This window comes from Cryobacterium sp. M23 (assembly GCF_002929655.1).
Taxonomy (GTDB): Bacteria; Actinomycetota; Actinomycetes; order Actinomycetales; family Microbacteriaceae; genus Cryobacterium; species Cryobacterium sandaracinum.
In genome coordinates, this window is the sequence record NZ_PJJV01000075.1 from 57,672 (window position 1) to 111,473 (window position 53,802).

The following is a 53,802-nucleotide window of genomic DNA, read 5'->3' on the forward strand; positions in this document are numbered from 1 at the left end:
TCGCCGCGGTGATGTCCCGGTCGGCCATCACCCCGGTGCCGAAGGTCTCCACGTAGAGCCCGACGGGCGAGGCCTTGCCGATGGCGTAGGCCACCTGAATCTCGAGACGGTCGGCCAGCCCGGCGGCCACGGCGTTCTTGGCCACCCAGCGCATCGCGTATGCTGCGGAGCGGTCGACCTTCGACGGGTCCTTGCCGCTGAACGCGCCCCCGCCGTGCCGGCTGGAACCGCCGTAGGTGTCGATGATGATCTTGCGCCCGGTGAGGCCGGCGTCGCCCTGAGGGCCGCCGATCTCGAACCGCCCGGTCGGGTTGATCAGCGTATTCAGTTCAGACGAGTCCAGTTCCACGCGGTCGAGCACCGGGCGGATGACGAGTTCCTCGACCTCCGCGCGCAGCTGCTCGTTGGACACCTTCGGCGAGTGCTGGGTCGACAGCACGACGGTCTCGACCGAGCGCGGCGTGATGCCGTCGTAGCCGATGGTGACCTGAGTCTTGCCGTCGGGCCGGAGGTAGTCGAGTTCGCCGGACTTGCGCACCTCGGCGAGGCGTTCGGCGAGGCGGTGTGCGATCCAGATCGGGATCGGCATCAGCTGAGGGGTCTCCCGGGTGGCGTATCCGAACATGATGCCCTGGTCGCCGGCGCCCTGGCGGTCGAAGTCCTCCACGCTGGACTCTTCCCGACGCTCGAAGGCGTTGTCCACGCCCTGCGCGATGTCGGGCGACTGGCCGCCGATGGAGATCTCCACGCCGCAGGAGCGGCCGTCGAACCAGACGTCCGAAGAGTCGTAGCCGATATCGGTGATGCACTTGCGCACGATTGAGGGGATCTCGACGTAGGCCTCGGTGGTGACCTCGCCGGCGACGTGTACGAGACCGGTGGTGACGAGGGTCTCGACGGCGACCCGGCTGTGCGGGTCTTCCGTCAGGAGCGCGTCCAGAATGCTGTCGGAGATCTGGTCGCAGATCTTGTCGGGGTGACCTTCGGTTACCGACTCCGAAGTGAAAAGGCGTAGATCGCGCATCTGGCCCGTCTCTGTTGCAGAACAACGTGTAGAAGAAATGAACGTGGAAAATTCCCCGCTGAGACCGGGCCGAGCCGACCGGGTACCCGGTCGTGCCGGTCGGGAAGCGGCGGAGACCCTGCCCTTGCCGGCGACGGCAACGGCAACCCAGGTGACCGGATGCCCGAGCGGTCTCAGCCGATCAGGTCAAGGATGCGCCCGGCCACCGACATTTTGGTTCCGGAGACCTCACACACTATATCTCCGTCGTGATCGAGCACCGTGATCGCGTTACGGTCCGAGGCGAAACCCTCCGCCCAGCCCACACGGTTGACCACCAGGAAGTCGCAGCCCTTGCGTGCCATTTTCTCGCGGCCGAGTACAAGCAGGCGAACCGGATCCGGCTCCGTCTCCGCGGCGAACCCGATCAGTACCTGGCCCGTCCGCTTCGTCCGGGCGAGCCCGGCGAGGATATCGGGGTTGCGGGTCAGTTCGAGCAGCAGGGTGTCGCCGGTCTCGTCTTTCTTGATCTTGCCGGCGCTCACCTGCACCGGCCGGTAGTCGGCGACCGCGGCCGCCATGATCACGGCGTCGGCCCCGGCGGCGGCATCCGTGACGGCCGCCTCGAGCTCGAGCGCGGTGCCCACGAGCCGCAGTTCCGCCGCTGTTGGTGCGGCAACCTCGAGGTTCGCGGCGATCAGGGTCACGGACGCACCCCGAGCCAGGGCGGCCTGCGCCAGGGCGACCCCCTGCTTGCCGCTGGAACGGTTGCCGAGGAAGCGCACGGGGTCGAGGGGCTCGCGAGTGCCGCCAGCGGTGATTACGACGTGCTTGCCGACCAGGTCGGCGCCTGGCCCATCGGTGCGGTCGGCCGAGGCAAGGGCGGCGAGGGCGGCGGCGACGATGGTGTCGGGCTCTTCCATCCGGCCGGCTCCGGTGTCGGCGCCGGTGAGCTGGCCGACCCCCGGCCCGACGACGATGACGCCGCGGGCGCGGAGGGTGGCCACATTGGCGACCGTGGCCGCGTTGTTCCACATCTCCGTGTGCATCGCCGGGGCGATCACGAGCGGGGCGGTGCTGGCCAGGATGGTGTTGCCGAGCAGGTCGTCGGCGAGGCCGGTGGCGAGCTTCGCGATGGTGTTCGCGGTGGCCGGGGCCACGACGATCAGGTCGGCGGATTGGCCGATGGCCACGTGCCGCACCTCGGCGACGCCCTCATAGAGATCCGTGTGCACGGGGTTGCGGGAGATGGCCTCCAGGGTGGGCTTGCCGACGAATCGCAGCGCCCCCGTTGTCGCCACGACGTGCACGCAGTCCCCCCGCAACACGAAAGCGCGCACGACGTTCACGGCCTTGTAGGCAGCAATGCCGCCGGTTATCCCGACGACGATCGTGCGACCTGACGACATCCTGCGCGCTTGTGGGTGCGTTACTCGGCGATGGGGCGGGAGGTGAGCTTGTCTTCGTTGATCTCGCGGAGGGCGACGGACAGCGGCTTGTCGTCGACGGTCGAGTCGACAAGCGGGCCGACATTGTCGAAGAGGCTGCCTTCGTGCAGGTCCGCATAGTAGTCGTTGATCTGACGCGCGCGCTTGGACGCGAAGACCACGAGGGCGTACTTGGAGTCGGCCTTGGTGAGCAGGTCGTCGATGGGCGGGTCAATGATGCCAGTGAGCTTGGTAGCCATTGGTGTCACTCCTTCAGAGCGGTTTGTGCTGCGGGACGCGCAGAATCACGGAAAACGGGCGCTACGGCAGCAACGGCGCCGTACGCAGATTCATCAAGTCTACGACCTCGCGCGCCGCTTCGCCCACGTCGTGGTTTACGACCCGATAATCGAACTCCCCCTGGGCGGCCAATTCGAGTTTGGCCGTCTCGAGCCGGCGGGCCTGTTCGGCGGGCGCCTCGGTGTCCCGGCCGATCAGCCGGCGCACCAGTTCGTCCCAGCTCGGCGGAAGCAGGAAGACCAGTCTGGCCTCCGGCATGGCCCGGCGAACGGCCCGGGCTCCTTGGATGTCGATCTCGAGGAGCACGCTGTGGCCCTCGTTCAAGGCCTCCGTGACCGGACCCCGCGGGGTGCCGTAGCGGTACGCGTTGTGCACGGTCGCCCACTCGAGCAGGTCGCCGGCCGCGACCATCCGGTCGAATTCGGCGTCGTCGACGAAGAAGTAGCTCACGCCCGCGGTCTCGCCTGGGCGAGGTGCCCGGGTCGTGGCCGACACCGACAGGTGCACGCCCGGGTGATGCTGACGGATGTGCGCCGCGACGGTTCCCTTGCCGACCGCGGTGGGACCGGCCAGCACGACAAGCTTCGCGGAGGAATCGCCGCGCCTCGCGGCGGTGCGCGTGGTGAGAAAATCTCGCAACCGATCGCGTTGGTGCTTGCCCAGCCCCCCCAATCGCTTCGACGGCGAGATCTCGAGCCTCTCCATGATGCGGTGCATCTTGGTGACGCCGATCGCCGGAATGCTGATCAGGAACTCGGTCACCCGCAGGCGCCCTTCGACGCCGTCCGGGCTCTCGGTCGCGGCGGACAACACGTCGAGCGCGCTACGTTTTCCCCGCGCAATCTGGTCTTTAACTTCGGCGCGCGCGCGGCGAGCCGCCACGGCGGCGCGCGAGGCGGCAACCCGATCGACGTCGGGTGGGGTGGGGCGATTCTCAGCCACGGGCAGCTCCTGCTTCAACTACTCGGCGCGCAATCGCTTGTTTGATTCGGTCGGGGCCGACCGCTAGAACGCTGCGCGATTCACTCACGATAACGCCTTCCGCGTACCCCCCGTACAAGTTCTTCAGATCGGCGACCTGCGCGCCCTGGTGGCCGAAGCCGGGAGCGAGGATGGGGGTGAGCCCCCGGGCGGGCGCCACGGAGAGGTCCAGTCCGAACGTGGCCAGGTCCAGTGTGGCGCCGAGCACCACCCCGACCGAGCCGAGCGAGGAAGCCCCGGACCGGGCATTCCGCTCGGTCACGGCGCCGAAGACGGATTGGGCGACGCTTTGGCCGGTCTGATTCCCCTCGGCGATCACGGCCCGCTGAAGCGCCGCCGCCTCGGGGTTCGAGGTGGCGGCCAGCACGAAGATCCCCTTGCCGGTCTGGGCTGCAAGGCTGAACACCGGTTCCAGCGACCCGACGCCCATATACGCGTTCACGGTGATGGCGTCGACCTCCAGGGGGGACTCCTCGCTCAGCCAGGCCTGGCCGTACGCCTCCACGCTGGTACCGAGGTCGCCGCGCTTGACGTCCGCGATCGTGAGCAGTCCGGCGGCGCGGGCATCCGCCAGCACCCGTTCCAAGGCGAGGTACCCGGCGGAGCCGAAACGCTCGTAGAAGGCCACCTGGGGCTTCACCAGGCCGACCTGGCCGGCAGCGGCGGCCACGACCTGGCGGCCGAAAGACTCCGCCCCGGCGGCCGTGTCCGGCAGACCCCAGTCGGTCAGGAGCCAGGCGTGCGGGTCGATGCCGACGCAGACTTGTCCCCGCACCGAGAAGACATCACCCAGCCGGTCGCCGAAGGCGGCCGGTGCGGCCGGGCCGACCGCTGCGGTCGACCCGTCCTGTTCGTGCGCGCGGCTCACAGGGCCGCCGTCCGGGTGAGGGCGTAGTCCTGCAGCGAGGTCACCTCGAAGCCGCCGCGAATCGCGTCGATCGAGGCCACTGCGGCGCTCAACTCGGCGATGGTGGTGAACAGCGGCAGGTCCGCGGCGACCGCGGCCGCGCGGATCTCGTAGCCGTCGGCTCGGGCGGTGCGACCGCCGGGGGTGTTGATGACGATCTGCACCTCTTCGCGGCGGATCAGTTCCACGATCGACACGTCCGCCTCGTCGGCCTTCTCACTGAACTTGGTGACGATGGCGGCGCGGATGCCGTTGCGTTGCAGAACTTCGGCGGTCCCCTCCGTGGCGGTGATCGAGTAGCCGAGCTGCTGGAGGCGCAGCATGGGCAGGATGATCGCGCGCTTGTCCCGGTCGGAGACCGACACGAACACGGTGCCGGTGAGCGGGATTCCGCCGTAGGCGGCGAGCTGGCTCTTGGCGAAGGCCCGCGGGAAGTCGCGGTCGATGCCCATGACCTCACCGGTCGAGCGCATCTCCGGGCCGAGCACGGAGTCCACGACGAGACCCTCGGGCGTGCGGAACCGGTTGAACGGCAGCACGGCTTCCTTCACGGCGACCGGAGCATCCATCGGCACCCGCGAGCCGTCGATCAGAGGTAGCTTGCCCTCGGCCTTGAGTTCGGCGATGGTCTTGCCGACCATGATCAGCGCGGCGGCCTTGGCCAAGGTGATGCCGAGGGCCTTGGCCACGAACGGCACCGTACGCGAGGCGCGCGGGTTCGCTTCGAGCACGTAGAGTACGCCGGCGCCGATCGCGAACTGCACGTTGAGCAGGCCGCGCACGCCGATGCCGCGGGCGATGCCCAGCGTCGCCTCGCGCACACGGTCGATCTCCGCACGGCCGAGGGTGACCGGCGGCAGGGTGCAGCTCGAGTCGCCGGAGTGGATCCCGGCCTCCTCGATATGCTCCATCACGCCGCCGATGTAGAGCTCGATGCCGTCGTAGATGGCGTCCACGTCGATCTCGATGGCGTCGTCGAGAAACCGGTCCACGAGCAGCGGATGCGACGGGCCGATGATGCCCTGTCCGGCCATCCGGTTGAAGTAGTCGGCCAACGCTGCGGAGTCGTAGACGATCTCCATGCCGCGGCCGCCGAGCACGTAGCTCGGGCGCACGAGCACGGGATAGCCGATCTCCTCGGCAACGACCACAGCGCCGGCGTAGTCGGTGGCGACGCCGTTGCGGGGGGCGAGGAGGCCGGCCTGGTCGAGGATGCCGGAGAAAAATCCGCGCTCCTCCGCCAGGTCGATGGCCTCCGGGGTGGTGCCGAGTATCGGGATGCCCTCGGCCTCGAGGCCCTTGGCGAGGCCGAGCGCGGTCTGGCCTCCCAGCTGCACGACCACGCCGACGAGCTCGCCGCTCTGGCTTTCTGCGTGAATGACCTCGAGCACGTCCTCGAGGGTGAGCGGCTCGAAGTAGAGCCGGTCGGAGGTGTCGTAGTCGGTCGAGACCGTCTCCGGGTTGCAGTTGATCATGATGGTCTCGTAGCCAGCCTCGGAGAGGGCAAACGAGGCGTGCACGCAGGAGTAGTCGAACTCGACGCCCTGGCCGATGCGGTTCGGGCCGGAGCCGATGATGACGACTTTCTTGCGGTCACTGGGCACGACCTCGGTCTCCTGGTCGTAGCTGGAGTAGTGGTACGGCGTGAGTGCGGGGAACTCCCCCGCACAGGTGTCGACGGTCTTGAAGACCGGGCGCACGCCGAGGATGTGGCGCACCGTGCGCACATCCGCTTCGCCGAAGCCGCGCAGCTCGCCGATCTGGGCGTCGGAGAAGCCGTGGTCTTTGGCGGTGCGGAGGATGTCCGTGTCGAGGCGCTCGGCGGCGGCGATCTCGTCCGCGATCTCGTTGATCAGCACGATCTGGTCGATGAACCACGGGTCGATCTTGGTGGCGTCGAAAACCTGCTCGGTGGTGGCGCCCTTGCGGAGCGCCTGCTGCACGGTGACGATCCGGCCGTCGGTGGGTACTTCGGCGACCGTGAGCAACTCGTCGACCGTGCGGGTCTCGGCTCCCCAGTGGAACGACGAACCGCGCTTCTCGAGCGAGCGGAGCGCCTTCTGCAGCGCGGAGGCGTAACTGCGGCCGATGGCCATCGCCTCGCCCACGGACTTCATGGTGGTGGTCAGGCGCTGGTCGGCGGCGGGAAACTTCTCGAACGCGAACCGGGGCACCTTGACCACGACGTAGTCGAGGGTGGGTTCGAAGCTGGCCGGGGTGACACCGGTGATGTCGTTCGGGATCTCGTCGAGCCGGTAGCCGAGCGCGAGCTTCGCGGCGATTTTGGCGATCGGGAAGCCCGTCGCCTTGCTCGCCAGGGCGGAGGAGCGGGACACGCGCGGGTTCATCTCGATCACGATGATGCGACCGTCGGCCGGGTTGATCGCGAACTGGATGTTGCAGCCGCCGGTGTCCACTCCCACGGCGCGGATGATGTCGATGCTGATGTCGCGCAGCTTCTGGTACTCGCGGTCGGTCAGGGTCAGCGCCGGGGCGACGGTGATCGAGTCGCCGGTGTGTACGCCGACCGGGTCGACGTTCTCGATCGAGCAGACGACGACCGTGTTGTCGGCCGTGTCGCGCATCATCTCGAGCTCGAATTCCTTCCAGCCGAGGATGGATTCCTCGAGCAGGACCTCGCTGGTGGGGCTCTGGTGCAGCCCGTCGCCGACGATGCGGCGCAGTTCCGGCTCGGTGTAGGCGAAGCCGGAGCCGAGGCCGCCCATGGTGAAGGAGGGACGCACGACGAGCGGGTAGCCGAGGTCCTCGGCGAAGCCGACGGCCTCCTCGACCGTGTGGGCGATGTAGGACCGGGCGACGCCGGCGCCCGCGTCCAGCACCAGTTGCTTGAAGATCTGGCGGTCCTCACCCTTCTGGATGGCGTCGAAGGAGGCACCGATGAGTTCGACGTCGTACCTGGCCAGAATGCCGCGCTCGTGAAGCTGGATGGCGGCGTTCAGCGCGGTCTGCCCGCCGAGGGTCGGCAGAATCGCGTCGGGGCGTTCCTTGGCGATGATCGTCTCGAGGATCTCCGGGGTGATCGGCTCGATGTAGGTGGCGTCGGCGAAGTCGGGGTCGGTCATGATCGTGGCCGGGTTGGAGTTGACCAGGATGACCCTGACCCCCTCGGCCCGCAGCACCCGGCAGGCCTGAGTTCCGGAATAGTCGAACTCGCAGGCCTGGCCGATCACGATCGGACCCGATCCGATGACGAGAACGCTGTTGATGTCGTCGCGCTTGGGCATTACTTGGCGTCTCCTGCTCCGGTGGCCGCACGATGCGCGACCACCACATCCCTGAACCGATCGAAAAGGTACTCGGCGTCGTGTGGGCCGGCCGCCGACTCCGGGTGGTACTGCACCGAGAAAGCGGGGATATCGAGGCAGCGGATGCCCTCGACCACCTGGTCGTTGAGGCTGTAGTGGCTCACCTCCACCCGGCCGAAGCCGGTGCGGGACTCATGCACTCCCTCGATGGGCATGTCCACGGCGAACCCGTGGTTCTGCGAGGTGATTTCCACCCGGCCGGTGGTCTTGTCGAGCACGGGCTGGTTGATTCCCCGGTGCCCGAAGGGCAGCTTGTAGGTGCGGAAGCCGAGGGCGCGGCCGAGCAGCTGGTTGCCGAAGCAGATCCCGAAGTAGGGCACACCGGCTCGCAGCACCTCCTGTAGGAGGTTCACGTGTAGGTCGGAGGCTGCCGGGTCGCCAGGGCCGTTGGAGAAGAACAGGGCCGACGGGGTGAGGGACAGCACGTGCTCGGCGGTGACCGACTGGGGCAGCACCAGCACCTCGAAGCCGCGCGCGGCGAGGTGGCCCAGGGTGGAGGTCTTGACCCCGAGGTCGAGCACGGCGACCGAGCCGATGCGCTCGCCCTGCGCGGGCACCGAGAACGGTTCGACCGTGGAGACCTCATCGGACAGGTTGCGGCCACGCATGCCGGCGCCGGCACGCACCAGCTCGAGCTGCTCGCCATCGGAGAGGCCGAAACGGTCGCCGGAGAAGATCCCGCTCTTCATGGCCCCGGACGAGCGGATGTGACGGGTGATCGCACGCGTGTCGACACCGCTGATCCCGACCACTCCCCCGCCCGTCAGGTCGTCATCGAGGCTGCGGGTGGACCGGAAGTTGGAGGCGATGCGGGCAGGCTCGCGCACGACGAAGCCGGAGACCCAGATGCGGCGGGATTCCATGTCCTCGTCGTTGGCACCCGTGTTGCCGATGTGCGGCGCCGTCATCAGCACGATCTGCCCGGCGTAGGACGGGTCGGTGAGGGTCTCCTGGTAGCCGGTCATGCCGGTGGCGAAGACGATCTCGCCGAGGGTCTGCCCCACGCTGCCGTAGGAACGGCCTTCGTAGCGGCGGCCGTCCTCGAGTACGAGCACGGCAGGAGTCGGTCGGTCGGGGGTCGTTGCGTTGCTCACGCTACGCCTCGCTTTCATCGCGCGCGGCCGGGCGCCGGGCGTCGGCCGCAATGGTTCGAATGGCTTCGTTCACGCTGACGCGGTCGGATGGGTCAAGGATTCGGAAATAGCTGTCGACGATCTGTCTGTCGGCGCCGGGCAGCCGCCAGCCGAGCAGCAGCAGGCCGTCGGTCTCGACGGCGCGGTCGATTGCCACGGTGGCGTCTTCCAGCACGGCGATGGCCGAGGCAGGGATGAACACCGCCTCCTCGCCGGCCAGGGCCAGGATCAGACCCGCGTCGGTCACGGTCAGGCGGGCCCGGGCCCGGAAACCCAGGCCAGGGATGTTCAGGCGTTCGAGCGGCTGGGCGCGGAGGGTCGTGGCGACGTAGAACACGGCGGCGGAGGCCAGCTCGAGTGCCGCGTCGACGGGCAGCGGGTAGCCGGCCGGCAGGGCGGCATCCCGGCGGCTGCGACCCCGCCAGCTGCGCAGCATGAGGCCGAGCAGGCCGAGCAGCACGGCGACGGTGATGACGGTGGCGATGGTCCTAGCCATGGGTTCGCTCCTCGAGTGCCGCGATCTCGTCGGCGGGCCGCAGCGCACCGTCCAGAACCGTGGCGTAGCCCCGGTGGAATGTGGCCAGCACCCGACCCGGCAGGGTCATCGCCAGGTAGGGCGAGTTGGCGCTCCTGCCGGCCAGGTTGCCGCGCTCGAAGACGCGGCTCGCGGCGGGATCGTAGAGGGTGAGCTCGGCGGGAGCCCCGACGAGCAGACCCTGGCCCTGGCCGGCGAGCCGGCCGATCCGGGCGGGGCTGCTGGAAAGCACGCGAGCGATGTCCGTCCAGTCGAGCAGCCCGGTGTTGACGACGGCCGCGTGCACCACGGAGAGGGCGGATTCGAGGCCGACCATGCCGTTCGCCGCGGCGTCCCACTCGCAGTCCTTCGCCTCGACCGGGTGCGGGGCGTGGTCGGTGGCGACGATGTCGATGGTGCCGTCGGCGAGGCCGGCGCGCAGGGCTTCGACGTCTTCGCGGCGGCGGAGCGGCGGGTTGACTTTGAACCGGGCGTCGTAGCCGACGACCAGGTCCTCGCTGAGCAGCAGGTGGTGCGGGGTGGCCTCGGCGGTCACCTGGATGCCGCGGGCCTTGGCCCAGCGGATGACGTCGACCGAGCCGGCCGTCGACACGTGGCACACGTGCAGACGCGACCCGACGTGTTCGGCGAGCAGCACATCGCGGGCGATGATCGACTCCTCGGCGACCGCGGGCCAGCCGACCATCCCGAGTTCGCTTGAGAGTGCCCCCTCGTTCATCTGCGCCTTCTCGGTCAGGCGCGGTTCCTGGGAGTGCTGGGCGATAACGCCGTCGAACGCCTTCACGTACTCGAGGGCCCGGCGCATCAACAGCGGGTCGGAGACGCAGAAGCCGTCGTCGGAGAAGACCCGAACCCGGGCACGACTGGTGGCCATGGCGCCCAGTTCGGCCAGGCGCTCCCCCGCAAGCCCGACGGTGACGGCGCCGATCGGCTGCACGGTGACATAGCCGGCGCGCTCACCGAGGGCGAGAACCTGGTCGACGACGCCGGCGGTGTCCTGCACGGGCGAGGTGTTGGCCATCGCAAACACGCTGGTGAAGCCGCCCACGGCCGCGGCCTGACTGCCGGTCAGGATGGTTTCACTCTGTTCGAAGCCCGGTTCGCGCAGGTGCGTGTGCAGGTCGACCAGGCCGGGCAGAGCGATCAGGCCGGCCGCGTCGACGACGGTTGCGCCGGCACCAGAAAGCCCGGAACCGATCTCCACAATCTTGCCGTCGGCGAGGATAAGGTCGATGCGGGTGCTGTCCGCGAGTGTCGCACCTCGAATCAGGTACGGCGTGCTGGCCGCGCTGTCGCTGGACATCTATGAATCCTCCCGATCGCCGGACAACAGCAGGTACAGTGCCGCCATCCGCACTGAAACCCCGTTTGCGACCTGTTCGCGCACGGTTGAGCCGGCCGAATCGGCCGCCGCTGAAGATATTTCCAAGCCGCGATTCATGGGGCCGGGGTGCATCACAATGGTAGTCGGGGCCAGACGGCCGAAGCGCTCATCGTCCAAGCCCCAGCGGCGCGAGTACTCGCGGCTGTTCGGGAAGAAAGCGGCGTCCATGCGTTCCTGCTGGATGCGCAGCATCATCACCACGTCGGGCCCGGCGTCGATGGCCGCGTCCAGGTCGAAGCCCGACTCGGCCGGCCAACCGCTCATGTCCATCGGCAGCAGGGTGGGCGGAGCGATCAGGCTCACGTGCGCGCCGAGCGTGGTGAGCAGCCAGAGGTTCGAGCGGGCCACCCGGGAGTGCAGGATGTCACCGACGATGGTGACCGTGACGCCGTCCAGGCCCCGACCGCGCGCGGCACCCTGGTGCAGCCGGCGACGGATGGTGAACGCGTCCAGCAGCGCCTGGGTCGGATGCTCATGGGTGCCGTCGCCCGCGTTGATGATGCCGGCGTCGATCCAGCCGCTTTCGGCCAGCACGTGGGGTGCCCCGGAGGCCGGGTGGCGGATGACGACCCCGTCGGCACCCATCGCGGCGAGGGTTTGGGCGGTGTCCTTGAGGCTTTCGCCCTTCGACACGCTCGAGCCCTTGGCGCTGAAGTTGATCACGTCCGCGCTCAGCCGTTTCGCGGCGGCCTCGAAGGAGATCCGGGTCCGCGTCGAATCCTCGAAGAACAGGTTGACCACGGTCTTGCCGCGCAGGGTGGGCAGCTTCTTCACCTCGCGGTTGGCGACATCAGCCATGTCCTCGGCGATGTCGAGCAGCAGGATCGCCTCGTCGCGGCTCATGCCCTTGGTCGAGAGGAGGTGCCTCATCACGCGACCCCCTCGTCAGCGCCTTCGAGGGGTCCGCCGTCGATGCTGACGAACTCGTCGCCGTCGACCTCGAGCAGGTGCAGGTTGATGCGTTCCGCGGTGGAGCTGGGCAGGTTCTTGCCCACGAAGTCGGCCCGGATCGGCAGTTCGCGGTGGCCGCGGTCCACGAGCACGGCCAGGCGCACGACGGTCGGCCGCCCGTGGTCGCCGAGTGCGTCGAGGGCGGCGCGGATGGTGCGGCCCGAGTAGAGCACGTCGTCGACGAGCACCACCGTGACGCCGTCGACGCTGCCGGGCACCAGGGTGCGGGACGGCGTGCGGGTGCGGGTGTGGCCGAGGTCATCGCGGTACATGGTGACGTCGAGGGAGCCGACCCGGACATCCGTCGCCGTGGGCTCGATGCGCGCGATGGTCTCGGCGATGCGCCGGGCCAGAACGACCCCGCGAGTGGGGATGCCGAGGATCACAAGGTTCTCGGCGCCTCGATTGGACTCCAGGATCTCGTGGGAGATCCGAGTCAACGCTCGAGCGATATCAGCCTGGTTCAACACGGTGCGTGCCATAAACCCGACCTCCTTCCCCGCCTCACCGGACGGCTGTTAAAGGATGTCATTTCCGGGGTTCACACTAGCACCCGACGCGGGCTCCCTCGTGCTGGGCCTAACCGCCCCCAGGGGCGCCGATGTGGCTGCCGACTTTGATTGGTTGCCGGCCCCAGGCGAGGGAGGACGACGCCATGTCGCCCCAGGGCAGCGAGAAGAACATCGAGAGGTCCCCGGGCCCATCCCCGTCCGCGTCCGAGGTGAGCGCCCTGGCCGTCAGCAGCCAGCGGTGGGCATTCACGGACCTCGACGTCACCCTGCAGCTGCAGGGCACCACCCCTATGCGCTCGGTCTGGCCATCCTTCATCGCCGGCACCGTTGCCGGCATCACGGTCTCCACCTGAGACCTTCGCGGCTGAGCTCAGCCGACCGAGTTGCTACTGAGGAAGTCCAGGAATTCCGCCGGGTCGGTCAGTCCGCCGTCGTAGACCCTGCCGTTGACGAGCACGGTCGGCGTGCCCCGGATCCGGGTGATCTCGGCATCCGCAATCACGCCGTTCAGGGCTTGCTCGGTGTTGGCCCGGGACCAGGCCTGGTACTCGCCGGCCGCGAGGCAGTCGTCGATGTCGACGGGGTTGTCGACGAGGGCCGCGAGCTCCGAGTCGCCGAGCCCCGCGGTGTTCTCGGCGGGCTGGTTCGCGAACAGGGCCGCCTGGTAGGCGAGCAGGTTCTCCGGGTTGAGGGTGGCCTGGCAGGTAAGCGCGGCGGATGCCCTGGTCGAGTAGGCCGTTCCCTGCGAGACCCGGTCGAGGAAAGTGAGCGAGTGCAGCCGCAGGGTGATGGTCCCGTCAGAGGCGAGGGCAGCCAGCTCGCCGCCGTTCGTCTCCTCGAACTGCCGGCAGTACGGGCACATCGGGTCGAAGTAGACGTCGACGAGCGCGGCGCCGGTGCCGACCGACAGGTAGCCGTCGTCGAAGTGGGCCGCGCCGACGGTGCCGGTGGGCAGGGCTTCCTGCGACGCATCCCCGTTCGCCTCATCCGCCTGCGGCTCGCTCGTGGACGAACTCCACGGCTGGTCGCCCACGGCTCCGTTCACGGCCGCCGCGATGAGCGGAATCACGGTCGCGGTGACGACGAGGGCGATCACGAGCGCCAGGGTTGTGGCGGCAATGCCCACGTAGCCGAGAACGAGCCCGGTGATCGCCAGACCCCGGCCGCCTTCATGGGTGCGCCTGATCTGCCCCAGGGCGAGGTGCCCGGTGATCACGGCCGCCAGGGACACGAAGAACGCCGACACCAGGGAGATGATCGCCAGTGTGTTCGTCTTCGGCGCAGCCGGGAAGGGCGACTGTCCGTAGGCCGGCGGATACGGCTCCGGGGCGCGGGGCGGTGCGGGCTCGGTGTTGGTCATGCGTTCCCCCCTGGCAGAACGGATTACGCGGATGGTGCGGTTTGGGCGATGCGCCCGAGGAGTCCGTTCACGAATCCGGCCGAGTCATCCGTCGACAGGATTTTGGCGGCCTCGACCGCCTCGTCGATGGCGACAGCGTGCGGGACGGCGTCGTTGAAGAGGATCTCCCAGATGCCGATGCGCAGGATGGCGCGGTCGAGGACGGGCATGCGAGCCAGCGTCCAGCCCTGCGAGTACGTCTCGATGAGTTCGTCGATCTCCTCGCGGTGATCCACGACGCCGTCGATGATGTCCCGGGCGTAGAGCCAGGAGGCCATCCGGGCCGGCTCGCTCGCGGCGCGCTGCGCCTCGAGGGCAAGCGACTCCGGGATGGTGCTCTGCCGCACGTCTGCGGCATACAGGATGTCGATCGCACGCTTGCGCGCCTTGGTCCGAGCGCTCACTAGTTGACGCGGCCCAGGTAGTCCCCGGTGCGGGTGTCGACCTTGACTCGGGTGCCCTGCTCGAGGAACAGGGGAACCTGGATCTGGAAGCCCGTTTCGACGGTGGCCGGCTTGGTGCCGCCGGTTGAGCGGTCGCCCTGAAGGCCCGGCTCAGTGTAGGTGATTTCGAGAACGACGGAGGCCGGCAGCTCGACGTAGAGGGGGTTGCCGTTGTGCAGGGCGATCGTCACGTTCTGGTTCTCGAGCATGAAGTTGACGGCGTCGCCCACAACGACGGCCGGCACGTGCAGCTGATCGAAATCGGACACGTCCATGAAGACGTAGGAGTCGCCGTCCGCGTACAGGTACTGGAAGTCCTGGCGGTCGACGTTCTCGGTCTCGATCTTCGCGCCGGCGTTGAAGGTGCGGTCGACGGTCTTGCCCGTCACGACGTTCTTCAGCTTGGTGCGGACGAAGGCGCCGCCCTTGCCCGGCTTGACGTGCTGGAAATCGGTGACTGCCCACAGCTGGCCATCGATGTTGAGCACGACGCCATTCCGGATATCGGCGGTTGATGCCATGAAAATGTGTTCCGTTCACTGGGTTCAATTAGAAAGGTGCGCGGCCGATTCGGCCATCATTGAGTGTAGTTGCCCGCAGCCCGCGCACCAAAGGCGCGAGACCCGGCCGGTCAGGCGGTCGCCGGCACCGACCTCGCGATGAAGTCCAGGGCCAGACGGTAGGAATCGAAGCCGAACCCGGCGATCACCCCGGTGGCCACGGCGCTGACGACGCTCGTGTGGCGGAACGTTTCCCGGGCGTGCGGGTTGGACAGGTGCACCTCGACCAGGGTGACGCCGGCCTTCGTCACGAGAGCGGCCGCATCCCGCAGCGCGTAGCTGTAGTGCGTGAACGCCGCCGGGTTCAGGATGACGGGGATGCGCTCGTCGACGGCCTCGTACAGCCAGTGGATGAGCTCGGCCTCGTCATCCGTCTGGCGCACGTCGACCGTCATCCCCGCCGGGGCGGCCCGCGTCAGCATCGCGCGCAGCTGATCGAGGTCGGCCGACCCGTAAACGTCGGGTTCGCGACTGCCGAGCCGCCCCAGGTTCGGGCCGTTCAGAACGAGAACTGTACTCATTCCCACAGCCTAAAGGAGTACGCGGGCGCCGAAGGCCAGGGCAGGATCAGGGCAGGATCGGCCCGACCGAGATCATCACGCAGTACACCAGGATCATCACCAGCGAGTAGCGGAACATGCGCCTGGCCCAGGCGGCGGGATCGGCGGCGCGCAGGCCGATGACACCCAGCCAGATCCAGTAAGCGCCGAGCACGCCCATGACCGCCGTATAGACGTAGCCCACGTAGCCGAATACCGACAAGAGGAGGGTGGAGACAACGAATCCGACCGTGTAGACGAGGATCTGAACTGTGGTCTTCGGGACGCCCCGCACCACGGAGATGACGGGCACGCCGGCGCGGGCATATTCGTCGTGGCGGTAGATGGCGATGGAATAGAACTCGGGCATCTGCCAGAGGAACACGGCCAGGAAGGCGAGCACGGCTGCGATGTCGATGGCGCCGGTGATGGCGACGTAGCCGGCCAGGATGGGCGCTGCGCCCGAGACGCTGCCGACCAGGGTGCCGTGGATCGACATGCGCTTGGACAGCATGCCGTAGAGCACGACATAGACGAGGAAGCCGCCCAGGCCGACGGCGACGACGAGCCAGTTCGTCCAGGCGATGAGCGTCGCCATGCCGAAAACGAACAGCAGGCTTGAGAAGGTGACCGCGTTGCGCACGCCGATGCGGCCGGTGACCGTGGCCCGCTTCTTCGTGCGTTCCATCACCGTGTCGATGTCGCGGTCGAGCACGTTGTTGAGCACGGTGGCCGAAGCAATCACGAGCGTGGTACCCAGGCAGAGAGCCGCGAACAGGAAAAGATCCACCTGGCCCCGGGCCGCGAGGAGAAAGCCCGCCGCGGCTGTCAACGCGTTGCCGTAGAGAACGCCGGGTTTGGTCAGGGAGTAGTACCGCGTGACCGTGTCACGGATGCCCGTGCCGTCGGCCCGGCCGGCGAGAGCCCCGTCGGTGCCGTCCACCCGATTGCGAACGAAGAATGGTACGCGCGCAGTCATGCGGAAAGGGTTCCCATCGGGTCGTCGGTCGTGATCAATCATATGCCGCCGAATCTGTGCACGACCCGTGCCGGCCGACATCACACTGGCGCGCGCCGCGGTGCCTCTATCCGGCGCTGATCCAGGGCGGTAGGGTGTCGAAGCCGGTCGTTTGGTCGGCGCCAGGCCAAGGACAATGGTGTGACATGGCCGGAAGATTCACCATCTATCGGGACCAGTCGGGCCGCTACCGATTCTGTTTCTCCGCGGACAACGGGCAGAGCATCCCGTCGCCGGAGACCTATTGCACGGAGGACGAGGCCCGGAAAAAAGTTGATTCTCTGCGCTCCAACGTCAGCCCACGCAGCCGCCGCACGCACTGAGGCCATCGCCTGTCTCCGCGCCGTCATCCCCGTGGCGACAGGGGTGCAACCGCGTTCTGCTCACCCTGGCCTTGCAGTCGCCCTGCATCGGTCGAATTGGCCCACCACGCGTCACGTCAGGGGAGAAATTGACAGACCACGAGAGCGCGGGTCGTCGGCCCCGCGCCGCCTGGCGCGGATCTGCGTCGGGTAGCGCCAACGCCCGCACACCACGGAGGCGTCGCGTCCTCCGAGACCTGCTCGTCATCCTGGCCAGCGCCCTGGTCGTCTCGTTTCTGACCGAAGCATTCCTGATCCGCACGTTCTACATCCCGACCGGATCGATGCAGGACACCCTGCAGATCGACGACCGCATCATCGTGAACGAGCTCGTCCCCGACGTCGTCGACATCGATCGCGGCGACATCGTCGTTTTCAGGGATCCCGGCGGATGGCTCGGTCCGGTCGAGCCAGCCCCGATCGAGGCAGGGAACACCGTTGTCGACGGCATCCAGTGGCTCGCCGCTGAGGCCGGCCTCCGGGTTCCGGATTCCGATGACCACCTCGTCAAACGCGTCATCGGCCTCCCCGGCGACGATGTGGCCTGTTGCGACGCGGTGGGCAGCACCACCGTCAACGGCGAGCCGATCACCGAGCCCTACCTCAAGCTGCCGCCCGGGGCCATCCGAACGTCGGAGTACGACTTTTCCGTGACCGTGCCAGCCGGCGGTCTCTGGGTCGAGGGCGACAACCGTTACAACTCGGCGGACAGCCGGCTGCACACAGACACACCCGGCAACGGATTCGTGCCCGTCTCCCATGTGGTCGGTCGGGCGTTCGTGATCAACTGGCCGCTCAGCCACTGGTCCTGGCTCGGCGGCTGACCCGCCGCCCCCGACACCGCCCCCGCCCCAAAACCAGTCCCCCAGTCTCGGACGAATTCTTCGGAGATTTTGGCCCCACGCGTCCCAAACCGGCCAAACCGTGCCAGATTGCGCAAAATCTCCGTCGAATTCGTTAGTTCCATGCGGTCGCGCTTCGTGGGACTACGTCGGCGAAAAAGCGCCGTCTGGCCAGCGTCGCACAAGCCGGATACGACGAGACGACGAGTCAGAAGCAGATGCCAGCGCTGGCACCCTCGAGTGCCTCCCGGCGCGAGAGCACCGGCATCCGTTGGCGCGCTTCCCGACGCTCCGCAACGCCCTGGAACGTCGTGGCGTGCCCCGCGGCCTGACCACGGGATCGGTTGCAGCCGCGGTCGTCCTCTTTCTCGGCGCGTTCAAGCAGCCCTGCGCCGCTAGCGAGGAGGCGCGTTCACCCTGGGCGGCCGGCCCTGGGCCAGGAGGGCCGCCGGGGACTCTCCGGCGGACGACCAGGGACCCTCCCAGCCGATCACGGCGAAAGCCGAGGTCGGCAGAGACACGGTCGTGCCGGCGAGAGCGGTGGCCAGATCCTCGAGGCCGGGATTGTGGCCCACCAGGACGACGGTGTGCGCGGTGCCCGGCAGCGCCCGAACAATGCTCTGCAGTTCGCCGGCCGAGGTTGCATGCACGGCATGGTCGACACGGATCGGCGGAGTGCTCTCGAACTCGGCCGCCACGAGGTCCCAGGTGGCCCGCGCGCGCTCCGCCGGTGACACGACCGCGAGATCGATGCGGTAGCCGCTGTGGGACAGCCACGCTCCGGTGAGCGGCGCCTGCCGCACCCCACGTTTTGCCAGCGGCCGGTCGACGTCGGCCTGGCCGCCCGCCCAGTCCGACTTGGCGTGCCGCAACAGGATCAGGGTGCGTTCAGGCATCGACCGGCCCCGCGCCCACCCGGCCGGCAACACAGGCGTTGACACTTTCGAATCGCTCACCGCTGATCATCATCCTGTCAGTCTGCCACTGCATCCACGACGGTGGCCGGGAGTTCGCAGACGCCCTCGTCGTGGGCGACGAACATGCCCGTGATGCGCACCACTTTGCCGAAGGATTCGGCGAGTTCCCGGGCCCAGGCCTGGCCGGGCGCGGTTAGCGCCGCGGTGCCCGGTCGCTCGAGGGTGAGGATGACGCTGCCGCACGGGCCGTGCTCGGACAGGAGCCGACCGACCGCACGAGGTCGGCCACCCGGTCTCGCGCCTGCTCGGTCGTGGTCACTGGGGCAGCGTCTTCGACGCGCAGAGGGGTTGTCATGCAACCCAGACTGGACGCGCGGACATCCGTCGCGGTCCCCGTCCACAAGGCCGGGCCCGGGAGGGAGCGGTGGAGGAGAGGACTCCGTGAGCACGGACTACTCGGACGAGTCCATCAGCCGGGAGCGCAGCAGGAACCGCACACCGCGCGGCGCTTCGACGGAGAATCCGCGGCCGGGAACGACGTCGACCGTGAGGAAGGTGTGGCTCCAGTAGTCGAACTGTTCGGCCGACATCCAGAAGTCGATCGGCTGCGCGGCCTCTCCCGATGGGGCGATGTCGAGTCGGCCGAGGAGTACGTCACGGTCCGAGGTGATGAATTCGCCGTCCGGATAGCACGTGGGTGAGGAGCCGTCGCAGCAGCCCCCGGACTGGTGGAACATCAGTGGACCGTGTTCGTCCCAGAGGCTGCGGAGCAGCTTGACCGCGACGGCGGTGAGCGCCACCCGCGGAATCGTCTCCCCCGGGATGGTGATCGATGCGGTGACGCCTGCCTCCGGCATGGCCGTTCACTTCTGGTTGCGGGCCGGGTCCGAAGGCCGCCGAGGACTCGTGTCTCGACGGTCCCCTGAGCCTCGACCCCGGTGAGGTGCTGCGTGTGGTCCGGCTTGTGCTCCAGCGCAAGCCGGACCGGCACCGCGGTTTAGAAGAAGCCCAGGGCGCTCTCGCTGTAGGACACGAGCAGGTTCTTCGTCTGCTGGTAGGCGCTCAGCGCGAGCCTGTTGTTCTCCCGGCCGATGCCCGAGCTCTTGTAGCCGCCGAACGACGCCCCCGCCGGGTAGGCGTGGTAGTTGTTCACCCAGACGCGGCCAGCCTGGATGTCCCGCCCCGCCCGGTAGGCGATGTTGCCGTTGCGGGACCAGACCCCGGCCCCGAGACCGTAGAGCGTGTCGTTGGCGATCGAGATGGCGTCGTCGTCGGTGAAGCTGGTGACCGCGAGCACCGGGCCGAAGATCTCCTCCTGGAACAGGCGCATCTTGTTGTGTCCCTCGAAGATGGTGGGCTGCACGTAGTAGCCTCCGCTCAGCTCACCGCCGAGGTCGACCCGCTCGCCGCCGATCGCCAGCTTCGCACCCTCCTGCTTGCCGATGTCGATGTAGGACAGGATCTTCTCAATCTGGTCGTTACTGGACTGCGCGCCGACCTGGGTCGCGGTGTCGAGTGGGTTGCCCTGGATGACCTCATGGGTGCGCTCGACGGCGTCGCTCAGCAAGTTATCGTAGATCGGCTTCTGCAGCAACGCCCGGCTGGGCGCGGTGCACACCTCGCCCTGGTTGAACGCGAAAAGCACGAACCCTTCCAGGGCCTTGTCGTAGAACGCATCCTTCTCCTGGGCGACATCGCCGAAGAAGATGTTGGGGCTCTTTCCGCCGAGCTCCGTGGTCGACGGGATGATGTTGGAGCTCGCGTACTGCATGATCCGACGCCCGGTCGAGGTCTCTCCCGTGAACGCGATCTCGCGGATACGATTGGACGACGCGAGCGGCTTGCCGGCCTCGATGCCGAAACCGTTGACGACGTTGAGCACTCCCGGCGGCAGCACGTCGCCGATCAGTTCGATCAGCACGAGGATCGACACCGGGGTCTGTTCGGCCGGCTTCAGCACGATCGCGTTGCCGGCGGCCAGGGCCGGGGCCAGCTTCCAGACGGCCATCAGGAGCGGGAAGTTCCTCGGGATGATCTGCCCGACAACGCCGAGCTCCTCGTGGAACTGGTAGGAGACCATGTCGCCGCCCAGCTCGGCGTGGTCGCCATCCTGGGCGCGGATGGCGGCAGCGAAATAGCGGAAGTGGTCGGAACAGAGCGGGATGTCCGCGTTCAACGTCTCGCGCACCGGCTTGCCGTTCTCCCAGGTCTCGGCGACCGAGAGCAGGTCGAGGTTCGCATCGATGATGTCGGCGATCTTGTTGAGCACGGCCGCGCGCTCGGTCGACGAGGTCTTGCCCCACGCCGGCGCTGCACTATGCGCGGCGTCCAGGGCCAGTTCGATATCTTCCGCAATGCCGCGGGCCACCTTGGCGAACGGCCTCCCGTTGACGGGCGAGATGTCTTCGGAGTACTGGCCCCTGACGGGCTTGACCCACTCGCCGCCGATCCAGTTCTCGTAGCGGGGCTTGAAGGTGACGAGGGCGCCCGGTGTTCCGGGGTTGGAATAGGCGGTCATGATGTCTCCTCGTCGACGACGTCGTCGGTGCGGAACCGCGGGACGCGGACCTGGACCATGATCCTAGGAAGGAGAACGTTGCTTCAGCGTTGCGGGATATTGCGGGCGGGGGCCGCGGAGCCGTCGGGGCGCAGCTCGTCCTCGACTCGGTTCAACCGGGCGACCACGGATGCCCGCTTCGGCGACCGCGCCGGCAGCAGTTCGAGGCACGCGCGCCAGACCTCAGCGTCGTAGGTGGCCTCGTCGGTGCGGGGCGTACTCCAGCAGGAGTTCGGCGGACGCGTCGCTGAGCATGGCCTGCCAGAGCCGCGCAGAGATCTCGGCGCGGATCTGGACGATTCCCGGCGCGGTCGAGCTCGGTAGCGCGGGCCCCCGGTAAGCCCCCAACGCCACCCGGTGCGCGCCGCGCTCCAGGGATGCCAGCACGCGCTGGGCGTCCAGTTCGACGGATGTCTCGAGCCGGTAGGGCCGGGAGGCGATGCCGATACGGGGGCTGGTCTGCTCGAGCACCCCGCGCAGCCGCACCATCTCGGCACGCAGGTTGTCGACCGCGTTGGTTTGGTCGGTGAGCAGCAGCGAGAGCCGGTCGGCGGAGAGCCCGTCCCGGTTCCACGCCAGCAGGGTGAGGATCTCGGCGTGCCGGGGGCTGATCTCCACCGGGCCGCCGGCGCTGTCGAGCCGGCCGTGGTCACGGCCGAGCACCGCCAACCGGACCGGGCACGGCCGCGCCGGAGCGGCCGGCGGCGCCGATCCGAAGAATCGGGCCACCGTGGGTGGGTCCGCGGCCACGCTCAGCCGTTGGATGCGCAGTTCCGCTTCCAGGGCCGCGACGGCCGCCTCCACGAGCGGAGAGTCTGCGGGGCTACCGCCTCGTCGCCGCCCGTGATATCGATGACGCCGAGGATGGAGCCGGAATGCGGGTCGTGGATGGGCACGGCCGTGCAACTCCACGGATGCGCCAACTGGTTGAAATGCTCGGCCCGCTGAATCTGGATTCCGTGATCGAGGGCCAGGGCCGTGCCCGGCGCGCTCGTGCCGACCCGGCGCTCGGACCAGTCCGACCCCCGGACGAACAGCATCCCCTCCGCCTTACTCCGCACGGTTCGGTCCCGGTCGATCCAGAGCAGGCGGCCGAACTCGTCACCGATGGCCACGATCAGGCCGGAGTGGAAGGCGTGCCGGATGAGCAGGTTGTGCACGACCGGGAGCACGGCGGCCAGCGGATGCCGGTCGCGCAGCTCGCGTCGCTCGTCGGAGCTGAGTTCGTGTTCGGGGACGAGCCTCAGCGGATCAAGGCTGAGGGCGAGCGACCGTTGCCAGGACTCCTGCACCAGCTTGCGCACGCCCGGACCGATGAACCGTTCCGTGACTGCCGCCTCATGGGCCGCCGCCAGGTTCGCGAAGTCTCCGCCTCCGCTCTCACCGGCCGCACGGACGATCCACGGACTCGTCCTGAAACCTCCGAAGGCTCCGGTCAGCGGCGACCGGCTGCGCCGGTCTGGGAATCAGTCTGGGCCCACCGATGCGGCGCGAATGGTTAGGAGCCGATCTCCTGGTAGGCGGCGAACAACAACGATGAGTCCGGTCCTTCGAGCACGGTCGGCTTCCCGATGTCGTCGAGCACGATGAATCGCAGCATGCCGCTGCGGGTCTTCTTGTCGCGCTGCATGGTGGCGAGCAGGGTGCTCCAGCGGCCGACCGGATAGGTGGTGGGCAGGGTGAGCGATTCGAGGATGCGACGGTGCCGGTCGACGGCCTCGTCCGAGAGCCGGCCGCTCAGCCGGGCGACCTCCGCCGCGAACATCATGCCGACGGCAACGGCCGCCCCGTGCCGCCAGCCGTAGCGTTCGGCGTGCTCGACGGCGTGGCCGAGGGTGTGCCCGTAGTTCAGAATCTCACGCAGGCCGGACTCCCTGAAGTCTTCCCCCACGACCCGGGCCTTCATCCCGATCGCGAGTTCGAGCACGCGCCGGAACTGCGGGGTGTGCGGGTCGGTGACGGCCGTGACATCCGCTTCGACGATGTCCAGGATCTCGGGCAGCTGGATGAACCCGGCCTTCACGATCTCGGCGAAGCCGGCCAGGATCTCGTTGCGCGGCAGGTCGTCGAGCACGTCCAGGTCGCAGATGACGGCGGCGGGCGCGTAGAAGGTGCCGACAAGGTTCTTGCCCTCGGCGGTGTTGATGCCGTTCTTGCCGCCGACGGCGGCGTCGACCATGCCGAGCACGCTGGTCGGGATCTGCACCAGGCGCACGCCACGGAGCCAGGTCGCGGCGACGAAGCCGGCCAGGTCGGTGACGGCGCCGCCGCCGAAGCCGATCACGGCATCCGTACGACTGAAGTCGGCCTGACCCATGACCTGCCAGCAGAACGCGGCCACCTCGACGCGCTTGGCAGCCTCTGCGTCGGGCACCTCGGCGATCAGCACCTCGAATCTGCCGAGCAGGCTCTCGCGCAGGGCGACGGCGCGGGCGCCCAGGTGTGAGGTGTGCACGATGAGCACCTTCGCCACCTTCGGGCCGAGCTGTTCGACGACGTCGTCGACGAGGCCGCGACCGATCAGAACGGCGTAGCTGTCGGCGCCGGTAACCGTGATGACGGTGGTGGCGGGCTCGGTGGAATCAGGCACAGGTGCTCCGGTCATGATCTTTTCTTGGTCCATTTCACGACGTCATCAGCGATGGCGCCCAGGGGACGGTGCGAGGTGTCGAAACGGATGCCGGCCAGCGCCTCATAGATCGGGCGCCGGAGGGCGTAGATGCGCTTCCAATCGGCGATTCCGCCCGTGAGCAGCGGCCGTTTCGCCCCGCCGATCCGGGCCCCGACGGCTCGAGCGGACACGCTCAGGTACACCACGGAGCACTCGGCAAGGTCGGCCTGGGTCTCCTCGTCGAGCACGGCTCCCCCGCCGAGCGAGACCACGGCCTGCTCGGTGAGGGCCTGCACCACGGCCTGGCGTTCGAGCACCCGGAAGTGCTCTTCACCGTGCTGCCCGAAGATGTCCGTGATCGGCCCGTGCAGGGCGACGATGCGGTGGTCGGTGTCGATGAACGGCACATCGAGGGACTTCGCCACTCTCCGGCCGATCTTGGTCTTGCCGGCGGCCATGGGACCGATGAAGACGAGGGGCAGGATCGGATGCGTCGGCGCGGCCATCGTGGTTCTCCGGCGCCTCTAAAGGGAAGCGTCGCTGGACGCGCCCGTCTGGAGATTCGCCGGCATGCCGGCCAGGTAGGAATCCAGGTTGCGGCGCGTCTCCACGATGGAGTCACCACCGAACTTCTCCAGGACCGAGTTGGCCAGCACCAGAGCGACCATGGCTTCCGCGACCACGCCGGCGGCCGGCACGGCACAGACATCCGACCGCTGGTGGTGCGCGGGGGCAGCCTCGCTCGTGGCCACGTCAACCGTGCGGAGGGCGCGCGGGATCGTGGAGATGGGCTTCATGCCGGCGCGCACGCGCAACACGGTTCCAGTGCTCATGCCGCCTTCGGTGCCGCCGGCCCGGTCGCTGACCCGCTGGATGCGACCGTCGGCCTGCACAAGCTCGTCGTGCGCCTCCGACCCGCGCCGGGTGGTGGTCAGGAAACCGTCCCCGACCTCGACCCCCTTGATGGCCTGGATGCCCATCAGCGCGGCCGCCAGCTGCGAATCGAGGCGGCGGTCCCAGTGCACGAACGAACCGAGTCCGGGAGGAAGGTTGTAGGCCAGCACCTCGACGACCCCGCCGAGGGTGTCGCCCTCCTTGTGGGCCAGGTCGACCTCGGCCACCATCCGGGCGGAGGTGACGGCGTCGAAGCAGCGCAGCGGGTCGGCGTCGAGGGCGTCGACGTCGCCGGGTAGCGGTAGCGGGGCGTCGACGGGCACGCGAACCGGCCCGATTGACAGGGTGTGGCTGACCAGGGTGATGCCAAGCTCGGCCAGGAACGACCGGGCGACGGCGCCCAGCGCGACGCGTGCCGCGGTCTCCCGGGCGCTGGCGCGCTCCAGTACCGGGCGGGCCTCGCCGAAACCGTACTTCTGCATGCCGACCAGATCGGCGTGGCCGGGCCGGGGACGGGTCAGGGGGGCGCCGCGGCCGCGCGCGGACGTGGTCTCCACCGGTGCGGGGCTCATCACCTCGGCCCACTTGGGCCATTCAGTGTTGCCGATCCGCAGGGCAACCGGTCCGCCCATGGTGAGGCCGTGGCGCACGCCGCCCGAGATGTTCAGTTCGTCCTGCTCGAACTTCTGGCGCGCGCCTCGGCCGTAGCCGAGTTTGCGGCGTGCCAGATCGAGGCGGATCGCATCTAGAGTAACCGGGATTCCAGCGGGCAAACCTTCGACAATGGCGATGAGTTCGGGGCCGTGGGACTCTCCGGCGGTGAGCCAACGAAGCATGACCACTATCCTGTCACAGCCTTCCCGGTCAGGGCGCCGCGCATGGCGTGCAGCACCACGTCCTCATTCGGCAGCGGCTCGAACGGGTCGCCGGAGACGAAGATGCGCACCTGGATCAGGGCCTGGTGCAGCAACATCCCCTCTCCGGACACCGCGGTGCCGCCCGCCGACGACCAGGACCGGGCGAGGGCGCTGGGCCAGGGGGAATAGCTGACGTCGAACAGGAGCGCCTGCCGGCGCAGCCCGGCGGGAAACTCGGCACCCGGGTCGCTGCCCCCGGGCAGGGTGCTGATCACCAGCTCGCTGACGCGGGCAGGGTCGGGCAGGTCGGTGAGCGGGTATACCCGTACCACGACCCCGAGGCTCTGCCCCAGTTCGACCAGATCGGCCGCCTTCGCCGGGGTGCGCACGAGTACGTCGACCAGCTCCGCGCCCAGCTCAGCCGCGGCGACCAGGGCGGATGCCGCGGTGGCGCCGGCGCCGAGCAGGCACACGTGCACCGCGCGGCGCACTCCGGCTTCGGCGAGGGCACGCACCAGGCCGGTGACGTCCGTGTTGAAACCCTGCAACGTGCGCCGGCCGTCGGCTTCACCGAACAGCACCGTGTTGACGGAGCCGGTCTGAGCGGCGACCCGGTCGATGCCGTCGAGCTGCGCCTGGACCTCGTGCTTGAGGGGCATCGTGAGGGAGAGGCCGCGCCAGTCTGCGCCCCGGGACGCGAGGAAGTCCGGCAGTCCGCCCGCCGGCACCCGCACGGCGTCGTAGCGCCAGTCCAGGCCGAGCGCCTGGTACGCGGCCCGGTGCAGTGCCGGGGAAAGGGAATGCTCGACGGGCGAGCCCAGCACCGCGAGACGACGAACGCGGGCAGGGTCACGGGCGGGGGCCGGCACGGATGCTTCGGGCTCAACCATATTCGGGGTGCTCATCCATCCAGGCCAGCCATTTGTCCACGGCGGCGTCGTGCTCCGCGATCGTGGTGGAGAAGATCGTCTCCCCCGTGTCGAGGTTCCAGGACACGAAGTACAGCCAGGTGCCGTCGGCGGGGTTCACGGCGGCGTCGATCGCGATGTCGCCGGGGTTCGAGATCGGCCCCACGGGAAGCCCGGGGTGCACATAGGTGTTGTAGGCGTTGGCAGCGTCGGCGCGTTCGGCATCCGTTGTCTTCACCCGGTCGGTCGCCCCGGTCCCGTAGGCCACGGTCGCGTCGGACTGCAGGAGCCCGCTCTGCCACTGGGCCGGGTCGAGCCGGTTCAGGAACACGCGCGAAACCTTGTAGAAATCCTCCGTGAGCCCCGCTTCGCGTTGGATCAGGGCCGCGATAACGATGGTCTTCCAGCGGTTCTCGGGCGCGACCCCGGCAGCGTCGAGAGCCTCGAACTGTCGGTCGACGAGCGTGCGGATGGCCTCGGGCGCCGTGGTCTCAGGGGGGAACGTGTAGGTGGCCGGGAACAGGAACCCCTCGAGGGTGGTTGCCTCGCCCGGCAGGCCGTAGGGCTCGACGTCGGCAGCCGCGGCCTCGAGATCGGCCAAGGGAATACTGGTGCCCTCGCTGATCAGCTGGAGCACCGAGGCGGTCGTGGTTCCCTCGGGTATCACCACGGTCTGTTCGAGCTTGTTGTCCGGGTCGAGCAGGGCGTCGAGGGCGGCGCGGCCGCTCATCTTGCCGGCCAAACGGTAGGCGCCGGGCTGGAAGACGGGTGCCGGGCTCTCCGCGCGGAGCACCTCGTAGAACGCGTCGTAGCTCTTCACCACGTCCTGGGCGACGAGGGAGTTCGCGACGTCCTGACCCGTTTCACCGTCGTGGATCATCACGATGACCTCGTCGCCTCCGGCGCCGTCGTAGTCCGCCGGGCCCTGCACCATGCCGATCACGGTACCGATCGGCTCCTGGAGCAGGAGGGCGGCGGCACCGGCGAGTCCGGCCAGGATCAGGAAGACGATCAGGCAGCCCCAGGCGCCCCGGCGGCCCCTCTTCTGCGGCACCGGAGCGGAGTCCAGCAGGGCGCGACGACTGGACCGGGTGCCTTCGTCCCGTGACTCACGGATGGCCCGACGCGAACTGAGAGGGTCCGCCGGGTCGATGGGGCTTGTCGGGTCGCCCGGCTCGGCCGGGGCTCCGGTGCTGTCGGCGGGAGGGGGTGTCATCGTTGAGGCTGCCCTTCATTCGGTGCGGCAGCTGGCGGGGGCCCGGCTGGAAGCTGGTCGCGCACGAGATCGACGGCCGTGCCGGCGGGTGTGCCGAGGGTGCGTTCGGTGTCGAGGGCGTGCTGGAGGATGATGACCGCGGCGACTTGGTCGATCACGGGTTTCTGGGTTTTGGCCTTCCGCCCCGCGGAGCGCAGGACCGACTGCGCCGCGACGGTGGACAGGCGCTCATCGACCAGGCGAACCGGAACGGTCAGGGACCGGGCCAGCAGCTCGGCGAACCCCACCGCATCGTTGGTCGACGCCGTGCGGTTGCCGGAGAGCGCGAGCGGCAGCCCGACCACCACCTCAACGGCGTCGAGCTCGGCCACCACGGCCACGATCCGGGCCACGTCCAGGCTGCCGGAGTGGTCGCGGCCCACGGTCTCGACCGGGGTCGCCAGCAGGCCGTGCGCGTCGCTGCGGGCCAGGCCGATCCGGGCTTTCCCGACGTCGACTCCCACCCGCACACCGTGACGCATGGTTCAGCCTGCTACGGCGGATCGAACGGCCGCGAGGGCGTTCGGGATGGCTGCTGCGTCGGTGCCGCCGCCCTGGGCGAGGTCATCCTTGCCGCCGCCGCCGCCGCCGAGGATGCCTGCGACCTGCTTCGCCAGGGCTCCCGCACGCTGGCCGGCCTCCCGGGCCGCGGGGTTGGTGGCCACGATGACGACGGGCTTGTCGGCGACCACGGCCGCGAGGGCCACGACCGCCGGCGTGCTGCCGAGCTGCGTGCGGGTGGCCGTGACCAGCATCCGCAGGTCGTCAGCGGAGCCCAGCGTGCCGACCTGCTCGGCCACGACATTGACGGAACCGGCCAGCTTTGCCGAGGCGACGAGGGCAGGCACCCTGTCGGAGAGGGCCCGCGCCTCGAACGCGGCGATCTTCTTCTCGGCGGTCTTGAGGCTCTGCACGAGCTCGTTGATGCGCTCTGGCAACTGCTCCCGCGGCGTCTTCAGGTGTGAGGTCAGCTGGGAGACGAGGGCGCGCTCGGCGGCCAGGTCGCGGAAGGCCTCGAGGCCGACCAACGACTCCACCCGGCGGTTCGTGGAACCGACAGAACCCTCGCTGACAAGGTTGATCATGCCGATCTCGGCGCTGGAGGCGACGTGGGTTCCCGCGCAGAGTTCGCGAGACCAGGGGCCGCCGATATCGACGACGCGCACTCGGTCGCCGTACTTCTCGCTGAACAGGGCCATCGCGCCGAGCGCCTTCGCCTCGGCCAGGGGCAGCTCCCGGGTGAGTACGGGCAGGTTGTCCCGGATGGCGTTGTTGGAGATCTCTTCGATCTCGCTTCGGGTTGCCGGGGACAGTGCCTGGTTCCAGGAGAAGTCGAGGCGGAAGAAGCCGGCCTTGTTGTACGAGCCGGACTGGTGGGCGTTCGGGCCGAGCACCTGGCGGAGGGCGGCATGCAGCACGTGCGTGCCGGAGTGCGCCTGCCGGGCACCGCGGCGCCAGTCGGGGTCGACGACGCTGGTGGCGGAGTCCCCGACGCCGACTTCGCCGGTCCGCACCTGCACCTTGTGACTGATCAGGCCCTTGACGGGCTTCTGCACGTCGAGCACCTCGAGCTCGTAGCCGGTGCCCACGATCAAACCGGCATCGGCCTCCTGGCCGCCGGACTCCGCGTACAGGGCCGTCTCGGCGAGGATCACCTCGGCGATGTCACCGGAGACGGCGCGGTCGACGGAGAGACCGTTGACGATGATCCCGAGCACGCTGGATTCGGTCTGCAGGGCGTCGTAGCCCGTGAAGACGGTCTCCCCCGCCGCGCGGAATGCGCTGTAGACCGACAGGTCGGCGAGGTGCGTCTTCTTGGCCTTGGCGTCGGCCTTGGCCATCGCGCGCTGCTTGGCCATCAGTGTGTCGAAGGCCTCGCGGTTGACGCTGAGCCCGGCCTCCTCGGCCATCTCGAGGGTGATCTCGATCGGGAAGCCGTAGGTGTCATGCAGGAGGAACGCGGTGTCGCCCGGCAGAACGACCTTATCGGCCTTTTTGGTCTTCGCGACGGCGAGGTCGAGCACGGCGCTGCCACTGGCGAGGGTGCGCAGGAAGGTCTCCTCTTCGGCATACGCAGCCTGGCTGATGCGGGCGTAGTCCGCCTTGATCTCGGGGTACGCGCCGGCCATGGCGTCGCGGGAGGCCGGAAACAATTCGGGAAAGGTCGCGGCGTCGACGCCGAGGAGGCGCATGGCGCGCACGCTGCGGCGCATCAGGCGGCGCAGGATGTACCCGCGGCCCTCGTTGGACGGCATCACTCCGTCGCTCATCAGCATCAGGGACGACCGCACATGGTCGGCGACGATGCGCATCCGCACGTCGTCGTCGTGAACGGCCCCGTAGCGGCGACCGGACAGTTCCGCGGCCCGGTCGAGGACCGGGCGCACCTGGTCGATCTCGTACATGTTCTGAACGCCCTGTTTGAGGAAGGCGACACGTTCGAGCCCCATGCCGGTGTCGATGTTCTTCTTCGGCAGGTCGCCGAGGATGACAAAGTCGTTCTTGCTGGTGCCCTCGCCGCGGAGGTACTGCATGAAGACGAGGTTCCAGATTTCGACGTAACGGTCGTCGTCGGTGGCCGGGCCGCCGTCGATGCCGTAGGCCGGGCCGCGGTCGAAGAAGATCTCGGAGCAGGGTCCGGCGGGCCCGGGCTGACCGGTCGACCAGTAGTTGGAGTCCATGCCGAGACGCTGGATGCGGTGCTCGGGCAGGCCGAGGGCGCGCCAGTACCGAAAGGCCTCATCGTCGTCCTCGTAGACGGTGACCCAGAGGTCCTTCTCGGCGAAGCCGTAGCCGCCGTCGGCATCCGAGCTGGTGAGCAGCTCCCAGGCGTAACCGATCGCCTCTTCCTTGAAGTAGTCGCCGAACGAGAAGTTGCCGTTCATCTGGAAGAAGGTGCCGTGACGCGGGGTCTTGCCGACCTCTTCGATGTCGTTGGTGCGGATGCATTTCTGAACACTCGTCGCTCGCGGGTAGGGGGGCGGCACGAGACCGGTCAAATACGGTACGAACGGGACCATCCCGGCCACCGTGAACAGGAGTGTGGGGTCGTCGCTGACAAGCGAAGCGGAGGGGACGACGGTGTGACCGCGATCGGCAAAGAAGTCGAGCCAGCGCCCGCGAATTTCAGCAGTCTGCATTAGTTCCGTAGTTCGTTGTAGTGAAAAAGATTTGGATGATACCTACCTGGCGAGCACGTACGTGGCGAGTACTTACTTGGCAAGTTTTTCGATCGTGATTTCGGTCTCCGACGCGATTTCGCCGATGGCGTCCCGCAGCTCGGCCTCACGCTTGCGGTAGCCGTCCGAGATGGCCTCACCGAATTCGCGCGCCTTGGTGTCCAGATCGGCGAAGAATTGCTTCCCCTGACGCGTCTTGCCGGCTTCGCGGGCGATGAGCAGCCCCGTGGTGACACCGACGACAAACCAGATGAAATTCTTCATAGCAATGCTCCCTGAATATGTGTGGAGACCCTGAAAAGTGGTGAAAAGGTCGGTTCACGGCGGTTGAACGTCTGGAACGACCGTCTGACCGGCGAATCCCAGACGGGCCGGCTCCGTTCCAGAGTACCCGACTACCTGTGGCGGCGGCGGCGGGTACCGCCCGGGCGGGCAGCCCCCAGGGCCGCGCGAACCCCCGCGGAGAAGCCGGCCACTTTGACCAGCGGGCCGCCGACGGTCGCCGCGACGAGGGCGACCAGAGCGGAGACGTTGCCCGTGACATCCGCCACGTTCGAGGTGATGGTGTCCACCCGGGCCAACTGCGCGTTGGTCTCCTGAATGGTCTTGGTGGATTCCTCAAGCAGTGGGGTGACGGTGTGGGTCAGGTCGCGGATGGCCACGGTCGTCTCGTCGAAGACGCGGCCGAGCTTGACCAGGGGCAGGGCCAGGAACCCGACCAGCATCAGGAAGGCAGCGGCGAACACGAGCCCGACAATATCTCCACCAGACATTGACCAACCATCCATTCCAGATTCAGCATTCACGAGCCAGGTGCGCGTACGCAAAGAGCGGACCACCCCAGGGTGATCCGCTCTCCAGCGTAATTCAGTTGCAGCGCCTGACGGCGGTGCGGGTGAAAAGGAGCCTAGCGGGCCGCGTAGTACTCGACGACGAGCTGGACTTCACAGGTCACGGGAATTTCGATGCGCTTCGGGCGGCGCACGAGGCGGGCCTGCAGCTTGTCGATCTCGACCTCGAGGTAGGCGGGGAGCTTGGGCAGAACGTCGACGTGACCGCCGGCGGCTGCGACCTGGAACGGCTCCATGGCCTCGCTCTTGGGCTTGACGTGGATGAGCTGTCCCGGCTTCACGCGGAAGGAGGGACGGTCGACCAGCTGGCCGTCGATCAGGATGTGACGGTGCACGATCATCTGACGGGCCTGGGCGGTGGTGCGGGCGATCGCGGAGCGAACGAGAAGAGCGTCGAGACGGGTCTCGAGGATCTCGACGAGGTTCTCACCGGTCAGTCCCTGGGCGCGGCGAGCTTCCTCGAACGCGATCTTGAGCTGGGCTTCGCGGATGCCGTACTGGGCGCGTAAGCGCTGCTTTTCGCGGAGGCGAACGGCGTAGTCGGAGTCGGTCTTGCGCTTGGTGCGACCGTGCTCGCCCGGGGCGTACGGACGCTTCTCCAGATAGCGCGCGGCCTTCGGGGTCAGGGCGATGCCCAGGGCCCGCGAGAGGCGGGTCTTACTGCGGGTACGTGACTTGGTAGACACGGTGTCCTTTCGATGGAACTGCAAACAAGGGAAACCAGGGCGGGGGCCGCGCAGTGAGACAGCACAGGCTCAACGTCATGGGAGTTCAGAGGGGTGGTGCCACGGGACGCCCGGCTAGAGGGCGAGACCATCCAATCCGGAATCGGACGCAGCCGCATGCCGATTCCATTTGTAGGCAACCTTTAGATTAGCACATCGGGTTGTTCGGCCGTTCCGTTCAGCGGGCACGGATGATCTTGCGCAACTTGGCGAGGCGGGCCGAGACCTCGCGCTCGTGGCCATGCTCGGTGGGCTCGTAATAGCGCACCTCGGCGAGCTCGTCCGGCGGGTACTGCTGGGCCAGCACGCCGAGGGCGTCGTCGTGGGGATACTTGTAGCCCTTGCCGTGGCCGAGGCGTTTGGCGCCTGGGTAGTGCGCATCCCGCAACGGTTTGGGCACCCGGCCGGTCTTGCCGTTCCGCACGTCGGCGATCGCCGCATCCAGGGCCATGTAGGCCGCGTTGGACTTGGGTGCGGTGGCCAGGTGCACGACGGCCTGGGCGAGCGGGATGCGGCCCTCGGGCATGCCGATGTACTGCACGGCGTCGGCGGCGGCGATGGCGATCACCAGCGCCTGCGGGTCGGCCATGCCGATGTCTTCGGAGGCCAGCACGATGATGCGGCGGCAGATGAACCGGGGATCTTCGCCGGCCTCGATCATGCGCGCGAGATAGTGGAGGGACGCGTCGACATCCGAGCCGCGTACCGATTTGATGAAGGCGCTGATGACGTCGTAGTGCTCGTCGCCGTTGCGATCGTAGCGCAGAAGCGCACGGTCGACAGCGAGGGCGACGACCTCGGTGGTGATGACCGGCTTCGCGTCGGACTCGGCGTCGACGGAGGACGCCGCCGCCACCGACCCGGCTTCCAGGGCGGTCAGCGCCCGTCGGGCGTCACCGGACGCGAGCCGGATGATCGCGGCCCTGGCTTCGGGGTCGAGCACGAACCGGTCGGCCAGGCCGCGCGGGTCGACCACGGCCCGGTCGACAACGACACCGAGATCGTCGTCGCTGAGCGTTTCGAGGGTGAGCAGTAGGGAGCGGGACAGCAGCGGCGAGATGACGGAGAAGGACGGGTTCTCGGTGGTGGCGGCCACGAGGATGATGACCCCGTTCTCCACCCCGGGCAGGAGAGCGTCCTGCTGCGCCTTGCTGAACCGGTGGATCTCGTCCAGGAAGAGCACGGTGGAGAGTCCGTAGAGGTCCCGGCTGGTGCGCGCCTCTTCCATTACCTGGCGCACGTCCCGCACTCCGGCCGACACGGCGGACAGCTCGACAAACCGGCGGCCCGAGCTGCGCGCGATGGCCTGGGCCAGGGTGGTCTTGCCGGTGCCGGGCGGGCCCCACAGGATGACAGAGACCGCGCCCTGCTCCCCTGTCTTGTCACTGGCCAGGCTGACCAGCGGGGAGCCCGGTGTGAGCAGATGCTTCTGACCGGCGACCTCCTCGAGGCTCGTCGGGCGCATCCGTACGGCGAGGGGTGTGGCCCCGCTGCGCAGTCCCGGTTGTGAATCCAACATGGGTCCAGCGTAGTTTGTGCCGGTGACCGGGCCGCTCCTGAACCGGTGCTGCCCGGAGCGGATGTTTGTCTGCCCTCTCCGGGTTGCGTAGAGTTCAACATGGTTCGGGCGCCAGACGCTGGAGCCGTCCCCGTTCGATCGGGCCTTCCGAAGGAGGCCGCCTGGAGGCTACGACGTGGTACCGAACAAGAAGCAAGAACGTGAAGCCCGCGAGGCGCGCGTGCGTGTACGCGCCTTTCGGGCCCGGCGTTCGGTGAATGCGCACCAGGTGAAGCGGCGCCGGCGGGACAACCTCATCGCCGGCGTCAGCGTGGCTGTGGTCGTGGCGCTGGCCGTCGGCGCCCAGGTGCTGTTCTTCACCGGAGGCCCCGGCAGCCCGGCACCCTCCGTGGCCGACACCGCTTCCCCCTCCGCGTCGGCCGCACCATCCGACAGCGCGAACAGCGGCGAGGTGCCGCCCAGCACCCTGGCGGAAGACCGCACCTGGACCGGCACGCTGGCCCTCAACGGCATTCCGCTCGAGATCGAGCTCGATGGAGCCCTCGCCCCTCAGGCGGTGTCCTCGACCATCAACCTGATCACCACCGGCTTCTATGAGGACGTGACCTGCCACCGGCTCACCGACGGCGGTTTCTTCGTGCTGCAGTGCGGGGACCCGGCCGGAACGGGATCGGGTGGCCCCGGCTACAGCTATGGACCGATTGAAAACGCCCCGGCCGACGATGTGTACCCGGCCGGCGCACTGGCCATGGCCCGCCAGGGCGGCAACGCCTACAGTATGGGCAGCCAGTTCTTCATCGTCTACGACGACACGACCATCCCCGCCGACGCGGTCGGCGGCTACACGGTGCTCGGCCGGGTGACCGATGGACTGGACGAAATCAAAGCGCAGATCACGGCTGCCGGCGTCGCCGACGGCTCTTCGGACGGCACCCCTCAGGTGCCGACCAGCATCACTCAGGTATCAGTTCAGTAGAACAGACGAACAGCGCGCGGGCTTGCAATAGGCTTGACCGGGTATTGGCTCACTTGTGAGCACACAACGACATCAATAAGGTGAGGCTCTTGACTACGACAGATCAGCAACCATGGGGTCGCGTAGACGAAACCGGCACGGTTTACGTGCGCGAAGCGACAGGCGAGCGCGCCGTGGGACAGTATCCCGACGCGACGCCGGAAGAGGCGCTTGCCTACTTCGAACGGAAATACGTTGAGCTCAACGGCCAGGTCACGCTTCTCGAACAGCGCGCCAAGGGTGGCGCACCTGCCGCAGATATCGCGAAGTCCGTCAAACATCTGACCGAGGCCGTGGCGAACGCCAACGCGGTCGGCAACCTGGCAGCCCTGGCCACCCGCCTGGGTGCCCTCGGCGGCGCGGTGACCGAGCTCACCGAGCAGCAGGGCGCCGAAGCGAAGGCCGCAGCGACCGCCGCCGTCGCCGAGCGTGCAGCGATCGTCGCCGAGGCCGAGGCTCTCGCCGCCGAAGACCCGGCTAAGACGCAGTGGAAGCAGACCAGCGCTGCTCTGGAAGCCCTGTTCGCGAAGTGGCAGGCCCACCAGCACGATGCTCCGCGCATTCCCAAGGGCGAGGCCAATGACCTCTGGAAGCGGTTCCGCGCGGCCCGCACCACGATCGAGCAGAACCGCAAGGCATTCTTCGCCGAGTTGGACAGCGCCCACAAGGACGTTCGCAACCGCAAGCAGCACCTGATCGAACAGGCCGAGGCCCTCGCCCCCAAGGGCGCCGATGGCATCCCGGGCTACCGCAATCTGCTCGACGAGTGGAAGCTCGCGGGTCGCAGCGGCAAGAAGCAGGACGACGCCATGTGGGCCAAGTTCAAGGCAGCCGGCGACGTGCTTTACTCGGTCAAGTCCGAAATCGACGCGCACGACGACGAGGAGTTCGCGGGAAACCTGACTCTCAAGGTCGAGCTGCTCACCGAAGCCGAACTTCTGCTGGCCGAGACGGACCGCGCCAAGGCGCGCAGCGCGCTGAGCTCCATCCAGCGCCGGTGGGACGCCATCGGCAAGGTTCCGCGCGACTCGGTCAAGTCCATCGAGGACCGCATGCGCAAGGTCGAGGCAGCCGTGCGCAAGCTCGACGACGACCACTGGAAGCGCAACAACCCGGAGACCAAGGCTCGCGCCGAGGGTCTGGCCGGCCAGCTGCACGATGCCATCGTCAAGCTCGAGGCCGAACTGGCCGCGGCGCAGGCCGGCGGGGATGCCGCGGCGATCACGGAAGCCACCGAGGCTCTCGAGACCCGCAAGGCGTGGCTGAAGGCCATCGGCCAGTAGCCCGGCCGTCCACAGCACGACGAGTGGGGATCTGTCCACAGATCCCCACTTTTTGTGGGCGGGAGAACACACCCGGCGCACGCTGAGTCGATGAACCCACAGTCGATGAACTCACGCCTTCCCGTGGTGCTCTCTGCCCACGACCTGCCGCTCGCGGAGCTGTGCGGCGCCCGTCTCGACGGGGAACTCTTCACCCTGGGCGACTTTTGGTGCCCGGTCGACGAGGTCGATGACCGGGTGCGACGCGCCCGAGCCGTCGGGTTGCTGCTTGCGTCCCCAAGGGCCATCGCCGAGCGGATGACCGCTGCCTGGATCTACGGTCTGGCGCCGGAACCTCGCCGCCACCACTTCTGCGTGCAGAGTTCCGCCCGAATGAAACTGGTCCCGTCGCCCCGAATGCAGATCCGCGAGGTCAGCTGCCCGTCCGACCAGCTTCAGGCGATCTCCGGCCTCCGGGTCACGCTGCCCCTGCGCACCGCCGTCGACCTCGTCCGCTGGCACGACGAGCCCACCGACGGTGACCGGGTTGCCCTGATCGCCGCCCTGCTGCGCCTGGCCGGCTGCACCAGCACCGACTCGGCCAGTCGCCTATGCGCGGCACCCAACCTGCCGTTCAAGGCTCCGGCCCTCACCCGACTGCGGGAGGTGCAACGGTACCTCGACGAGCATCCGCGCCCCACCTGATGTCAATACCGGGAGGCCAATGCGAGCTGAATGGCCGCTCAGCCCTCGTTGACGCGATAGACGTCATAAACGGCGTCGATACGGCGCACTGCATTGAGCACGCGATCGAGGTGCGTGGTGTCGCCCATCTCGAAGACGAACCGGCTGATCGCGAGTCGGTCGGAGGAGGTGTGCACCGTCGCCGACAGGATGTTGACGTGATGCTCCGACAGCACCCGGGTGACGTCGGAGAGCAACCCGGAGCGGTCGAGAGCCTCGATCTGGATCTGCACCAGGAACAGGCTCTTGGAAGTGGGCGCCCAATCGACGTCGATCATGCGCTCGGGTTCCTTGAGCAGGGACTGCACGTTGCGACAGGATGCCTGGTGCACCGATACCCCGGCGCCGCGCGTGATAAACCCCACGACTTTGTCGCCCGGCACGGGAGTGCAGCAGCGGGCAAGCTTCACCAGGATGTCGGGGGCGCCGCGCACGAGGATGCCCGAGTCGCTGTTGCGGAGCGTCTGGGTGCGGCCGTGGGGCGCGAACGGCAGGTCCGTGGCATCGCTCTCCTCGACGCTCTGCAGGGTGGCGACCACCTTCTCCAGCACCGACTGCGTCGACACATGCCCCTCGCCGACGGCGGCATACAGCGCAGAGACGTCTTCATACTTCATCACCGCGGCAACCTCCGCGAAGGAGTCCTGGTTCATCAGTTTCTGCAGCGGCAGGTTCTGCTTGCGCATAGCGCGCGCGATGGCGTCGCGGCCCTGCTCGATCGCCTCGTCGCGGCGCTCCTTGGTGAACCACTGGCGGATCTTGTTGCGAGCCCTGGGGCTCTTGACGAAGTTCAGCCAGTCCTTGCTCGGCCCGGAGTCGGGATTCTTCGACGTGAACACCTCGACGACGTCACCGGTGACGAGAGGGCTCTCCAGCGGGACGAGGCGCCCGTTGACCTTGGCGCCCATGGTGCGATGGCCGACCTCGGTGTGCACGGCGTAGGCGAAGTCGACCGGGGTAGCGTCGGCCGGCAGACCGATCACCCGGCCCTTGGGGGTGAAGACGTAGACCTCTTTGGCGCCGATCTCGTAGCGCAGCGAGTCGAGGAACTCCCCCGGGTCGGCCGTTTCGGCCTGCCAGTCGGAGATGTGGGCGAGCCAAGCCATGTCGGTGTCGCTCTGCGGGCCCGGACCGGAACTCTTGCCTGTGGTCTGCTCCTTGTACTTCCAGTGCGAGGCCACGCCGAATTCGGCGCGCTGGTGCATTTCCTGGGTGCGGATCTGGATCTCCACGGCGCGCCCGCTCGGGCCGAGAACCGTGGTGTGCAGCGACTGGTACAGGTTGAATTTGGGGGTGGCGATGTAGTCCTTGAACCGGCCGGGAAGCGGCGTCCACCGAGCGTGGATTGCGCCGAGAACCGCGTAGCAGTCCCGCACCGAGTTGACGAGAACTCGAATGCCGACCAGGTCGTAGATGTCGTCGAACTCGCGCCCGCGCACGACCATCTTCTGGTAGATCGAGTAGTACTGCTTGGGCCGGCCGGCGACCTTGCCCCGGATGCGGGCGGCCTTCAGGTCGTCGACGATCGAGTCGATGACGTGCTGCACGAACTCTTCGCGCTGCGGAGTGCGCTGCTTGACAAGACTGTCGATTTCGGCGTAGAGCTTGGGGTACAGCACCGCGAACGAGAGGTCTTCGAGCTCCCACTTGATAGCCTGGATGCCCAGGCGATGCGCGAGCGGCGCGTAAATCTCCAGCGTCTCGGTCGCCTTCCGAACCGCGGACTCGGCAGGCACGAATCCCCAGGTGCGCGCGTTGTGCAGCCGGTCGGCGAGCTTGATGATCAGCACACGGATGTCCTTGGACATCGCCACGATCATCTTGCGCACGGTCTCGGCCTGGGTGCTGTCGCCGTACTTGACCTTGTCCAGCTTGGTGACGCCGTCGACCAGCATGGTGATCTCGTCGCCGAAATCGTGCCTCAGCTGGTCGAGAGTGTACTCGGTGTCCTCCACGGTGTCGTGCAGCAGTGCCGCCGAGACGGTCTTAGGGCCGATGCCCAGATCCGCCAGGATCTGCGCGACCGCGACCGGATGTGTGACGTACGGCTCTCCGCTGCGGCGAAACTGGCCCTCATGCGCCTGCTCCGCGGTGACGTAGGCCCGCTCGATGATCGAGAGGTCCACCTTGGGATGGTGCATCCGCACGGTCTTCAGCAGCGTGTCGACCGCGCCGACCGGCTGGGCCCGGGAAAAGATCCGAGGCACGAGGCGCCGCAAGGATGCCGGCGGGAGCGGAGCCGGGTAGGCAGGAGGAGTCGTCAGTTCGGTCATCTGGCCACCTCCATCCACTTGATCAATTATCACTGCTCCCGAGCCGGATCGGGTACCACTTCCGGCTCGGGTGCGGGCCTCCTCCGGCGGTGATCAGGGCCGACTAGATGCTGACTTCGGCGGCCATCTTCAGCGCGGGGCCGGCCTTCGCCCGCTGGGCGAGAACCTTCTGGTCGGCGCGGCGCACGGTCGGCTCCGCGGAGCGGATTTGAGCGTACAGCGGCGACGCGATGAAGATCGTCGAGTAGGCGCCGGCGACGATGCCGATCAAGAGTGCCAGCGAGATGTCCCGAAGGGTTCCTGCCCCGAGCACGAGCGTTCCGATGAAGAGGATCGAGGCGACCGGCAGCACCGCGACGACGGAGGTGTTGATCGAGCGCACCAGGGTCTGGTTGACTGCCAGGTTTACAGATTCGGCCAACGTGCGCGTCTCGGCGCCCGCCTCCGAGGTGTTCTCGCGGATCTTGTCGAAGACCACGACCGTGTCGTAGAGCGAGTAGCCGAGGATCGTGAGAAATCCGATCACGGCGGCCGGGGTGATTTCGAAACCGGTGATGCCGTAGATCCCGGCGGTGATGACGAGGTCGTGCATCAGCGCGGTCATGGCCGCGACCGACATCTTCCAGGTGCGGAAGTACAGTGCCATGCCGATGGCGGCGAGCACGAGGAAGATGAGGAGTCCGCGCACGGCCTGGCCGGTGATGTCCTGGCCCCAGACCGGACCGATGAAGGACGCGGTGACCTGCTCGATCGGCACGGCGTAGGCATCCGCCAGCGCGGCGCGAATCTCCCGGGTCTCGTCGCTGGTGAGCTGGTCGGTCTGCACTCGGATGCCGGTGGTGCTGACGCTCGACACCCTGGGCGTCGCCAACGGGACGACCTCGGTCACGGCATCGGCGGCAGCTCCCTGGTCCTGGTCGGCGACCTGGGAGATCTTGAACTCGGAGCCTCCCGTGAACTCGATGCCGAAGACGAAGCCGCCACGCAGCTGGGGAACGACGATGGCCACGAAGAGTGACACGACCGCGACCAGGTACCAGGTCTTGCGCCGCCCGACGATGTCGAACGAGCGCTTGCCGGTGTGCAGGTCGTTGCCGAACTGGGAAAAGCTGGCCATTAGGAATCCTTCCCGTCGGTCGTTCGATCCGCACTGGAACCGACGAGTTCTGACGCCTTGCGCTCGGCGATGGTCTGGCGCTTGGCTGCCTCACGGCTGGCCGAGGACAGTTTGGCGGAAGGGAGGTCATCCGAGGGACGGAATTTCGCCCGCCCGCGGTAGGTCGCGCCCAGGGCCCGCGGGTCGAGGCCGCTGAACTTGTGTCCGTCGCTGAAGAACTTCGTGCGCGCCAGCAGCTGGAGCATCGGGTGGGTGAAGAGCATGACCACGAGCACGTCGACGAGGGTGGTCAGCCCCAGGGTGAGGGCGAAGCCCTTGACGTTGCCGACGGCGACGATGAACAGGACGCCGGCGGCCAAGATGTTGACCGCGTCGGAGGCGAGGATGGTGCGCAGGGCGCGCTTCCAGCCGGCCTCGACGGAGGATTCGAGCCCTCGTCCGTCCCGGAGCTCATCACGCACCCGCTCGAAGTAGACGATGAAGGAGTCGGCGGTGATGCCGATCGCGACGATCAGACCCGCGACGCCGGCCAACGACAGCCGGTAGCCCTCGCGCCAGGACAGGATCGTGATCAGCAGGTAGGTGATGATCGCGGCGACCGTGAGCGACGCCACTGTGACGAGGCCGAGCAGGCGGTACTGGATCAGCGAGTAGAGCACGACCAGTACGAGTCCGATCAGGCCTGCGATCAGGCCGCCGGTGAGCTGGCTGGAGCCCAGGGTCGCCGAGATGGTGTCCTGGCTCTGCACGGTGAAGCTGATCGGCAGGGCGCCGAACTTGAGCTGGTCGGCGAGGGCCTTCGACGAGTCCTGGTCGAAGTCACCGCTGATCTGGGCGTTGCCGTCGGTGATGGCCGCCAGGGTGCGCGGGGCCGAGATGACGTTGCCGTCGAGCACGATCGCGAACTGGTTCTGCGCTGCGGTGAGCGCGTTCAGCCGGGTGCTGACGTCGGCGAAGGCCTTGGTTCCGGTTCCGTCGAAGGTGATGTTGACGACCCATTCACCGGTCGTGGCGCCGCTCTGCGTGGTCTGCTGGCCGTTGGTCGCGTCGGAGACGTTCTCGCCGCTGACTTCGACCGGGCCGAGGATGTACTTGATGGAGCCGTCGGCCTCACAGGTGACAAGCGGCTCCGCCGCCGGTGCCACATTGGTGGTATCGATCTTGCTGCAATCGAAGGCCTCGTACCGGGCCTGGAGCGCGGGGGTGATCCAGTTCAGGTCGCTCCCGTCGGTGGGGACCGCGGTCGGGGTGCTTTCCAGACTCGGGTCGACCGTGGGGGTCGGTACCGGGGTCGCGACCCCGTCCTCTCCGACAACGTCTTCACCGACGCTGGCCGCGGACGGGGCACCGGCCACGAGCACCGGTCGGAACTCGAGCTTGGCTGAGGACTCGATTCGGTTGATCGTCGCGTCGTCCGGCACGCCGGGGATGGACACGACGATGTTCTGGCCACCCTGGGTGTTGATCTCCGCCTCGGAGACGCCTGCCGAGTCGATGCGCTGCCGAATGATCTTCACGGCCTCGTTGAGCTGCTCCGAGGAGACGGACTGCCCGGACTCGAGCTTCGGCGCGAGGATGATCTGCGTGCCGCCCTCGAGGTCCAGGGCCAGCTTGGGCGTCCAGGATCCGCCGCCGGTGAGCACGCCGGCCGTGTTGAGCGCAATCAGGCCGACGATGATCACACCCAGCCACGTGAGGGAACGCCAGGCCTTCTTGGCCGAAGACGACTTTGCCACCAGAGAACTCAGCTTTCTATGCTCATGCTCATGCCCGCGCCGAGGCGCGGGCATGGAGAGGGATTGGTTAGGCGTCGCCCTTTTTGGGCTCTTCGTCGGTGTCGGCGACGCGCTGACCGAAGTCAGGTTCGCCCATAACGGTGGTGCTGCCCTGGTTCAGCTCGGCGACGCCCTCATCTTCGGGCTCGGCCACGATCGGCTCCACCACGCGGGCGATGGTCTGACGGTGCAACTGCACGACGGTTCCGGGGGCGATCTCGAGGGCAACCTTATTCGCCTCCTCGTCAATCGCGAGGATGGTTCCGTACATGCCGAAGTTGGTCATGACCTCGGCGCCGACGACCATCTGGGCCTGCAGGGCAGCGAGGTCCTTCTGGCGTTTGCGGCTGTTGCGGAACATGAAGAACACGAGCGCCGCGAGAACGGCGAGCATGACGAGAGTTAACGGATCCATAAAACTGTGGGACCTTCCGGTTGCGGCGCGAGGGCCGAAGTCTGTGCGTCTGGCTCGGGGGAACCAGCACGAGTGGTTCGAGGCGAACCAACTCGAATTATAGGTCATCCAGCATAAGAGGGATTGGCGGCCCGCCCACCAGAGGCGCCGTCAGGCCGAAATGCCGCCACGCTTCCGCGGTCGCCACCCGGCCGCGCGGGGTGCGCATCAGGAAGCCGATCCGCACCAGGAACGGCTCCACGACGGCCTCGATGGTCTCGGACTCCTCCCCCACGGACACCGCGAGCGTGTTCAGACCCACCGGCCCTCCCCCAAAACGGGTCAGGATGATGCGCATCACCTCCCGGTCGAGCCGGTCGAGCCCGATGGCGTCGACGTCGTACAGCTCGAGAGCCGCGTGCACCGCGGCCACATCGGCGTCTCCACCGTGCACCAGCGCGTAGTCCCGCACCCGCCGGAGCAGGCGGTTGGCGATTCTGGGCGTGCCGCGGCACCGACCGGCGATCTCGGCGATGGCGGCCGTGTCGATCGCCAGGTCGAGCAGTTTGGCTGCCCGGCCGAGCACCTGCTCGAGTTCGTGGTCGGCGTAGAACTCGAGGTGGGCGGTGAAGCCGAACCGGTCGCGCAGTGGGTTGGGCAGCAGTCCGGACCGGGTCGTGGCGCCGACCAGGGTGAACGGTGCCAGGTCGAGGGGAACCGAGGTGGCACCGGCGCCCTTGCCGACCATGATGTCGATGCGGAAGTCCTCCATCGCCAGATAGAGCATCTCCTCGGCGGAGCGGGCCATGCGGTGGATCTCGTCGATGAACAGCACCTCGCCGGGCACCAGCGAGGAGAGTACCGCCGCCAGATCACCGGCGTGCTGGATGGCCGGGCCGCTGGACATCCGCAGCGGGCGGTTGCCCTCGTAGGCGATGATCATGGCCAAAGTGGTCTTGCCGAGTCCGGGCGGGCCGGCCAGAAGGATGTGGTCGGGGGTGCGGCTCTGCATGGTGGCGGCGGTCAAGAGGAGCTGCAGCTGCCCGCGAACCTTCTGCTGGCCGACGAACTCGCCGAGGCTGCGCGGACGGAGGGCACCCTCGAAGGCCAGTTCGGCGTCGCCCTCGAGTTCCGGCCTGGTGAGCTCCACGCCGGGGTCTCCGGCCAGACCCTGTGCGCCGGTCACGGGCGACGCTCCGATGCCTGCTGGGCCGGGCCGAGCCTGACGAGTACGAGGCGAAGGAGCGCTGCGACGCCGACCTGCCCGGGTTCGACGGTCTCCGCGAGGGTCTCGTCGACGGCCTCGGCGGCCACCTTCTCCGACCAGCCGAGCCCGATCAGGGCGGCCTGCACGTTCGCCGACGCGCTGGTGGGCTCCGGGCGGGCGGATGCCGCGGCCGTGACGGTCACGAACACCTTGCCTGCCAGGGAGAGCACGATCAGTTTGGCCGTTTTCGGGCCGATGCCGCTGACCTTGCGGAAAGCGCCGTCGTCTTCTGCCGAGACGGCCTGCGCGATTTGGACGGGGCTGAGCACCGCGAGTACGCCGAGGGCCGATTTCGGGCCGACCCCGGTGACGCCGACCAAAAGCTCGAAGACCTCGAGTTCGTCGGCGGACGGGAATCCGAAGAGGGTGAGCGAGTCCTCGCGCACGATAAGGGTGGTCGAAAGCCGGGCCTCCGTGCCGACGCGCAGGGAGAGCGCAGTGGCCGGGGTGACCTGTACGGCCAGACCGACTCCCCCGACCTCGATCACGGCCGTGGAACCCACGGCAGACAGGACAAGGCCACGAACGGAAGCAATCACCGCTTCAGACTACGGGGCACCGGCGACACTGCGCCGCGCTCGGCGGCGCGCCACGCCTTCTGGGCCGGGGTCAGGGTGCCGGGGACCACGTCGGCGCTGGTGGGCAGGGTGCCGCCGGCCGCCCCGGTGCGCCAGGCATGGCAGATCGCGATGGCCAGCGCGTCCGCGGCATCCGCGGGCTTGGGCACCTCGGCCAGGCCCAGCACCCGCGCCACCATGGCGCCGACCTGGGCTTTGTCGGCGGACCCGTAGCCGGTGATGGCTGCCTTGACCTCGCTCGGGGTGTGCAGGGTGACCGTCAGCCCACGCTGAGCGGCCAGGAGCAGCGCGACGCCGCTCAGCTGGGCGGTGCCCATCACGGTGCTGACATTGTCCTGAGCGAACACCCTCTCGATGGCGACGACCGCCGGCTTGTGCCGGTCGAGCAGGTCTTCCAGGCCCCGGCTGATCAGCAGGAGCCTCTGCTCGAGCGGCAAGTCCGGCGAGCTGCGCAGCACGGTCACGTCGACCAGGGACGCGGACCGGTTGGCGGCGACGTCTACGATTCCGACGCCGCAGCGGGTCAGCCCGGGATCGATGCCCAGAACCCGGACCGACACAGCGCGCTACTCGGCTTCGGCCTGAAGCTCCGCGATGACCTCGGGCGACACGTCGTAGTTACTGTAGATGTTCTGCACGTCGTCGAGTTCTTCGAGGGCGTCGATCAGCCGGAACACCTTGCGGGCGATCTCGGCGTCGACCTCGACCTTGAGCTGGGGCACGAACGCGATGTCGGCGGAGTCGTAGTCGATCCCGGCGGTCTGCAGGGCGGTCCGGGTCGCGACGAGATCGTGCGCTTCGCTGAAAACCTCGAACTTCTCACCGTCGTCGACGACCTCTTCGGCGCCCGCGTCGAGCACGGCGAGGAGCACGTCATCTTCGCTGAGGCCGTTGCTCTTCGGCACGACGACGATGCCCTTGCGGTGGAAGTTGTACGCGACGCTGCCGGGGTCGGCCATGTTGCCGCCGTTTCTGGACATGGTGGTGCGCACCTCGGCGGCCGCGCGGTTCTTGTTGTCGGTCAAACACTCGATCATGACGGCGACGCCGTGCGCGGCGTAGCCCTCATACATGATGGTGGTGTAGTCGACTACTTCGCCGGACAGGCCGGCGCCGCGCTTGACGGCACGGTCAATGTTGTCGTTGGGAACAGAGGTCTTCTTGGCCTTCTGGATCGCGTCGACCAGGGTCGGGTTGCCCGACAGGTCGGCGCCACCCATGCGGGCCGCGACTTCGATGTTCTTGATCAACTTGGCGAAGGCCTTGGCCCGACGCGAGTCGGTGACCGCCTTCTGGTGCTTTGTTGTCGCCCACTTGGAATGTCCGGACATGAGTCTCCCGTTGTCTTTGGCTGTAGTGACGTGGCTGTCGATTGGCGCGGGGGTGCCGCTGCCGTGCTGGTCGCTGCACTACTGGTGCCATTGGTCGCTGCACCGTGGGGTGCGCCCCATTCTAACCCGCGATGCCTGATGGGCCGGGCTTCACGCGCCCGGGGCCGCGGCGATCAGTTTGTTCAGGGTGCGGAGGTTGCGGGTGGTCGTGGTCGACCGGTACCGGGCCTTGCCGCTCAGCTCGCTGAACGGACTGTTGATGCCGATGCTTCGGCGCACCTGCCAGTAAAGCACGCCGGTTCCGGGCCGAACCTGCTCCGTTTCCGGGTCCGGTTCCCCAGCCGCCTCGAGCAGTTCGTCGAGCGCGGTCCGCGCCGATCCGAACACGACATACGGATGCCAACCGTCCCGCTCCGCATCGAATGGGAACGCCCGCGCCACCCTGTCGAGTGCGTCAACGCCGAGCAGCACGATCCACGCCTGATAACCGAAGTTGTCGGAGAGAGCGCGTTCGATTGTGGCCTTGAGGGCCGCGGCATCCGACCCGCCCGCCGTGAAGAGCACGTTGCCGCTGGCCAGAACCGTGCGGACATCCGTGTAGCCGAGCCCGCGGAACACGGCCCGCAGGTCCGTCATCGTGATCGTGATCCCGTTGACGTTGATTCCGCGCAGGAGCGCCACCCAGCCGGCCATGACCGGAGCCTAGTAGCGGAAGCCGGCGGCGGCCACCTTCTGCAGGAAATAGTCGTGGAACCGGTACTCCCCGGTGATCTCGGGGTGGAATGAGGTTCCGAGCAGGTTGTCCTGCTCGACCGCGACGCAGCGCCCGTCCGAGAGCGTGGCTATCGCGCGCGCCCGGGTCCCGACGGACTCCACCACGGGGGCGCGGATGAAAATGGCGTGCACCGGCGGCTCACCGAGCACCGGCACGTCGAGGTCGGTCTCGAAAGAGAGCGTCTGCGAACCGAAGGCGTTGCGACGCACGGCGATGTCGAAGCCGCCGATGCTCTGCTGCCCTTCGATCCCGTCGATGACGGTGTCGGCGAGCATGATCAGGCCCGCGCAGGTGCCGTAGACGGGCAGGCCGGCCCGCACGGCCTCGGCCAGCGGTTCCGCCACACCGAACGCGCGGGCCAGTTTGTCCATGACGCTGGATTCGCCGCCGGGGATCACGAGCCCGCTGATGCGGTCCAGTTCCTCCGGGCGGCGGATGAGTTCGACTTCGGCGCCGAGGGACCGCAGTACCTCGGCATGCTCACGAAAGTCACCCTGCAGGGCGAGAACTCCAACGCTCACGAACGGGTATCTACCAGCCGCGCTCGGAGAGGCGGTGCGGCGCAGCCAGATCGGACACGTTGATGCCGACCATGGCCTCGCCGAGTCCGCGCGAGACGGATGCGATGACGCTGGGGTCGTCGTAGAAGGTGACGGCCTTGACGATGGCGTTGGCGCGGGCCTGCGGGTTGCCCGACTTGAAAATGCCGGAGCCGACGAATACACCGTCCGCACCCATCTGCATCATCAGGGCCGCGTCGGCGGGGGTGGCCACGCCACCCGCGACGAAGAGCACGACGGGGAGCTTGCCGGTGGCGGCGATCTCGGCGACGAGTTCGTACGGCGCCTGCAGTTCCTTCGCGGCGACGTACAGTTCGTCCTTGGTCAGAGCCGACAGGCGGGCGACCTCACCCTTGATGGTGCGGATGTGCTTCATGGCCTCCGAGACGTCGCCGGTGCCGGCTTCGCCCTTGGACCTGATCATGGCCGCGCCCTCGTTGATGCGGCGAAGCGCCTCACCCAGGTTGGTCGCGCCACAGACGAATGGGACCGTGAAGTTCCACTTGTCGATGTGGTTGACGTAGTCGGCCGGGCTCAGCACCTCGGACTCGTCGATGTAATCGACGTTCAGGGCCTGAAGGATTTGAGCTTCGACGAAGTGGCCGATGCGCGCCTTGGCCATCACCGGGATGGATACCTCGGCGATGATGCTGTCGATCAGGTCGGGGTCGCTCATGCGGGCAACGCCACCCTGGGAACGGATGTCGGCGGGAACCCGCTCAAGGGCCATGACGGCGACAGCACCGGCGTCCTCGGCGATGCGAGCCTGCTCGGCGTTGACGACGTCCATGATGACGCCGCCCTTCATCATGTCGGCGAGACCACGCTTGACGCGGCTCGAACCAAAGGCGGAAGTGGTTTCAGTCATAGCTTTGATTCTATTCCTTGGGTGGTGTCGATTCCGCCCGGCGGGTGCCGGTGGAGGGGTATATACGGCTAGTTGCCATCCTGGGGCCAGCCCTCGGCGACTTCGCGCCGCACATCGCCCAGAAGACGGGGAATCGCCTTCGTTCCGGCGATGATCGGGAAGAAGTTCGAGTCGAGCGCCCAGCGGGGAACGATGTGCTGGTGTAGGTGCTCGGCAATGCCCGCGCCGGCAATACGGCCTTGGTTCATGCCGATGTTGAAGCCGTCGCAGTGCGACACCGCCTTGAGCACACGCATGGCCACCTGGGTGAGACTGCCGATCTCGGCGACCTCCTCCGGACTGGCCTCGTCGTAAGTCGCGACGTGCCGGTACGGACAGACCAGCAGATGCCCGCTGTTATACGGGAACAGGTTCAGCAACACGTAGGCGTGCGTGCCGCGGGCCACAATCAGGGCCTTCTCGTCGGTCATGCTCGGGGCCAGGCAGAAGGGGCAGTCATCCGGGTGCGGCTGCTGGCCGTCCTGGATGTAGACCAGGCGGTGCGGGGTCCATAGCCGTTGGAAGGCATCCGGAACCGCGGCGAACTCGGACGACTGCTCGAGCCCCTCGAACTCGTCGCTGTGCGTGTCCATCTCAGACCTGGCCCTGGGTCGTGACCTGCGCGCGCATATGGATCGCGGCGATGATGCGACGGATGGCTTCGTCGGCCGGCACGCCGTTCTCCTGGGTGCCGTCGCGGAACCGGAAGCTCACCGAGCGATTGGAGCGGTCATCCTCGCCGACGATCAGCTGGAAGGGCACCTTCGCCTTGGTGTGGTTGCGGATCTTCTTCTGCATGCGGTCGTCGGAGTGGTCGACCTGGGCGCGCACGCCTGCCGTCTCGAGCCGGCCGATGATTTCGTCGAGGTATGGACCGTACTGCTCGGACACGGGGATGCCGACGACCTGCACCGGGGACAGCCACACCGGGAACGCCCCGGCGTAGTGCTCGGTGAGCACGGCGAAGAAGCGCTCGATCGAACCGAATAGGGCCCGGTGGATCATCACCGGGCGCTGGCGGGAGCCGTCGGGGGCGGTGTACTCGAGGTCGAACCGTTCCGGCAGATTGAAGTCCAGCTGGATGGTGGACATCTGCCAGGTGCGGCCGATCGCGTCGCGGGCCTGCACGGAGATCTTCGGGCCGTAGAAGGCGGCGCCGCCCGGGTCGGCCACGAGTTCGAGACCGGATGCTTCGGCGACTTCGCGCAGGGTGTCGGTCGCTTCCGCCCAGGCCTCGTCGGTGCCGACGAACTTCTTCGGGTCCTTCGTGGAGAGCTCGAGGTAGTAGTCCTCGAGGCCGTAGTCGGCGAGCAGCTTGAGCACGAAGCTGAGGGTGCTGGTGAGCTCCTCTTTCATGCCTTCGCGGGTCGTGTAGATGTGCGCGTCGTCTTGGGTCATCCCGCGCACGCGGGTGAGGCCGTGCACGACGCCGGACTTCTCGTAGCGGTAGACCGAGCCGAATTCGAACAGGCGCATGGGCAGGTCGCGGTAGCTGCGGCCGCTGGAGCGGAAGATCAGGTTGTGGAACGGGCAGTTCATCGGCTTGAGGTAGTAGTCGACGCCCTGACGGGTCATGTGGCCGTCGGCGTCGTACTCCGCGTCAAGTTTCATCGGCGGGAACATGCCATCGGCGTACCAGTCGAGGTGACCGGACGTCTCGAACAGGTTCGACTTGGTGATGTGCGGCGTGTAGACGAAGTCGTAGCCGGCCTCGGTGTGGCGCTTGCGGGAGTAGTTCTCCATCTCCTGACGGATGATGCCGCCCCTGGGGTGGAAGACGGGCAGGCCGGAGCCGATCTCCTCGGGGAAGCTGAAGAGGTCGAGTTCGGCGCCGAGCTTGCGATGGTCGCGCTTGGCGGCCTCCTCCTGGCGGGCTTGGTAGGCCCGCAGTTCGTCCTTGGTGGGCCAGGCGGTGCCGTAGATGCGCTGCAGCTGCGGGTTCTTCTCGGACCCGCGCCAGTAGGCGGCGGCCAGACGGGTCAGGGAGTAGCCGTTGCCGATCATGCGCGTGTTCGGCAGGTGGGGACCGCGGCAGAGGTCTTTCCAGAGCGTCTCCCCCGTCTTCGGGTCCACGTTGTCGTAAATGGTGAGTTCGGCGCCGCCGACCTCGACCGACTCGTTGTCGACGGTCTCGGCGGCCCCGCCCTTAAGCCCGATCAGTTCGAGCTTGTACGGCTCGGCGGCGAGTTCATCCCGGGCCTGGTCGTCGGTGACGACGCGGCGCACGAACCGCTGGCCCTGGCGGATGATGCGGTCCATGGCCTTCTCGAGCGACTTGATGTCCTCGGGGGCGAATGCCTCTTCAACGTCGAAGTCGTAGTAGAAACCGTCGGTGACGGGCGGGCCAATGCCCAGGCGCGCCGCCGGGTTCACGGTTTGCACGGCCTGTGCGAGCACGTGCGCGGCCGAGTGGCGCAGGATGCTGAGGCCGTCGGGCGAGCCGATGGTCACCGGTTCGACGACATCCGTCGGAATCACCGTCGTGGCGAGATCCTTGAGCTCGCCGTTGACGCGCATTGCGACAACGGACCGGTCGGTGAATAGCTCAAAGCCGTCAGCCACGTGTATTACTCCTCAATATTGTTCGAACCCCAATAACTTTAGCGGCGCGCCTCGACCACGACGGGCACGGCCATTTTGGGCAAAGAAAAACCCCCGAGTTACCGGGGGTTTGCCTGTGGGCGATACTGGGATCGAACCAGTGACCTCTTCCGTGTCAGGGAAGCGCGCTACCGCTGCGCCAATCGCCCATTCTCTGAAAAGACTTTCCAGAAGTGGAGGTGGATACGGGATTCGAACCCGTGTAGACGGCTTTGCAGGCCGCTGCCTCGCCTCTCGGCCAACCCACCACATAAGATTCGTACCAAAAAGAACCGGCCTCACGGCCGATTCCATTCGAGCGGATGACGAGATTCGAACTCGCGACCCTCACCTTGGCAAGGTGATGCGCTACCACTGCGCCACATCCGCACTTGTCAACGTTTCCGCTGACTTGAAAGACTCTAGCCGATTCCGGCCGAACCCGCCGCACCCTCCCCGGCGATTCATCGCGGCGAGCCCGAGGAAGGCCCGACTCCACCTGGATTTCCGGCGCTGTGCGGGCAAAAAAACCCCCACTTTACCGGGGGCTTATCTGTTTCCCAACTCTGTGGGCGATACTGGGATCGAACCAGTGACCTCTTCCGTGTCAGGGAAGCGCGCTACCGCTGCGCCAATCGCCCATTTCCTGAAAGTCATTCCTGCATTTTGACTTCCGGGATTGGAGGTGGATACGGGATTCGAACCCGTGTACACGGCTTTGCAGGCCGTTGCCTCGCCTCTCGGCCAACCCACCACTTGGGATTCATACCGAAAGGAACCGGCGTTTCGGCCGATTCCATTCGAGCGGATGACGAGATTCGAACTCGCGACCCTCACCTTGGCAAGGTGATGCGCTACCACTGCGCCACATCCGCAACTGCCCGCATTTCTGCGCGCTTGGAAGACTCTAGCCGATAGTCCTGTTCATATTCAAACCGAGTCGTTCCGGCGTGTTGAGGCCGCCACGATGTGCGCCTTCCACCCGGTCTGGGTTAGTATCGAGACTCGTGGTTGCAGTACGAGGCCACAGGGGCGATTGGCGCAGTTGGTAGCGCGCTTCCTTCACACGGAAGAGGTCATCGGTTCGAGTCCGGTATCGCCCACAGCCAAGAAAAAGCCCCGGAGATCCGGGGTTTTTTCCTTTTCTCGGTACGGGTCGGAGACTACCTGCGCGGCGCGGTCAGGCCCGCTTCCCGGAGATCACCCGGGCAAGCCAGACGATCAGCGCGATCACGGCGAGCACGATGCCAACCCAGATGAGGAAGTTGAGCGACTCGACGAACCCTCCGGTGAACAGAAGCGCGATGGCGATGATGGCAACGATGACGAGGAGTACGTTCATCCTGCTCGCCGTCCTTTCTTTTGATTGACGTGCACTGATGGTGTGGAGATGTGGATTCGACTCAATCCGTGACGGCGTCCTTGACGTTCTCTCCGGCCTGCTTGAGGTTTGCCCTGGCCTGTTCAGCCTTGCCCTCGGCTTCCAGCCGCTCGTTGTCGGTCAATTTGCCGGCGGCCTCCTTTGCCTTGCCCACGGCTTCCTCGGCCGTGTTCTTCATCTTGTCCGAAGCACTCATGGGGACCGTCCTTTCACTCGTATCCAGCTTTTGCGGTCAGTATAAAGCTCCCGCCCAAGGTAATCTAGGCTGAAATCCATGGACGGGCTTGTCGATCTCTGGGGGCAACTCTCCGCCCGAAACGAGCCTCTGCCCGCGGTCACGGCCTGGCTGACCATCGCGGCCGCTGCCGTGCTCGTGCTGGTTCCGGCCGCGTGGCGGGTCACCCGCCACGTCATCACGATCGCGCACGAGGGCGGCCATGCGGTGGTCGCGACGGTGAGCGGTCGCCGGCTCGGCGGTATCCGTCTGCATTCCGACATCTCGGGGTTGACCGTCAGCAGCGGACGCCCGCGCGGACCCGGCATGGTGCTGACCCTGCTGGCCGGCTATACCGCCCCTGCCCTGCTGGGGCTCGGCGCCGCACGGATGCTCAGCCTCGGCTACGACATCGGCCTGTTGTGGCTGTCGCTGGCGGCCCTGGCACTGCTGCTCGTGCAGATCCGCAACTGGTTCGGACTGTGGTCCGTCCTCGTTACCGCTGGTCTGGTCTTCGGCATCACCTGGTTCGGCACTCCTCCGGTGCAGAGCGTCTTCGCCCTGCTGATCACGGCGTTTCTGCTGCTCGGGGCTGTGCGTACCGTGGTCGAGCTCCAGCGGTCCCGGTCGCGGAGCCGCGGTACCGCCTCCGACGCCGACCAGCTGGCCCGTCTGACCCACATCCCGGGCGTGGTCTGGGTGGCCGTGTTCTTCACCGCGACGATCGCGTGCGCGGGGTCCGCCGGACGGCTCCTCGGCCTGCTTGCCTGATCCTGCCCCGCGGGGGTGCTGCCGTCAGGAGACCGTCGGCACGGCGTGTTTGAAGCCCACGTGGGACGCGGTGAAGCCCAGCCGTTCATAGAACCGGTGCGCGTCGACGCGCGCTGCGTCCGACGTGAGCTGGACGAGTTGAGCCCCGAAGGCCGGGGCATTCTGCACGGCCCACCGAATCATGGCTCCGCCGAGCCCGCGGCTCCTCTGATCCGAGCGAACCCGGACGGCCTCGATCTGCAACCGGGTGGACCCGACCCGGGCGAGCCCAGGGATGACGGTGAGCTGCATGGTGGCCAGCACCTCGCCCAGGAGCGACGTCGCGACCAGCAACTGTTGGGCCGGATCTGCGTCGATTGCGGCGAATGCCCGTTCGTAGGCGACGCGATCTTCCGGCCGGTCGGCGTCGCCTCGGGAAGCGCTGATGGAGTCGTCGGCGAGAAGCCCCACGATTGCAGACAGATCCTGGGACAGGGCGCGCCGAAGGAGCACAGCGCCGGCGGGAAGGGTGAGGGTGACGTCGACCATTCTCCGAGTATCCCAAATGCCGCCTTCGCGTCTGTGCTCAGGTGAGCTGGGCCCGGGTCTGGGCCCGAGCCCCAGCCCGAGTTCCAGCCCCAGCCCGAGTTCCAGCCCCAGCCTCAACCTCAACCTCAACCTCAACCTCAACCTCAACCTCAGCCTCAACCTCAACCTCAACCTCAGCCTCAGCCTCAGCCTCAGCCTCAGCCTCAGCCTCAGCCTCAGCCTCAGCCTCAGCCTCAGCCTCAGCCTCAGCCCGTGATTGTGCCACTGGGGTCTCGCTGGGTGAGCAGCCGGAACCAATTCGACGGAGATTCTCCGGAAAAACGGGATTTCCAAACGATTTAGGGCCGATTTTGACAAAATCTCGGCTCTCCTGTCGTAACCGTGGGTTAATCCCGGCCGGGGAGTGCGGGTTTGTGGCCGCCGAGGCTGAGCATG

The 53,802-nt window shown here is 67.5% G+C and carries 57 protein-coding genes and 7 tRNA genes (1 of these 64 cut by a window edge); 9 read left to right on the plus strand and 55 right to left on the minus strand.

Translation table 11 applies throughout. The features are described from left to right. From metK to pyrR, 11 genes are all read right to left on the minus strand, one after another. Positions 1–1,024, minus strand: partial view of a methionine adenosyltransferase gene (gene metK, locus CXY82_RS11220; RefSeq protein ID WP_104171008.1) — the 5' portion only. 170 nt of this gene lie to the left of the window's left edge; the window shows 1,024 of its 1,194 coding nt (coding positions 1–1,024); it begins with the start codon at positions 1,022–1,024; its stop codon lies beyond the left edge, outside the window. 173 nt (positions 1,025–1,197) lie between these two features. After that, positions 1,198–2,412 (minus strand): bifunctional phosphopantothenoylcysteine decarboxylase/phosphopantothenate--cysteine ligase CoaBC, encoded by a 1,215-nt coding sequence (coaBC, locus tag CXY82_RS11225; RefSeq protein WP_104171009.1) that lies wholly within the window; start codon positions 2,410–2,412, stop codon positions 1,198–1,200. Between the two features lie 20 nt (positions 2,413–2,432). Then, on the minus strand, positions 2,433–2,690 hold the full coding sequence (gene rpoZ, locus CXY82_RS11230) for a DNA-directed RNA polymerase subunit omega (protein ID WP_104100518.1): 258 nt from the start codon (positions 2,688–2,690) through the stop codon (positions 2,433–2,435). Positions 2,691–2,751: 61 nt separating this feature from the next. Further along, positions 2,752–3,672 carry a guanylate kinase gene (gene gmk / locus CXY82_RS11235; RefSeq protein WP_104171049.1) on the minus strand — a complete coding sequence of 307 codons (921 nt, stop codon included), beginning with the start codon at positions 3,670–3,672 and terminating at the stop codon, positions 2,752–2,754. Continuing rightward, complete coding sequence (gene pyrF / locus CXY82_RS11240; RefSeq protein WP_199180938.1) at positions 3,665–4,579, minus strand: orotidine-5'-phosphate decarboxylase; 915 nt, start codon at positions 4,577–4,579, stop codon at positions 3,665–3,667. The genes gmk and pyrF overlap by 8 nt, the downstream gene beginning before the upstream one ends. Beyond that, a complete protein-coding gene (gene carB / locus CXY82_RS11245) occupies positions 4,576–7,863 on the minus strand; it encodes a carbamoyl-phosphate synthase large subunit (protein WP_104171010.1) in 3,288 nt (1,095 codons plus the stop codon). Before carB ends, pyrF begins: the two co-directional genes overlap by 4 nt. Further along, the gene (carA, locus tag CXY82_RS11250) at positions 7,863–9,056 is read right to left on the minus strand and encodes a glutamine-hydrolyzing carbamoyl-phosphate synthase small subunit (RefSeq protein WP_199180939.1); all 1,194 of its coding nucleotides are present in this window, start codon (positions 9,054–9,056) and stop codon (positions 7,863–7,865) included. Before carA ends, carB begins: the two co-directional genes overlap by 1 nt. Next, positions 9,040–9,573 (minus strand): hypothetical protein, encoded by a 534-nt coding sequence (locus CXY82_RS11255; protein WP_104171011.1) that lies wholly within the window; start codon positions 9,571–9,573, stop codon positions 9,040–9,042. Before CXY82_RS11255 ends, carA begins: the two co-directional genes overlap by 17 nt. After that, complete coding sequence (locus CXY82_RS11260) at positions 9,566–10,915, minus strand: dihydroorotase (protein WP_104171012.1); 1,350 nt, start codon at positions 10,913–10,915, stop codon at positions 9,566–9,568. The genes CXY82_RS11255 and CXY82_RS11260 overlap by 8 nt, the downstream gene beginning before the upstream one ends. After that, on the minus strand, positions 10,916–11,866 hold the full coding sequence (locus CXY82_RS11265; RefSeq protein WP_104171013.1) for an aspartate carbamoyltransferase catalytic subunit: 951 nt from the start codon (positions 11,864–11,866) through the stop codon (positions 10,916–10,918). Beyond that, positions 11,866–12,429 carry a bifunctional pyr operon transcriptional regulator/uracil phosphoribosyltransferase PyrR gene (gene pyrR, locus CXY82_RS11270; protein WP_104171014.1) on the minus strand — a complete coding sequence of 188 codons (564 nt, stop codon included), beginning with the start codon at positions 12,427–12,429 and terminating at the stop codon, positions 11,866–11,868. Before pyrR ends, CXY82_RS11265 begins: the two co-directional genes overlap by 1 nt. A gap of 173 nt (positions 12,430–12,602) precedes the next feature. On the opposite strand from pyrR, the gene CXY82_RS11275 reads away from it, so the two are divergent. Then, positions 12,603–12,812, plus strand: a complete 210-nt coding sequence (locus tag CXY82_RS11275) for a hypothetical protein (protein ID WP_104171015.1) — start codon at positions 12,603–12,605, stop codon at positions 12,810–12,812. A 17-nt stretch (positions 12,813–12,829) separates the two neighbouring features. On the opposite strand, the gene CXY82_RS11280 is transcribed toward CXY82_RS11275, so the two are convergent. From CXY82_RS11280 to cyoE, 5 genes are all read right to left on the minus strand, one after another. Next, a complete protein-coding gene (locus CXY82_RS11280; protein ID WP_104171016.1) occupies positions 12,830–13,819 on the minus strand; it encodes a DUF4190 domain-containing protein in 990 nt (329 codons plus the stop codon). Between the two features lie 23 nt (positions 13,820–13,842). Then, positions 13,843–14,262: a transcription antitermination factor NusB gene (gene nusB / locus CXY82_RS11285; RefSeq protein ID WP_104100510.1), complete on the minus strand. Its 420-nt coding sequence runs from the start codon at positions 14,260–14,262 to the stop codon at positions 13,843–13,845. After that, positions 14,262–14,822, minus strand: a complete 561-nt coding sequence (gene efp / locus CXY82_RS11290) for an elongation factor P (RefSeq protein WP_104100509.1) — start codon at positions 14,820–14,822, stop codon at positions 14,262–14,264. The genes nusB and efp overlap by 1 nt, the downstream gene beginning before the upstream one ends. A 110-nt stretch (positions 14,823–14,932) precedes the next feature. Beyond that, entirely contained in the window at positions 14,933–15,382 is a 450-nt protein-coding gene (locus CXY82_RS11295) for a type II 3-dehydroquinate dehydratase (RefSeq protein ID WP_104171017.1), read from the minus strand. A gap of 46 nt (positions 15,383–15,428) precedes the next feature. After that, complete coding sequence (gene cyoE / locus CXY82_RS11300) at positions 15,429–16,379, minus strand: heme o synthase (RefSeq protein WP_158252050.1); 951 nt, start codon at positions 16,377–16,379, stop codon at positions 15,429–15,431. Positions 16,380–16,564: 185 nt separating this feature from the next. Between cyoE and CXY82_RS18605 the strand changes: the two genes are divergently transcribed. Beyond that, positions 16,565–16,741 carry a DUF1508 domain-containing protein gene (locus CXY82_RS18605; protein ID WP_158252179.1) on the plus strand — a complete coding sequence of 59 codons (177 nt, stop codon included), beginning with the start codon at positions 16,565–16,567 and terminating at the stop codon, positions 16,739–16,741. A 128-nt stretch (positions 16,742–16,869) separates the two neighbouring features. Then, positions 16,870–17,604 (plus strand): signal peptidase I, encoded by a 735-nt coding sequence (lepB, locus tag CXY82_RS11305; RefSeq protein ID WP_104171019.1) that lies wholly within the window; start codon positions 16,870–16,872, stop codon positions 17,602–17,604. A gap of 413 nt (positions 17,605–18,017) precedes the next feature. Here the strand turns inward: lepB and CXY82_RS11310 are convergent, their stop codons facing one another. The 17 genes from CXY82_RS11310 to CXY82_RS11385 all read right to left on the minus strand — a co-directional run bounded on the left by CXY82_RS11310 (position 18,018) and on the right by CXY82_RS11385 (position 33,895). After that, a complete protein-coding gene (locus CXY82_RS11310) occupies positions 18,018–18,518 on the minus strand; it encodes a histidine phosphatase family protein (protein WP_146069113.1) in 501 nt (166 codons plus the stop codon). Positions 18,519–18,595: 77 nt separating this feature from the next. After that, positions 18,596–18,898, minus strand: a complete 303-nt coding sequence (locus CXY82_RS17065) for a hypothetical protein (RefSeq protein WP_146069114.1) — start codon at positions 18,896–18,898, stop codon at positions 18,596–18,598. Between the two features lie 93 nt (positions 18,899–18,991). Next, on the minus strand, positions 18,992–19,396 hold the full coding sequence (locus CXY82_RS11315; protein WP_104171021.1) for a DUF779 domain-containing protein: 405 nt from the start codon (positions 19,394–19,396) through the stop codon (positions 18,992–18,994). 140 nt (positions 19,397–19,536) lie between these two features. Further along, on the minus strand, positions 19,537–21,057 hold the full coding sequence (locus CXY82_RS11320; protein ID WP_104171022.1) for an aldehyde dehydrogenase family protein: 1,521 nt from the start codon (positions 21,055–21,057) through the stop codon (positions 19,537–19,539). A 222-nt stretch (positions 21,058–21,279) separates the two neighbouring features. Next, positions 21,280–21,900 carry a hypothetical protein gene (locus tag CXY82_RS11325; RefSeq protein WP_104171023.1) on the minus strand — a complete coding sequence of 207 codons (621 nt, stop codon included), beginning with the start codon at positions 21,898–21,900 and terminating at the stop codon, positions 21,280–21,282. Beyond that, a complete protein-coding gene (locus tag CXY82_RS11330) occupies positions 21,849–22,400 on the minus strand; it encodes a GAF domain-containing protein (RefSeq protein WP_104171024.1) in 552 nt (183 codons plus the stop codon). Before CXY82_RS11330 ends, CXY82_RS11325 begins: the two co-directional genes overlap by 52 nt. 194 nt (positions 22,401–22,594) lie before the next feature. After that, positions 22,595–23,701 (minus strand): 3-dehydroquinate synthase, encoded by a 1,107-nt coding sequence (gene aroB, locus CXY82_RS11335; protein WP_104171025.1) that lies wholly within the window; start codon positions 23,699–23,701, stop codon positions 22,595–22,597. Beyond that, the gene (locus CXY82_RS11340) at positions 23,698–24,213 is read right to left on the minus strand and encodes a shikimate kinase (RefSeq protein WP_199180940.1); all 516 of its coding nucleotides are present in this window, start codon (positions 24,211–24,213) and stop codon (positions 23,698–23,700) included. The genes aroB and CXY82_RS11340 overlap by 4 nt, the downstream gene beginning before the upstream one ends. Positions 24,214–24,231: 18 nt before the next feature. Then, entirely contained in the window at positions 24,232–25,437 is a 1,206-nt protein-coding gene (aroC, locus tag CXY82_RS11345; RefSeq protein WP_104171053.1) for a chorismate synthase, read from the minus strand. A 5-nt stretch (positions 25,438–25,442) separates the two neighbouring features. Then, positions 25,443–26,363: a shikimate dehydrogenase gene (locus CXY82_RS11350; protein ID WP_233199306.1), complete on the minus strand. Its 921-nt coding sequence runs from the start codon at positions 26,361–26,363 to the stop codon at positions 25,443–25,445. Continuing rightward, a complete protein-coding gene (mltG, locus tag CXY82_RS11355) occupies positions 26,341–27,582 on the minus strand; it encodes an endolytic transglycosylase MltG (RefSeq protein WP_104171027.1) in 1,242 nt (413 codons plus the stop codon). The genes CXY82_RS11350 and mltG overlap by 23 nt, the downstream gene beginning before the upstream one ends. Next, positions 27,579–28,103, minus strand: coding sequence for a Holliday junction resolvase RuvX (gene ruvX / locus CXY82_RS11360; protein ID WP_174843632.1), 525 nt, complete (start codon positions 28,101–28,103; stop codon positions 27,579–27,581). The genes mltG and ruvX overlap by 4 nt, the downstream gene beginning before the upstream one ends. 3 nt (positions 28,104–28,106) lie before the next feature. Then, complete coding sequence (gene alaS / locus CXY82_RS11365) at positions 28,107–30,761, minus strand: alanine--tRNA ligase (RefSeq protein WP_104171028.1); 2,655 nt, start codon at positions 30,759–30,761, stop codon at positions 28,107–28,109. Between the two features lie 72 nt (positions 30,762–30,833). After that, positions 30,834–31,064 (minus strand): hypothetical protein, encoded by a 231-nt coding sequence (locus tag CXY82_RS11370; protein WP_104171029.1) that lies wholly within the window; start codon positions 31,062–31,064, stop codon positions 30,834–30,836. Between the two features lie 131 nt (positions 31,065–31,195). Continuing rightward, positions 31,196–31,573 carry a DUF948 domain-containing protein gene (locus CXY82_RS11375; RefSeq protein ID WP_104171030.1) on the minus strand — a complete coding sequence of 126 codons (378 nt, stop codon included), beginning with the start codon at positions 31,571–31,573 and terminating at the stop codon, positions 31,196–31,198. 134 nt (positions 31,574–31,707) lie between these two features. Then, the gene (gene rpsD, locus CXY82_RS11380; protein ID WP_104100497.1) at positions 31,708–32,337 is read right to left on the minus strand and encodes a 30S ribosomal protein S4; all 630 of its coding nucleotides are present in this window, start codon (positions 32,335–32,337) and stop codon (positions 31,708–31,710) included. A 217-nt stretch (positions 32,338–32,554) separates the two neighbouring features. Beyond that, positions 32,555–33,895, minus strand: coding sequence for a replication-associated recombination protein A (locus CXY82_RS11385; RefSeq protein ID WP_104171031.1), 1,341 nt, complete (start codon positions 33,893–33,895; stop codon positions 32,555–32,557). 175 nt (positions 33,896–34,070) lie between these two features. Here CXY82_RS11385 and CXY82_RS11390 point away from each other — a divergent pair, with 175 nt between their 5' ends. From CXY82_RS11390 to CXY82_RS11400, 3 genes are all read left to right on the plus strand, one after another. After that, positions 34,071–34,871, plus strand: coding sequence for a peptidylprolyl isomerase (locus CXY82_RS11390; protein ID WP_104171032.1), 801 nt, complete (start codon positions 34,071–34,073; stop codon positions 34,869–34,871). Between the two features lie 89 nt (positions 34,872–34,960). After that, complete coding sequence (locus CXY82_RS11395; protein WP_104171033.1) at positions 34,961–36,193, plus strand: DUF349 domain-containing protein; 1,233 nt, start codon at positions 34,961–34,963, stop codon at positions 36,191–36,193. A gap of 105 nt (positions 36,194–36,298) precedes the next feature. Further along, the gene (locus CXY82_RS11400) at positions 36,299–36,877 is read left to right on the plus strand and encodes a hypothetical protein (protein WP_104171034.1); all 579 of its coding nucleotides are present in this window, start codon (positions 36,299–36,301) and stop codon (positions 36,875–36,877) included. 38 nt (positions 36,878–36,915) lie between these two features. Here CXY82_RS11400 and CXY82_RS11405 read toward each other — a convergent pair whose 3' ends face one another. From CXY82_RS11405 to CXY82_RS11495, 19 genes are all read right to left on the minus strand, one after another. Continuing rightward, on the minus strand, positions 36,916–39,189 hold the full coding sequence (locus CXY82_RS11405) for a bifunctional (p)ppGpp synthetase/guanosine-3',5'-bis(diphosphate) 3'-pyrophosphohydrolase (protein WP_104100492.1): 2,274 nt from the start codon (positions 39,187–39,189) through the stop codon (positions 36,916–36,918). 103 nt (positions 39,190–39,292) lie between these two features. Further along, positions 39,293–40,306 carry a protein translocase subunit SecF gene (gene secF, locus CXY82_RS11410; protein ID WP_104171035.1) on the minus strand — a complete coding sequence of 338 codons (1,014 nt, stop codon included), beginning with the start codon at positions 40,304–40,306 and terminating at the stop codon, positions 39,293–39,295. Further along, positions 40,306–42,042, minus strand: coding sequence for a protein translocase subunit SecD (gene secD, locus CXY82_RS11415; protein WP_104171036.1), 1,737 nt, complete (start codon positions 42,040–42,042; stop codon positions 40,306–40,308). The genes secF and secD overlap by 1 nt, the downstream gene beginning before the upstream one ends. A gap of 67 nt (positions 42,043–42,109) precedes the next feature. After that, on the minus strand, positions 42,110–42,496 hold the full coding sequence (gene yajC / locus CXY82_RS11420; RefSeq protein WP_104171037.1) for a preprotein translocase subunit YajC: 387 nt from the start codon (positions 42,494–42,496) through the stop codon (positions 42,110–42,112). Between the two features lie 97 nt (positions 42,497–42,593). Next, positions 42,594–43,643: a Holliday junction branch migration DNA helicase RuvB gene (gene ruvB / locus CXY82_RS11425; RefSeq protein WP_370443700.1), complete on the minus strand. Its 1,050-nt coding sequence runs from the start codon at positions 43,641–43,643 to the stop codon at positions 42,594–42,596. Positions 43,644–43,657: 14 nt separating this feature from the next. Continuing rightward, a complete protein-coding gene (gene ruvA / locus CXY82_RS11430) occupies positions 43,658–44,281 on the minus strand; it encodes a Holliday junction branch migration protein RuvA (protein ID WP_104100488.1) in 624 nt (207 codons plus the stop codon). Beyond that, on the minus strand, positions 44,278–44,880 hold the full coding sequence (ruvC, locus tag CXY82_RS11435; RefSeq protein ID WP_104171038.1) for a crossover junction endodeoxyribonuclease RuvC: 603 nt from the start codon (positions 44,878–44,880) through the stop codon (positions 44,278–44,280). The genes ruvA and ruvC overlap by 4 nt, the downstream gene beginning before the upstream one ends. Before the next feature lie 6 nt (positions 44,881–44,886). Beyond that, positions 44,887–45,651, minus strand: coding sequence for a YebC/PmpR family DNA-binding transcriptional regulator (locus CXY82_RS11440; protein ID WP_104171039.1), 765 nt, complete (start codon positions 45,649–45,651; stop codon positions 44,887–44,889). Between the two features lie 150 nt (positions 45,652–45,801). Continuing rightward, a complete protein-coding gene (locus tag CXY82_RS11445) occupies positions 45,802–46,344 on the minus strand; it encodes a DUF1697 domain-containing protein (RefSeq protein ID WP_104171040.1) in 543 nt (180 codons plus the stop codon). Positions 46,345–46,353: 9 nt separating this feature from the next. Next, complete coding sequence (pdxT, locus tag CXY82_RS11450) at positions 46,354–46,947, minus strand: pyridoxal 5'-phosphate synthase glutaminase subunit PdxT (RefSeq protein ID WP_104171041.1); 594 nt, start codon at positions 46,945–46,947, stop codon at positions 46,354–46,356. Between the two features lie 10 nt (positions 46,948–46,957). Continuing rightward, positions 46,958–47,854, minus strand: coding sequence for a pyridoxal 5'-phosphate synthase lyase subunit PdxS (gene pdxS / locus CXY82_RS11455; protein ID WP_104100483.1), 897 nt, complete (start codon positions 47,852–47,854; stop codon positions 46,958–46,960). A 68-nt stretch (positions 47,855–47,922) separates the two neighbouring features. Then, a complete protein-coding gene (locus CXY82_RS11460; RefSeq protein ID WP_104100482.1) occupies positions 47,923–48,486 on the minus strand; it encodes an HIT domain-containing protein in 564 nt (187 codons plus the stop codon). A 1-nt stretch (position 48,487) separates the two neighbouring features. Next, on the minus strand, positions 48,488–50,410 hold the full coding sequence (gene thrS / locus CXY82_RS11465) for a threonine--tRNA ligase (protein ID WP_233199307.1): 1,923 nt from the start codon (positions 50,408–50,410) through the stop codon (positions 48,488–48,490). 161 nt (positions 50,411–50,571) lie between these two features. Then, positions 50,572–50,643, minus strand: a tRNA-Val gene (locus CXY82_RS11470). A gap of 25 nt (positions 50,644–50,668) precedes the next feature. Then, positions 50,669–50,742: transfer RNA gene (locus CXY82_RS11475), tRNA-Cys, on the minus strand. A gap of 49 nt (positions 50,743–50,791) precedes the next feature. Continuing rightward, positions 50,792–50,863: transfer RNA gene (locus tag CXY82_RS11480), tRNA-Gly, on the minus strand. Positions 50,864–51,042: 179 nt separating this feature from the next. Continuing rightward, positions 51,043–51,114: transfer RNA gene (locus CXY82_RS11485), tRNA-Val, on the minus strand. A gap of 39 nt (positions 51,115–51,153) precedes the next feature. Continuing rightward, positions 51,154–51,227 (minus strand) — tRNA-Cys (locus CXY82_RS11490). A gap of 49 nt (positions 51,228–51,276) precedes the next feature. Beyond that, positions 51,277–51,348 (minus strand) — tRNA-Gly (locus CXY82_RS11495). 155 nt (positions 51,349–51,503) lie between these two features. Between CXY82_RS11495 and CXY82_RS11500 the strand changes: the two genes are divergently transcribed. After that, positions 51,504–51,576, plus strand: a tRNA-Val gene (locus tag CXY82_RS11500). A 77-nt stretch (positions 51,577–51,653) separates the two neighbouring features. On the opposite strand, the gene CXY82_RS17615 is transcribed toward CXY82_RS11500, so the two are convergent. Together CXY82_RS17615 and CXY82_RS11505 are read right to left on the minus strand one after the other, a co-directional pair. Further along, positions 51,654–51,815: a hypothetical protein gene (locus CXY82_RS17615; RefSeq protein ID WP_166786551.1), complete on the minus strand. Its 162-nt coding sequence runs from the start codon at positions 51,813–51,815 to the stop codon at positions 51,654–51,656. A gap of 61 nt (positions 51,816–51,876) precedes the next feature. After that, on the minus strand, positions 51,877–52,050 hold the full coding sequence (locus CXY82_RS11505) for a CsbD family protein (RefSeq protein ID WP_104171043.1): 174 nt from the start codon (positions 52,048–52,050) through the stop codon (positions 51,877–51,879). A 78-nt stretch (positions 52,051–52,128) separates the two neighbouring features. Between CXY82_RS11505 and CXY82_RS11510 the strand changes: the two genes are divergently transcribed. After that, positions 52,129–52,839 carry a M50 family metallopeptidase gene (locus CXY82_RS11510; RefSeq protein WP_104171044.1) on the plus strand — a complete coding sequence of 237 codons (711 nt, stop codon included), beginning with the start codon at positions 52,129–52,131 and terminating at the stop codon, positions 52,837–52,839. 24 nt (positions 52,840–52,863) lie between these two features. Here CXY82_RS11510 and CXY82_RS11515 read toward each other — a convergent pair whose 3' ends face one another. Next, on the minus strand, positions 52,864–53,367 hold the full coding sequence (locus CXY82_RS11515; RefSeq protein WP_104171045.1) for a GNAT family N-acetyltransferase: 504 nt from the start codon (positions 53,365–53,367) through the stop codon (positions 52,864–52,866). A gap of 16 nt (positions 53,368–53,383) precedes the next feature. Between CXY82_RS11515 and CXY82_RS11520 the strand changes: the two genes are divergently transcribed. Further along, positions 53,384–53,623: a hypothetical protein gene (locus tag CXY82_RS11520; RefSeq protein ID WP_104171046.1), complete on the plus strand. Its 240-nt coding sequence runs from the start codon at positions 53,384–53,386 to the stop codon at positions 53,621–53,623. Positions 53,624–53,802 lie beyond the last annotated feature (179 nt).

What these genes read in the sequence shown, in the direction of transcription:
- CXY82_RS11400 (WP_104171034.1), top strand. Translation starts at nt 36,299, where the DNA reads ATGAACTCACGCCTTCCCGTGGTGCTCTCTGCCCACGACCTGCCGCTC.
- CXY82_RS11310 (WP_146069113.1), bottom strand. Translation starts at nt 18,518, where the DNA reads ATGCCTGAACGCACCCTGATCCTGTTGCGGCACGCCAAGTCGGACTGG.
- carB (WP_104171010.1), bottom strand. Translation starts at nt 7,863, where the DNA reads ATGCCCAAGCGCGACGACATCAACAGCGTTCTCGTCATCGGATCGGGT.
- CXY82_RS11340 (WP_199180940.1), bottom strand. Translation starts at nt 24,213, where the DNA reads ATGGCCGCGCCGACGCATCCGATCCTGCCCCTCGTCTTCATCGGTCCC.
- alaS (WP_104171028.1), bottom strand. Translation starts at nt 30,761, where the DNA reads ATGCAGACTGCTGAAATTCGCGGGCGCTGGCTCGACTTCTTTGCCGAT.
- secF (WP_104171035.1), bottom strand. Translation starts at nt 40,306, where the DNA reads ATGGCCAGCTTTTCCCAGTTCGGCAACGACCTGCACACCGGCAAGCGC.
- CXY82_RS11295 (WP_104171017.1), bottom strand. Translation starts at nt 15,382, where the DNA reads ATGAGTACAGTTCTCGTTCTGAACGGCCCGAACCTGGGGCGGCTCGGC.
- pyrR (WP_104171014.1), bottom strand. Translation starts at nt 12,429, where the DNA reads ATGGCACGCACCGTGTTGAACCAGGCTGATATCGCTCGAGCGTTGACT.
- carA (WP_199180939.1), bottom strand. Translation starts at nt 9,056, where the DNA reads ATGAAAGCGAGGCGTAGCGTGAGCAACGCAACGACCCCCGACCGACCG.
- thrS (WP_233199307.1), bottom strand. Translation starts at nt 50,410, where the DNA reads ATGCGCGTCAACGGCGAGCTCAAGGATCTCGCCACGACGGTGATTCCG.
- rpoZ (WP_104100518.1), bottom strand. Translation starts at nt 2,690, where the DNA reads ATGGCTACCAAGCTCACTGGCATCATTGACCCGCCCATCGACGACCTG.
- CXY82_RS11440 (WP_104171039.1), bottom strand. Translation starts at nt 45,651, where the DNA reads ATGTCCGGACATTCCAAGTGGGCGACAACAAAGCACCAGAAGGCGGTC.
- mltG (WP_104171027.1), bottom strand. Translation starts at nt 27,582, where the DNA reads ATGACACCCCCTCCCGCCGACAGCACCGGAGCCCCGGCCGAGCCGGGC.
- CXY82_RS11320 (WP_104171022.1), bottom strand. Translation starts at nt 21,057, where the DNA reads ATGACCGCCTATTCCAACCCCGGAACACCGGGCGCCCTCGTCACCTTC.
- CXY82_RS11315 (WP_104171021.1), bottom strand. Translation starts at nt 19,396, where the DNA reads ATGCCGGAGGCAGGCGTCACCGCATCGATCACCATCCCGGGGGAGACG.
- CXY82_RS11260 (WP_104171012.1), bottom strand. Translation starts at nt 10,915, where the DNA reads ATGTCCAGCGACAGCGCGGCCAGCACGCCGTACCTGATTCGAGGTGCG.
- CXY82_RS11255 (WP_104171011.1), bottom strand. Translation starts at nt 9,573, where the DNA reads ATGGCTAGGACCATCGCCACCGTCATCACCGTCGCCGTGCTGCTCGGC.
- aroC (WP_104171053.1), bottom strand. Translation starts at nt 25,437, where the DNA reads ATGCTTCGTTGGCTCACCGCCGGAGAGTCCCACGGCCCCGAACTCATC.
- coaBC (WP_104171009.1), bottom strand. Translation starts at nt 2,412, where the DNA reads ATGTCGTCAGGTCGCACGATCGTCGTCGGGATAACCGGCGGCATTGCT.
- efp (WP_104100509.1), bottom strand. Translation starts at nt 14,822, where the DNA reads ATGGCATCAACCGCCGATATCCGGAATGGCGTCGTGCTCAACATCGAT.
- CXY82_RS11510 (WP_104171044.1), top strand. Translation starts at nt 52,129, where the DNA reads ATGGACGGGCTTGTCGATCTCTGGGGGCAACTCTCCGCCCGAAACGAG.
- CXY82_RS11460 (WP_104100482.1), bottom strand. Translation starts at nt 48,486, where the DNA reads ATGGACACGCACAGCGACGAGTTCGAGGGGCTCGAGCAGTCGTCCGAG.
- CXY82_RS11515 (WP_104171045.1), bottom strand. Translation starts at nt 53,367, where the DNA reads ATGGTCGACGTCACCCTCACCCTTCCCGCCGGCGCTGTGCTCCTTCGG.
- pdxS (WP_104100483.1), bottom strand. Translation starts at nt 47,854, where the DNA reads ATGACTGAAACCACTTCCGCCTTTGGTTCGAGCCGCGTCAAGCGTGGT.
- CXY82_RS11445 (WP_104171040.1), bottom strand. Translation starts at nt 46,344, where the DNA reads ATGGCCGGCTGGGTGGCGCTCCTGCGCGGAATCAACGTCAACGGGATC.
- CXY82_RS11405 (WP_104100492.1), bottom strand. Translation starts at nt 39,189, where the DNA reads ATGACCGAACTGACGACTCCTCCTGCCTACCCGGCTCCGCTCCCGCCG.
- CXY82_RS18605 (WP_158252179.1), top strand. Translation starts at nt 16,565, where the DNA reads ATGGCCGGAAGATTCACCATCTATCGGGACCAGTCGGGCCGCTACCGA.
- CXY82_RS11505 (WP_104171043.1), bottom strand. Translation starts at nt 52,050, where the DNA reads ATGAGTGCTTCGGACAAGATGAAGAACACGGCCGAGGAAGCCGTGGGC.
- CXY82_RS11375 (WP_104171030.1), bottom strand. Translation starts at nt 31,573, where the DNA reads ATGTCTGGTGGAGATATTGTCGGGCTCGTGTTCGCCGCTGCCTTCCTG.
- CXY82_RS11520 (WP_104171046.1), top strand. Translation starts at nt 53,384, where the DNA reads ATGCCGCCTTCGCGTCTGTGCTCAGGTGAGCTGGGCCCGGGTCTGGGC.
- yajC (WP_104171037.1), bottom strand. Translation starts at nt 42,496, where the DNA reads ATGGATCCGTTAACTCTCGTCATGCTCGCCGTTCTCGCGGCGCTCGTG.
- CXY82_RS11370 (WP_104171029.1), bottom strand. Translation starts at nt 31,064, where the DNA reads ATGAAGAATTTCATCTGGTTTGTCGTCGGTGTCACCACGGGGCTGCTC.
- CXY82_RS17615 (WP_166786551.1), bottom strand. Translation starts at nt 51,815, where the DNA reads ATGAACGTACTCCTCGTCATCGTTGCCATCATCGCCATCGCGCTTCTG.
- CXY82_RS11280 (WP_104171016.1), bottom strand. Translation starts at nt 13,819, where the DNA reads ATGACCAACACCGAGCCCGCACCGCCCCGCGCCCCGGAGCCGTATCCG.
- CXY82_RS11385 (WP_104171031.1), bottom strand. Translation starts at nt 33,895, where the DNA reads ATGTTGGATTCACAACCGGGACTGCGCAGCGGGGCCACACCCCTCGCC.
- cyoE (WP_158252050.1), bottom strand. Translation starts at nt 16,379, where the DNA reads ATGACTGCGCGCGTACCATTCTTCGTTCGCAATCGGGTGGACGGCACC.
- CXY82_RS11350 (WP_233199306.1), bottom strand. Translation starts at nt 26,363, where the DNA reads ATGAGCACCCCGAATATGGTTGAGCCCGAAGCATCCGTGCCGGCCCCC.
- CXY82_RS11265 (WP_104171013.1), bottom strand. Translation starts at nt 11,866, where the DNA reads ATGAGGCACCTCCTCTCGACCAAGGGCATGAGCCGCGACGAGGCGATC.
- ruvX (WP_174843632.1), bottom strand. Translation starts at nt 28,103, where the DNA reads ATGCGTCACGGTGTGCGGGTGGGAGTCGACGTCGGGAAAGCCCGGATC.
- CXY82_RS11275 (WP_104171015.1), top strand. Translation starts at nt 12,603, where the DNA reads ATGTCGCCCCAGGGCAGCGAGAAGAACATCGAGAGGTCCCCGGGCCCA.
- aroB (WP_104171025.1), bottom strand. Translation starts at nt 23,701, where the DNA reads ATGACCGGAGCACCTGTGCCTGATTCCACCGAGCCCGCCACCACCGTC.